The sequence below is a fragment of the Allobosea sp. P4_C6 genome, from assembly GCF_056402015.1.
Window position 1 is genome coordinate 54,532 of the sequence record NZ_JBFUIF010000003.1, and the last position, 57,096, is coordinate 111,627.

Here is a 57,096-nt window from a genome sequence, read left to right on the forward strand (position 1 = left end):
CGCGCTCGATCATGAGACGCGCATCGTCACGTGCCGCCGCCAGCAGGTCGCCATCGGTTTCCGGGCGCGCGATGCGCCAGTCCGGCGAGCCCGATTGCTTGGTGCCGAGTACCTCGCCTTCGCCGCGCAGACGCAGGTCCTCCTCGGCGATGCGGAAGCCGTCCTCGGTCTCGCGCATGATGGTGAGCCGCGCCTCGGCGACCGGGCCGAGCGGCCCCTTGTAGAGCAGCAGGCAGGTCGACGCCGCCGAGCCGCGCCCGATCCGTCCGCGCAGCTGATGGAGCTGGGCAAGGCCGAAGCGCTCGGCATGCTCGATCACCATGACGCTGGCGTTGGGCACGTCGACCCCGACCTCGATCACCGTGGTTGCGACGAGAATGCGGGTCTGGCCCGCGACGAAGGCGGCCATGGCCGCATCCTTCTCGCGTCCGGGCATCTGGCCATGCAGGAGCCCCACCTTGTCGCCGAAGATCTCGCGCAGCGCCTCGTAGCGCTCCTGCGCGGCAGCGACGTCCAACGTGTCGGATTCCTGCACCAGCGGGCAAACCCAATAGACCTGCTGGCTGGTCTCCACCGCCCGGCCGATGGCGCCGACGACCTCGTCATAGCGCTCGGAGGAGATGGCGCGGGTCACGATCGGTTTCCGCCCCGCCGGCTTCTCCGAGAGGATCGAGACATCCATGTCGCCGAACCAGGTCAGCGCCAGCGTGCGCGGGATCGGCGTCGCGGTCATCACCAGCACGTCGACGGCCTCGCCTTTGGAGCCGAGAAGCAGGCGCTGATGCACGCCGAAGCGATGCTGCTCGTCGACGACGGCGAGCGCCAGATCGTGGAAGCCGACGCCCTCCTGGAACAGCGCGTGAGTGCCGACCGCTATGTCGATGCTGCCATCAGACAGCCCTTCGAGCACCTGCCGTCGTCCGGCGCCCTTCTCGCGCCCGGTGAGCAAAGCGAGCTTCAGCCCGGCCTTCTCGGCCAGCGGCGCCAACCGCTCGGCATGCTGGCGCGCCAGGATTTCGGTCGGCGCCATCAGCACCGATTGCCGGCCGGCCTCGGCAGCGGCGGCCATCGCCATCAGGGCCACCACCGTCTTCCCCGAGCCGACATCGCCCTGCAGCAGCCTGAGCATGCGCTCGGGCTTGGCCATGTCGGCATGGATATCGGCGATCGCCTTGCGCTGGCCCTCGGTCAGTTCGAAGGGCAGGGCGGATTGGATGCGGAAGCGCACCCCGCCATCGCCGCTGGTGGCGCGCCCGGCGATCTTCTTCTGCTGGCGGCGAACGAGAGCGAGGGCGATCTGGCTCGCCAGCAATTCGTCATAGCCGATGCGCCGGCGCGCGACGGTGTCGCCCTCGGCCGCCTTGCGATCGGCCGGATGATGCAGCGTCTCGACCGCTTCATGGAAGCTGGGGAAGTCGTTCTTTGCGAGGAAGCCGGCATCCTGCCATTCCGGCATGTCCGGGCAGCGCTCGGCGGCGCCCTGCGCGATCCGCATCATGACGCGGGGGCCGATTCCCTCGGTCAGCGGGTAGACCGGCTCGAAGGCCGGCAGGGTGGATGCGAGCTTGGGGTCGAGGATGCGCTCGGGATGCACCATCTGGCGCATCCCTTCCCAAAGCTCCAGCTTGCCGGAAATGATGCGGAAGGCGCCAACCGGCAGGTTCTGGGCGAGATGCCTGGAATCGGCATGGAAGAAGACGAGCGTGACGTCGCCGGTCTCGTCCTCGACGATCACGCGATAGGGCGCCTTGCCCTTGCCGGGCGGGCCGGCGCGATGTTCGCTGACGCGGGCGGTGAAGGTCGCGACGTCGCCGATCGGCGCATCCGCGATGGTGGGGCTCGGGCGCCGGTCGATGGCGCCGCTCGGCAGATGGAACAGCAGGTCGACGACGCGCGCCGGCTGCATCTCGTCGCCGAGGAAGCGGTCGAGAACCTTGCCGAGCTTCGGCCCGACGCCGGGAAGCGTCGTGGCCAGTGCGAAGAGCGGGTCGAGGATCGAGGGGCGCAAGTGGTCTCGGCAATTGTCAGGAGCGCGAAGATCGCGGCGGCTTGACCGCTGACTTCGCCGGGCTGCGTCGCTATATAGCCTGCTCAGGCAGGCTCCGCGACGGGGCCGGCCCGTTCGTCATTGCGCCATCCCCCAGGTTTTCGGACCTGACATTTTCTTGCCGAGGTTCTTCATGTCCGGCTCGACCCGCTCCAGCGCCGATCTCGATCCGCGCCGCCGCAAGATCCTCTTCCGCGCCTGGCATCGCGGCATGCGCGAAATGGATTTGATCATGGGTCGCTTCGCCGACGACGCGATCGCCGGCTTCGACGATGCCGAGCTCGACGAGTTCGAGCGGCTGATCGAGGTTCTGGATCGCGACCTGCTGAGCTGGGTGACCGGGGAAGCCGCAGTGCCCGAGAACTACGACACTGACCTGTTCCGGAAGCTCAAGGCTTTCCACCATCACGACAAGCCGATTCATGTCTGACCGGCCTGACAGCCGTCGTGGCCGGGCTTGACCCGGCCATCTCTGAATCGGAGCCGGCTCGTCCCGAGATTCTCGGGTCAAGCCCGAGAATGACGCCTTTTGGTAGAACGATACCCGTCCGATGAGCATTCCTCCTCCCAGCCAGATCGCCAAACCGCAGCTCGACCGTCTGCTCGATGCGCTGAACCGCGGCGACAAGCCGACGCTTGCCGGCGTGCCGGACGGATTCGACGCCGTCGTCCTCGCCGACCTCACCCGCGCCCGCGCCAAGAAGGCCGAAGGGGCGGCGCTGCTCGTCTTCGTCGCCCGCGACGGCCAGCGCCTGCAGGTGCTGGAAAACGCGCTGCAATTCGTCGCGCCGGACCTGGAAGTGATGAGCTTCCCGGCCTGGGACTGCCAGCCCTATGACCGCGTCTCGCCCGCGCCCGCCATCGTGGCGCACCGGATGACGACGCTGTCGCGCCTCGCCAAGACCAAGTCGGGCGAGCGGCCGCGCCTGTTGCTGACCACCGTCAACGCCGCGCTCCAGCGCGTTCCGGCTTTCGGCAAGGTGGCGTCGGAAAGCTTCTCGGCAGCCCCCGGCAACATGGTCGATATCGAGGAGCTGGCGCCCTGGCTCGACATCAACGGCTATCTGCGCACCTCGACCGTGCGCGAGACCGGCGAGTTCGCCGTGCGCGGCGGCATCGTCGATCTCTTCCCGCCGGGCATGCCGGCGCCGATCCGGCTCGATTTCTTCGGCGACAGCCTCGAATCGATCCGCACCTTCGACCCCGAGACACAGCGCACCACCGGGCAATTGCGCGGGCTCGACCTCGTGCCCATGTCCGAAGCGCAGATGACGAGCGAGAGCATCCGCCGCTTCCGCCAGTCCTACATCTCGACCTTCGGCACGCCTGGCCGCGACGACACGCTTTACGAAGCGGTCAGCGAAGGCCGCCGCCCCGCCGGGCTCGAGCACTGGCTGCCGCTGCTGGCGGAGAAGCTCGACACGCTCTTCACCTATCTGCCCGACGTACCGCTGGTGCTCGACCATCAGGCGGAGGATGCGGTCGGCGAGCGCATCAGCCTGATCAAGGACTATTACGACGCCCGCAAGGCGGCGCTGGACCAGGGCGGGGCAGGGGGCGTTCCCTACAAGCCGCTCCCGCCCGACGCGCTCTATCTGTCGCCGGCCGATTGGCGCGGCGTCGTCGATGCCTCGGGCGTCGCCAGCCTGACACCGTTCCAGTTGCCCGACAGCGAGGGCAAGCTCGTCCTCGATCTCGGCGGCAAGCAGGGTCGCAGCTTCGCGGCCGAGCGCGCCGGTGATTCCGGCAGCGTCTTCGAGGCGGCGGTCGCCCATGTCCGCGCGCTCGAAGGCGACGGCAAGCGGGTCATCCTCGCCGCCTGGTCGGAGGGTTCGCGCGAGCGCCTTGCCCATGTGCTCGAGGACCATGGCCTGAAGAGCGTCCAGATGACGGGCTCTCTGCGCGCGGCCTTCGATCTCAAGCCCGGTACGGTCGCGCTCGCGGTCTGGGGTTTCGAGACCGGCTTCGAGGCCGGACGCCTCGCGGTCATCGGCGAGCAGGACATCCTCGGCGATCGCCTGGTGCGTCCGCGCCGCAAGACCAAGCGCCCGCAGGACTTCATCGCGGAGCTCTCCTCGCTCGCGCCGGGCGACCTCGTCGTCCATGTCGATCACGGCATCGGCCGCTTCATCGGCCTGCAATCGATCACGGCCGCCGGCGCGCCGCATGACTGCCTGGAGATCCATTACGCCGGCGATTCGAAGCTCTTCCTGCCGGTCGAAAACATCGAATTGCTCTCGCGCTACGGCTCGGAAGACACCGAGGTCGCGCTCGACCGGCTGGGCGGTGGCGGCTGGCAAGCGCGCAAGGCCAAGCTCAAGCAGCGCATCCGCGAGATGGCGAGCAAGCTCATCCAGATCGCAGCGGCGCGCGCGCTCAAGGATGCGCCGCGCCTCGTCCCGCCGGCCGGCGTCTACGACGAGTTCATTGCCCGCTTCCCCTATGAGGAGACGGAAGACCAGCAGAACACCATCGATGCCGTGCTCGACGATCTCGGCGCCGGCCGGCCGATGGATCGGCTCGTCTGCGGCGATGTCGGTTTCGGCAAGACCGAGGTCGCATTGCGCGCCGCCTTCGCCACCGCCTTGAACGGCAAGCAGGTCGCTGTCGTGGTGCCGACGACGCTGCTCGCCCGCCAGCACTACCGCAATTTCGCGGATCGTTTTGCCGGCTTACCTGTCAATGTCGGGCAGGCCTCGCGCTTCGTCGGCAGCGCCGATCTCAAGGCGGTGAAGCAGGGCGCGAAGGACGGCACGATGGACATCGTCGTCGGGACCCACGCACTGCTCGGCAAGGGCGTCGACTTCAAGGATCTCGGCCTCGTCATCGTCGACGAGGAGCAGCATTTCGGCGTCGCCCATAAGGAGAAGCTGAAGGAGCTGCGGGCCGAGGTGCATATGCTCACCCTCTCGGCCACGCCGATCCCGCGCACGCTCCAGCTCGCCATGACCGGTGTGCGTGAGCTCTCGATCATCGCGACCCCGCCGGTCGACCGCCTCGCGGTGCGCACCTTCGTCACGCCGTTCGATCCGCTGATTGTGCGCGAGGCGCTGCTGCGCGAGCGTTACCGGGGAGGGCGCTCCTTCTATGTCGTACCGCGCATCGAGGACATCGCCGAGGTCAAGGACTTCCTCGACAAGCAGGTGCCCGAGGCCAAGGTCGGCATCGCCCATGGCCAGATGGCGGCAGGCACGCTGGAAGATGTGATGACCGCCTTCTATGACGGCCAGTACGATATCCTGCTCTCGACCACGATCGTCGAATCCGGGCTGGACATCCCGACCGCTAACACGCTGATCGTGCATCGCGCCGACATGTTCGGCCTCGCCCAGCTCTATCAGCTGCGCGGGCGCGTCGGCCGTTCGAAGACGCGCGCCTATGCGCTCTTCACCGTGCCGGCCAACCGGAAGCTGACCGAGCAGGCCGAGAAGCGCCTCAAGGTGCTGCAGTCGCTCGACACGCTCGGCGCCGGCTTCCAACTCGCCAGCCACGACCTCGACATCAGAGGCGCCGGCAACCTGCTCGGCGACGAGCAGTCAGGCCATATCAAGGAAGTCGGCTACGAACTCTACCAGCAGATGCTCGAGGAAGCGGTGGCGGCGCTCAAGGCCGGCATCGAGTTCGAGACCGAAACGCAATGGTCGCCATCGATCCAGGTCGGCGCGCCCGTGATGATCCCCGAGCACTATGTCGGCGATCTCTCGCTCCGGCTGTCCCTCTACAAGCGCCTTTCGACCATGGACGACGATGCCGAGTTGCAATCCTTCGGCGCCGAGCTGGTGGACCGCTTCGGCCCGCTGCCGGAGGAGGTCAATCAGCTTCTGGAGATCGTCGCGATCAAGGCGCTCTGCAAGCGCGCCAATGTGGAGAAGGTCGAGGCCGGGCCGAAGGGTATCATCGTCGCCTTCCGCGACAACGAGTTCGCCAATCCGGAAGGGCTGGTCTCCTATGTCGCGAAGATCGGCACGCTGGCGAAGGTGCGCCCCGACATGCGCGTCGTCTTCATCGACGATTTCGACAATGTCGAGCAGCGCCTGAAGGCAACGCGGCGGTTGCTAACGGATCTGGCGCGGATCGCACAAAGGAAGAAAGCGGCCTGAGCGGGCGCTTCATGGAGCGGTCATTCTCGGGCGGAGCAAAGCGAAGACCCGAGAATCTCATGCAGGAAAGGGCGCGTTCTCGTCCTGAGATGCTCGGGTCAAGCCCGAGCATGACGAACTATGAGAGGGCCGGCCCTCTACATATCGAAGAAGACCGTCTCGTTCTCGCCGGCCAGATTGATATCGAGCCACCAGGTTCCGTCCGGCTTGCGCTGGGCGACCAGGGTGTGACGGCGCGGTTCGGGGACCAGAGCGAGGATCGGGTCGGTCTCGTTGCCCTCGCCATCGGCGAAGTAGAGCCGGGTCGGCAAACGCTTCAGCAACCCGCGGCCGAAGACCGAGAGCGCGATATGCGGCGCCTGCAGGCTGTTGCCGGGGCCGGGCACGCGGCCGGGCCGGATCGTGCGAAAGCGGAAGACGCCGTCCTTGTCGGTCGAGGCGCGACCGAAGCCGATGAAATGCCCGTCGAGGGGAACCTCCTCGCGGGCGTCCTCGGGGCTGGCGTAGCGACCGGCGGCATTGGCCTGCCAGATCTCGATCATGGCGTCGTTGATCGGCGCGCCCGCAGCGTCGTAGACGCAGCCGGCAAGCGCGATGACCTCCCCCTCCGGCGTGCCGGAGAGGTTCGAGCCCGAGAGCAGGAAATGCTCCGGCGGCATCAGGTCCGGCCGCGCGCCCATTTCGGAACGGCCTACCAGATCGGCGCCGCCCTTCCAGGGCAGGCCGTAGTGGAAATACGGACCCACCGTCTGCCACGGTGTCTGGCCGAAGATCGACGGGTCCTGGCTGTCCTGCCGCGGCGCCGCATTGCGGCTTTCCAGATCGGTGATTGCTAGATCAGTGGTCGTGGTCATGCTCGTCGTCGAACGGCGTCTCGTCGCGGCCCTTGAGCACGATGTCGAAAACATAGCCCAGCGCCCAGTTCGGCACGGTGGTGCCGATATCGAAGCGTGAGACCATGCGCTGGCGGTAGGGCATCGGCACCGCGTTGGCGATCGGGTCGATCTCGATCAGCGGATCGTCGGGGAAATACATCTGGGTCACGAGCCGCGTGGCGAAGGCCGGCCCCAGCAGCGAAAGATGGATATGGGCCGGGCGCCAGGCGTTCTTGTGGTTGCCCCAGGGATAGGCGCCGGGCCGGATCGTGACATAGCGATAGCGGCCCTGATCATCCGTGATGACGCGGCCGACACCGGTGAAGTTCGGATCGAGCGGCGCCGGCCAGTCATCCTTGGCATGGATATAGCGGCCGGCGGCATTGGCCTGCCAGATCTCGACCACGGTGTTGGGAACAGGCCTCGCCTGCTCGTCGAGCACCCGGCCGGTGACCACGATGCGCTGGCCCTGAGGCTCGGCCTTGTGCTGGGCGGTGAGGTCGGTCATCGCCGGGCCCATCAGCTTCGCCCAGTCGCTCGGACCGGTGATCTCGGTCAGCGTCTGCGGGATCGCGATCGGCTGATGGCGCGGGCTGCGGGCCACGGTCGAACGATACTCCGCATGCAGCGAAGCCGGTTGGCCGGCATCCAGCGCCGAATAGGGAAGGATCAGGCTGCTCATCGGGAAGGGCTTCTCGCGAACATGTCGACGCGTCTCTCCTCAACCATGGCTCGGCGCCGGCACCGTGATCGGCCGGGCGAGCCTCGCCTGCGCGGTCAGGCGGATGCCGGCATTGGCAGCACCGTAGCCCGCATAGCCGTCGCGCTGGACGATCTCGAAGAACAATCCGCCATCGAGCGTCTGCGTATAGGCCTGCCGGAAGCTGCCGCCCGCATCGCTATCATAGAGAATGTTCAACGTCTTCATCGCGTCGATCTCCTGCGCCGTCAGGTCGGAGCGTGCCTCTAGGTCATCGTAGTAATTCTCGGGGATCGGTAGCATGGCGACGCCATTCGCGGCCAGCCGCTCCACCGTCGTCGCGATATCGTGAGTCGCGAAGGCGATGTGCTGCACGCCGGAGCCGAAGAAGTCGGTGATGAAGCGGGCCGAGAGCGTGCGATGGCTCTGCGAGCCGTTGAGGATCAGCCGAAGGCCGTGATCGGCCTTCCCGTCGAGGCCGCTCTCGATGACCTGGCTCTGGACGACACCGCCGGGATCCAGCACTGCCTGGCTCGGCGTCTTCCTGGTCTCGAGCAGCGAGGAATAGAACAGCAGCCAGGTCAGCATTTCCTCGTACTGCATGCTCTGCGAGACATGGTCGACGCCGGCGAGGCCGGCGCCCGCGTCGCTCTCATCCGTCGGCGCGAAATCGACTTGCGACCAGCGGCCGAGCGCCGAGGCCCGGTCGAGGAAATAGACGAGGCTGCCACCGAGACCGCGCACGGCGGGGATGTCGAGCTCGCCGGGGCCGATCGCTCCGGCATGGGGCACGTCGAGCAGGGCCTTGGCCCGTGCGATCGCAGCCTGCGCGTCCGGCACCCGCAGAGCCAGCGCGCAGACCGAGGTGCCATGCGTGATCTGGTAGCTATGGGCGAAACCATCAGCCTCGCTGTTCAGCACGATGCGGATATCGCCCTGGCTCCACAGATCGACATCCTTCGAGCGATGCGCGCCGGTGCGGCCGAAGCCGAGCGCGCGCAGCAGCTTCTCGAAGCCCGGGCGTTCCGCTTCGGAGACGGCGAATTCGATGAACTCGACAGCCTCGACCGGACCGGGCGGCGGCATCGCGACAGCACCGGGCACGGGCTTGCCGCTCTGCCGCGCGGTCTCGTCGAGCAGCCATATCAGCGAGCGATGGCCATCGAGAGCCACCGAGCGGGCTGAGCCGGCGCGGAAGCGGTCGTTGAAGATTTCAAGCGAGAGCACGCCGTCATAGCCGGTCGAGACCAGCGCGCGCATGAAACCGGAGAGATCGAGATCGCCCTGTCCGGGCAGGCAGCGCCAATGCCGGCTCCAGGAGAGCGGGTCCATCTGCAGCAGCGGCGCGTCGGCCATCTGCACCATCGCGATCTTGTCGCGCGGGATCGTGCCGATCGCCGAGAGGTCGAGCCCGCGCGCCAGGATATGGAAGCTATCGAGCACGATTCCAACCTCCGGCCGATTCGCCCGGCGCACGATCTCCCAGGCGTCGCGGTAGTCGAAGACGTGACGCCCCCAGGCCAGCGCCTCGTAGCCGACACGCAGGCCGCGTTTGCCGGCCCGCTCGCCGAGCTCGGCGAAATCGGCCGCAAGTCGGTCGATGCCGGCCAGCGCTTCGGGCGAGACGGTCGAGCAGACGAAGAGCAGATCGGTTCCGAGTTCCTGCAGCAGGTCGAACTTGCGCTCGGCCCTGTCGAAGACGCGTTGGCGGCGGCCTTCCGGCATGCCCTCGAAATCGCGGAAAGGCTGGCAGGTGACGATCGTCAGGCCGAGATCGCCGCAGATGCGCCGGACCTCCGTCGGAGAGCCGGGGAAGGCGATCAGGTCGTTCTCGAAGATCTCGACTGCCTTGAAGCCGGCGGTGGCGATGGCCTCGAGCTTTTCCTGCAGCGTGCCGGAGACGCAGACGGTGGCGATCGATGGAATCACGACGTGCCTCCTCTCAACCCAGCTTTGCCACGGCGCGGAGGTCCTCGGCCGTGGTCGAGGGCAGGCCGAAGAATTCCAGATAGGCCGGGATCTGCTCGAACAGCATATCGGTGCCGACCTGCACCGCACAGCCGCGCTCGCGGGCTGCGGCCAGAAACGGCGTGATCTCCTGCGCCATCACCACCTCGCCGACGAAGGCGGAGGAGGGCAGGCGGCCAGTATCGAGCGGCAGCGGGTCGCCGGGCTTCATGCCGAGAGGCGTCGCGTTCACGACGATGTCGAATCCATCAGGATCGTTCGAGCCGGTGGCGACGCGCAAGGCGGGATAATGCGCGGTCAGCCGCCGGCCGAGCTCTTGGGCAGCCGTTCCCATTTGATCGTAAAGGCCTAGTTCGGCGACGCCAGCTCTGGCCAACGAGGCGGCGATCGCCGAGCCGACACCGCCGGCGCCGACGACGAGCGCGCGGGCGCCTGCAACGCTGCGCCCCTTGCGCAGCATGCCGCGCACGAAGCCTTCGCCGTCGAACATGTCGCCGGTCAGCCGTCCGTCGGCCTCGCGCCGCACCGCATTGCAGGCGCCGGCGATGGCAGCGGTCGGCAGCAGCGTGTCGACCAGCCCGATCGTTGTGACCTTGTGCGGCATCGTCACCAGCGCGCCATGGGCATTGGAGAGCCGGAAGAACAGCTTCAGGAAATCGGGATAGTCCTCGCTGCGGCAGCCCAGCGGCATGACGACGGCGTCGATCCCTTCGCGTTCGAAATAGGGATTGTAGATCAGGGGCGCCTTGAAGCTCTCGGTCGGGAAGCCGATATGGCCGATCATCCGGGTTCTGCCGCTGATCATGCGCCGACCCTCTCCGGAGCGGGCTCGGCCGAAACCTCGACCGCGCCGCCCGAGCGCGCCGCCTGCTTCACGGCCTCGATGACGGCGAGCGTTGCGAGGCCTTCACGCCCCGAGACGAGCGGTTCCTCCTCGCCGCGGATGACGGCGCAGAAGTGCCGGATCTGTGCCTGGAGCGGGTCTTCCGGAACGAAGGGGATGCGCTCCCGCTGCAGCGGCTCCCACCAACCGCGCTTGTCGGAATGGCTCCACAGTTCCAGCTGCGGGATCGTCAGCGATCCATGGGTGCCGCCGATCTGGTAGCAGGACTGGTCCTGCCGCGGATAGGCCGGGTTCTCGCCGGTCGTCAGCTCCCAGCTCCAGGGTGAAACCACCGCATCGGAAGCGCTGACCGCCCCAAGCGCGCCATTGGCGAAGCGCAGCAGGGCCACGGCGGTTTCCTCGGCCGGATTGCCGCGCACGGCATTGGAACTCTGCGCCTGTACGCCGGTGACCTCGCCGCAGAGATAGCGGAAGAGGTCGATGTCGTGGATCAGGTTGATCAGGATCGGCCCCGCGCCCTCCTGCCGGCGCCAGTCGACCTCGAAATAGTCGTCGGGCTTCACCAGCCAGAACTGTCCGGTCAGGGTCAGGATGCGGCCGAGTCTTCCGGCATCGATGGCCTCGCGTGCCTTGCGGATCATCGGGTTGTGGCGCCGGTGGTGCCCGACGAGGAGCGGCACGCCCGCCGCCTCCGCCGCCATGACCAGCTTGCGTGCGCCGTCCACACTGTCCGCGATCGGCTTTTCGACCAGCATCGGAATGCCGGCGGCGGCCAATTCCAGCCCGTTGGCGACATGGAGCTGGTTTGGCGTCGCGACGATGACGCCATCGGGCCTCTCGGCGACAGGAAAGCCGTCGAAGGCCGGATACCACGCCACGCCGATTTCGTCGGCGAAGGCCCGGCCCGTGGGAGCCGGATCGATGATCGCGCACAGGGTCGCGCCCGGCTCGGCCATGACATGTGCGGCATGGCGCTTGCCGATAAGCCCCGCACCCATCACCGCGATCTTCACCGGAGGCATCGGATTGATCCTCATGCAGCCTTGTCGTCGATGAGCTTGGCGACGCGCCGGAGCGCGAGCTGGTAGCCCTGCGTGCCGAAGCCGGCGATGACGCCATCGGAGCGCATCGAGACATAGGAATGGTGCCGGAAGGCCTCGCGCTTATGCACCTGCGAGATATGGCACTCGATCACAGGCCCCTCGAAGGTGTTGAGCGCATCGAGCAGCGCGACCGAGGTGTGGGTGAAGGCAGCCGGGTTGATGACGATGCCGCCGGCTTCCTCGCGAGCCTCATGAATCCAGTCTATGAGCTCGTATTCGCGGTTCGACTGATGGAAGCGCAGCGTCAGTCCGAGTTCCTCGGCAAGCGCGCGGCAGTCGCGCTCGACGTCGGCCAGGGTCTCATGCCCGTAGATGTCAGGCTGGCGCTTGCCGAGCAGATTGAGGTTCGGGCCGTTGAGGACATAGACGAGGCGTGACATCGATAGCGTTTCCGTTGGCACTCGGGCCGGTTCGGTTCAGTGCTTGTGCAGGATCTCGCCGAGAAACTTCCGCGTCCGCTCCTGGCGCGGATTGCGGAAGAACTCTTCCGGCGGGGCTTCCTCGACGATGGCGCCGCTGGCCATGAAGATGACGCGATTGGCCACCTGCCGGGCAAAGCCCATCTCATGGGTGACGCAGATCATGGTCATGCCTTCGTCGGCCAGCGCGATCATGGTGTCGAGCACCTCCTTGACCATCTCGGGGTCGAGCGCCGAGGTCGGCTCGTCGAACAGCATCACCTTGGGCTTCATGCAGAGAGCGCGCGCGATCGCGACGCGCTGCTGCTGGCCGCCCGAGAGCTGGGCCGGGTATTTGTCTGCCTGCTCAAGGATCTTGACCCGGCCGAGCAGCTTTCGCGCCGTGGCCTCGGCCTCGGCTTTGCTGGCACCGAGCGAGCGCATCGGCGCCAGCAAGCAGTTCTGCAGCACCGTCATGTGCGGGAACAGGTTGAAGTGCTGGAAGACCATGCCGACCTCGCGGCGCACCGCGTCGATGGTCCTGGCATCGTCTCCGAGCTTCGTGCCGCCGACCCGGATCTCACCCTTCTGGTATGCCTCCAGACGATTGATGCACCGGATCAACGTCGATTTGCCGGAGCCCGACGGCCCGCACAGGACGATGCGCTCGCCCTTGCGGACCGTGAGGTTGATGTCGGCCAGGGCCTGGAAGTCGCCATACCATTTCTCGACATCCATCATGGCGATCATGGCATCCGCCGAAGCGGCGCTCTGGGGGGCAGGCTGGTTCATGGCCCTGGCTCCGGTCGTTTACGCGCTCAGCTCGCGGTGAAGGTGATGCCTTCCAGGCTGTCCGGGAACTTGTGCACCGGCACCTTCATCCACTTGTCGTAGACCTTCTGCAGCTCGCCATTGGCCTTGATCTTGTCGACGAAAGTGTTGATCGCGGCGTTGATTTCCTTCTCGCCGAGGCGGGTGCAGGCGCCGTTGTAGAGGTTCTGGAATTCGAGCTTGTTCTCGAACTCGCCGGGCCGGCCCTGCTCGATGCGCTGCATGTAGAAGATGTTGCCGCCGAGCGCCTGGACCTGGCCGGAGACCAGCGCCTGGATCGAGGGCGCATCGCCGTCATAGCGGCGGATCGTGGTGTTGGCCGGCGCGTTCTTGGTCACCTGCGTGTCCTGCGCGGCGCCCTTGGCGACGCCGATCGTGTAGCGCGCCATGTCCTCGTTGGTCTTGATCGAGTCCTTCTTGGGGCCGATCAGCACGATGGTGTTGGCGACATAGGGCTTCGAGAACTGCACCGCCTTGGCACGCTCCGGCAGCATGGCCATGGTGGCGAACAGCACGTCGACGCGCCCGGTCGTCAGCGCCGGAATGCGGTTGTTGACCTCGAGCGGCACGAACTCGACCTGCACGCCGAGCTCCTTGGCGAAGAGCGTCGCGATATCGGCGTCGAGACCGTCCTGCTTGCCGGCGCTGGTGACGAAGCCCCAGGGCGGGTTGTCGCCCTGGATGCCGACGACGAGCTTGCCCTTGGCCTTGATCTCGGCCGGGGTGATGGCGAGGGCAGGGGTGCCGAGCAAGGCCGGCAGGGCAAGAGCGGCGGCACCGGCGATCAGCAGGCTGCGGCGGGTGGACTTCATCTTCGTCATGTTTCTCTCCCTTTTTTGGTTGGTGGTTGGACTAGGTGGTGAACCGTTTGCTTATCGCGATGCGATGGCCAGGCGACGCTCCAGATGCGAGCCGTAGAGCGAGAGCGGCCAGCAGAGCAGGAAGTAGAGGATGCCGACGATCCCGAAGACGAGGAGCGGCTGGAAGATCTGGTTGGAGACGATGTTGCCGGCGCGCGTCAGCTCGGTGAAGCCGACGATGGCCGCGAGCGAGGTGCCCTTGATCAGCTGGACGAGGAAGCCGATCGTCGCCGGCAGCGAGATGCGGATCGCCTGCGGCAGGATCACGTCCCGCGTCCGCGAGACGTAGCCGAGGCTCAGTGCCTTAGCGGCCTCGGTCTGCCCCTTCGGCACAGCCTCGATCGAACCGCGCCAGATCTCGCCGAGATAGGCGCTGGCATGCAGGGTGAAGCCGATCGCGACCGCGACCCAAGCGTCAAGTCTCAGCCCGACCAGTGCCAATCCATAATAGACGACGAAGAGCTGCATCAGCAGCGGCGTGCCCTGGAAGAGCGCGATGTAGCCGGCAGTTACGCGTTCCAGCGCGGAAATGCCGGAGGTGCGCGCCAGCGCGACGCCGAGGCCTGAGACCGAGCCGAAGACGAAGCCGATCGCAGACAGCGCGATGGTCCATTTCAAGCCGGTGAGAAGGAAGAGGAATTCGTTCCAGCCCATGGCGCCCTCACTTCACCGGATAGCTGAAGTAGCGGGCGGAGACCTGCGCGAAGAAGCGCATCATCACCCAGGAAATCACGAGGTAGAACAGCGTGATCGTGCCGTAGACCTCGAAGGAGCGGAAACTGTTGGACTCGATCCGCTGCGCCACCGAGGTCAGCTCATAGGCCGAGATGGCCGAAGCCACGCTGGTCGTCAGCGTCAGCAGCACGAACTGGCTGGTGAGCGAAGGAAAGATCGCGCGCAACGCCGGCTTCAGCACGATCAGCCGGAAGACCTGCGCCTTATGCAGGCCGAGCGCGAGGCCAGCCTCGATCTGCCCCTTGCTGATCGACTGCACGCCGCCGCGGATGATCTCGATGGCATAGGCACCGCCATTGATGCCGAGCGCGATGATCGCGGTCGGTGTCGGGTCGAGCCGCAAGCCCGCCAGCGGCAGCGCGAAATAGATGAAGAAGATCTGCACCAGGAAGGGTGTGTTGCGGATCACCTCGACGAAGGCCTTCACCAGCCAGCGTACCGGGGCGAAGCGCGAGTCGCGCAGGATCACGCCGCCGATGCCGATGACGATGGCGAGAGCCATGCCGCAGAGCGCGAGCAGGAAGGTGCCGAGGCAGCCCATCAGCAGATCGGGCAACCCCTCGATCACCGGGGCGAAGTCGAGCTTGTAGTTCATGGCGCTTCCCTGAGCGGCCGACCTTCTCGATGGGGTCGATCCGGGTCCCGTCTGTCCTCGCGGCCCTTCTTGTCGAGGGCCTTGTCTGCAACGCACCAGCTTGCGCGGTGCCCACATCATGCTAAATGTACCAGTTAGTTCATTTGGTCAAGCGAAATTAACCGGCCTGTCCAATTGGGCATCGTCGCCGGCAAGTGGGGCCGCATGGGCTCTGGTGGAATATGAGCAAAGCAGCGACCACACCTCAGAAGCCGAGCCGCAAGGCGGCGTCCTGGACCCAGGACCCGGAAGGCGTGCGCCGCAGCATCCTCGAAGCGGCGCGAGTGGAGTTCGTCGAGAACGGGCTCAGCGGCGCGCGCGTCGACGAGATCGCGGCCAAGACTGCCACCAGCAAGCGGATGATCTACTACTATTTCGGCGACAAGGAGGGGCTCTATCGCGCCGTCCTCGAGGAGATGTACGAGCGCATTCGGCGCTTCGAACGCAGCCTCGACCTTGCCAATCTGGGGCCGGAGGAGGCGATCGCCCTGCTCACCGGCTTCACCTTCGACTACCACGCCGAGAACCCGGATTTCGTCCGGATGGTGATGATCGAGAACATCCATCACGCCCGGCACCTCGCCACCTCCGACCGGATCTCCACGCTCAACCTCTCGGCGATCGACATGATCCGCGAGGCTTACAAGCGTGGCGTATCGGACGGCACGTTCCGGGCCGGGATCGAGGCGATCGACATCCATCTGACGATCAGCGCGCTCGCCTTCTACAACGTCTCGAACCGTGCCAGCATCCAGCAGGTCTTCGGCCACGACATGGGCGCGCCCGAGGCGCTGGCGCGCCGAAGGGCCGCGGCGATTGACACCGTGCTGCGCACGCTGCGCCGCTGAGAGCCGCCGTTCCATGCCGGCGATCCGGCTGTCGGCGGCTGATGTCATCATCAGCCTTCCACCATGCCGGCCATCGCCTGGATCGCGATCTCGTAGCCCGCGGCGCCGAGCCCGATGATGATCCCGGTCGCGGTCCGTGAGACCAGCGAGTTGTGGTAGATGCTCTCCCGCGCATGCACGTTCGAGATGTGCAGCTCGATCTTGGGGCGCTCGAACATCTTGAGCGCATCGAGCAGGGCAACCGAGGTGAAGCTGTAGCCGGCCGGGTTGATGATGATCCCGCAGGCCTCCTGGCGCGCCTGGTGCACGCTCTCGACCAGCTCACCCTCGAAATTGGTCTGGCGAAAATCCACCGTGAAGCCGAGCGCCTTCGCCTTAGCCTCGCAGCGCTCGCCGATCTGCGCCAGCGTGGTGGTGCCATAGACCGCCGGCTCGCGTTGCCCGAGCAGGTTCAGGTTCGGCCCGTTCAGGATGTAGATGCAGCCGCGCCCACGCTGTTCGCCAGCGTGCCCGGCCGGCTTCTCGCTTGCCGACATCGCGTCCTCCCGGGACTGATCTGGAACGGAACTCATGGCCCCGATCCACTTCTTATGCGGCCGATCTTATCGAGGCCCGATCGCAGATCAACTGATAATTTTTGAATCATCAGCTAATTCATGAAAGACCAGCTTTTCTTGTTGGTCGGCGCGGCAGGGCGGCCTATCTTCAACCAGACAAGGCGATGCGAGGCGGAATGACGGAAGCAGCACTCGATATCGGCGGCGATGACGTCGCCGCGCTTTCGACGGGCGAGCAGGCCTATGAGCGGATCCGGCAGGACATCGTGTTCGGCCGCCTGCAGCCGGGCCAGAGGCTGACGCTGGACAAGCTGCGCTCCGTCTATGGTGTCGGCATCAGCACCTTGCGCGAGATCTTGAACCGCCTGACTCCGGAGGGGCTCGTTGTCGCCGAAGGGCAGCGTGGCTTTCAGGTCGCGCCATGCTCGGCCCGCGACCTCAAGGAGCTTGCCGATCTCCGCCTGCTGATCGAGAGCCATGCCCTCGCGCAATCCTTCGCGGCGGGCGACATGGAGTGGGAAGGGCGCGTCGTCGCCGCCCATCACAAGCTCGCCCGCATGGAGGAACGGCTGCTCGCGGGCGACGATTCCGGCACGCAGCAATGGAAGCGCTACGATTTCGAATTCCATCAGGCGCTGGTGTCCGCCTGCGGCTCGAAGGCGCTGCTCGATCTCCATGCGGGGATCTACGAGCGCTATCTGCGCTATCAGATGGTTTTCTTCATCTTCTGGGGGCCAGCCTCGATCGGCGAGCACCGCGCCTTGCTCGACTGCGCGTTGCGCCGCGACGCCACCGAGGGACAGCGGCTCCTGCACGGCCATATCCATGGCTGCATCGACGTCGCCTTCGAGCGAGGCCTTCTGGATTGACGGGCCGGCCACGCGGTGCCCGAATGGAGACTTCTTCATCGAGCGAGTTGACCCGGGCCACATGGCTCCGTATGTGAGCGCCTCGGTGAGGGCGGGTAGCTCAGTGGTAGAGCACGTGACTTTTAATCATGTGGTCGTGGGTTCGATCCCCACCCCGCTCACCAGTGCAGCAGGCGTCTCGCTTCGCGCCGCGCGTTAACCGGTCGGAAACCAAGCCTCCGTAGCGTGGTGCCATGGTTATCCGCCGCGGCCTCCGCTCCATCTTCGTGACATTGGCGCTCTATCTCGTGTCGGGAGCGGCCGTCGCCTATTTCATGTTCCATGCGCAGCATGGCGCTCGTGGTCTCGAGGCACGAGGCGCCGTCAGGGAATCGCTGCGCGACATGGAGGCCGAGCTCGCCGCGCTTGTGACCGAGCGCAAATCCTGGGAGCATCGGCTCGCCCTCGTGCGGGACGAGGCCGTGGACCGCGACCTGCTGGAAGAGAACGCGCGCAGCACCCTCGGCCGCACTCATAAGAACGACGTAGTCATCATGGGCCGCTGAGCTCTAACGATACGGCACATAGTCCCAGACGTATCGATTAACTGAAAACCAGTTACGCATGGAGTTTCTCGTTTTTTCAACGAGTTAGATCATGCTGCATTGCGAGATAGCGTCCTCGCCAAGGTTTTTGCGATCCTCTACAACAAAGGTCGAACGATCTTGGAGGGCCGCCTGATGGCTGTTGCTGCGCGTAAGTCGAAAGCTCCCGCTCAACCGAAAGCCGCCGCGAAGCCGGCAAAGGCAAGAGCCGCCAAGGAAGGAGCGGGAAAGACCTCCGCCCTCAGCAACGCGCCGACCTTCACCAAGGAAGAAGACCTCCACGCCTATCGCGAGATGCTGCTGATCCGGCGCTTCGAGGAAAAAGCCGGCCAGATGTACGGCATGGGGCTGATCGGCGGCTTCTGCCATCTCTATATCGGCCAGGAAGCCGTCGTCATCGGCATGCAGATGGCCTCCAAGGACGGCGACCAGGTCATCACCGGCTATCGTGACCACGGCCACATGCTGGCCTGCGGCATGGAATCGCGCGGCGTGATGGCGGAGCTGACCGGCCGACGCGGCGGCTATTCGCGCGGCAAGGGCGGCTCCATGCACATGTTCTCGCGTGAGAAGAACTTCTACGGCGGCCACGGCATCGTCGGCGCGCAGGTCTCCCTCGGCACGGGCCTGGCCTTCGCCGACTGGTACCGTGGCGACAACACGGTATCGATGACCTATTTCGGCGACGGCGCCGCCAATCAGGGCCAGGTCTACGAGAGCTTCAACATGGCCCAGCTCTGGAAGCTGCCGGTCATCTTCATCATCGAGAACAACCGCTATGCCATGGGCACCGCGGTGAGCCGCGCCTCGGCCCAGACGGATTTCTCCCGCCGGGGCGTCTCCTTCGGCATCCCCGGCGAGCAGGTCGACGGCATGGACGTACGCGCCGTGCGCGAGGCAGGACAGCGTGCGATCGAGCACGCCCGCTCCGGCAAGGGGCCCTACATCCTGGAGATGCAGACCTATCGCTATCGCGGCCACTCGATGTCGGACCCGGCGAAATACCGCTCCAAGGACGAGGTCCAGCGCATGCGCGAGGAGCATGATCCGATCGAGCAGGTGAGGGCGCGCCTCGTCCGCGATTTCCAGATCGGCGAGGACGAGCTGAAGGCGGTGGATGCGAAGGTCCGCGAGATCGTCAACGACGCGGCCGAGTTCGCGACGCATGATCCCGAGCCCGATCCGTCGGAGCTCTACACCGACATCCTGCTGGAGCCGGCGCAGGGCTGAGCCCGCGCCCGCCTCGTCCTTTCCCCGCGTCTCAGAATCCGGGTGCGTTCATGCCGATCGACATTCTCATGCCTGCCCTTTCCCCCACCATGGAGGAAGGAAAACTGGCCAAGTGGCTGAAAAAAGAGGGCGATCAGGTCAAGTCCGGTGACATCATCGCCGAGATCGAGACCGACAAGGCGACCATGGAGGTCGAGGCGGTCGATGAGGGCATCCTCGCCAAGATCCTCGTCGCCGACGGCACCGAGAACGTCGCGGTCAACACGCCGATCGGCGTGATCGCGGCCGAGGGCGAAGATGTCAGCGCGGCTGCGAGCGGCGGCGGCAAGGCCGCGGCTCCCGAGAAGGCGCCGGAGCCCAAGGCGGAAGCCAAGCCCGAGGCGAAGACAGAGGATGTGCCGGCGGCCAGCAAGCCCGACACGGTGCCGGCCCAGGCCAAGGCCTATGATGCCTCTTCCGAATTCCCGGCAGGCGCCGAGATCGTCAGCCAGACGGTCCGAGAGGCGCTGCGCGACGCGATGGCCGAGGAGATGCGCCGTGACGGCGATGTCTTCGTGATGGGCGAGGAGGTCGCGGAATATCAGGGCGCCTACAAGGTAACCCAGGGCCTGCTGCAGGAGTTCGGGGCTAAGCGCGTCATCGATACGCCGATCACCGAGCATGGCTTCGCCGGCATCGGCGTCGGCGCCGCGTTGTCCGGTCTGAGGCCGATCGTCGAGTTCATGACCTTCAACTTCGCCATGCAGGCGATCGACCACATCATCAACTCCGCCGCCAAGACGCTCTACATGTCCGGCGGCCAGATGGGCGCACCGATCGTGTTCCGCGGACCGAACGGCGCGGCGGCACGCGTCGGCGCCCAGCACAGCCACGACTATGCCGCCTGGTATTCGAACGTACCCGGTCTCAAGGTCGTAGTGCCCTACAGCGCCTCCGACGCGAAGGGCCTGCTGAAGAGCGCGATCCGCGACCCCAACCCGGTGATCTTCCTCGAAAACGAGATCATGTACGGCAAGTCCTTCGACGTGCCGAAGGGCGACGACTTCCTGATCCCGATCGGCAAGGCCAAGGTGGTGCGCTCCGGCACGGACGTGACCATCGTCTCCTTCGGCATCGGCATGACCTATGCGCTCGGTGCCGCCGAGGCGCTGGCCAAGGAAGGCATCGAGGCCGAGGTCATCGATCTCCGCACCATCCGCCCGATGGATATCGAGACGGTCGTCGCATCCGTGCAGAAGACCAATCGCTGCGTCGCGGTGGAGGAGGGCTTCCCGCAGTCCGGCGTCACCGCCGAGATCGGCATGAAGATCATGGAGGCGGCCTTCGACTATCTCGACGCGCCCGTCATCCGCGTCACCGGCAAGGACGTGCCGATGCCTTACGCGGCGAACCTCGAGAAGCTCGCGCTTCCGAACATCGGCGAGGTCGTCGCGGCGGCCAAGGCCGTCTGCTATCGCTGAGAGAGGGCTGACCGATGCCGACGAACATCCTGATGCCCGCGCTCTCTCCCACGATGGAGAAGGGCAATCTCGCCAAGTGGCTGAAGAAGGAAGGCGACACGATCAAGTCCGGCGACATCATCGCCGAGATCGAGACCGACAAGGCCACCATGGAGGTCGAGGCGGTCGACGAGGGCATCCTCGCCAGGATCGTGGTGCCGGAGGGCACGGCCGATGTCGCCGTCAATGAGATCATCGGCGTGATCGCCGGCGAGGGCGAGGACGCCAAGAGCGTCTCGGCCCCCGCCAAGGGCGACGCTCCGAAGGCGGAGGCCCCCAAGGCCGAGCCTGCGAAGGCTGAAGCCCCCTCGGCCGCACCCGCTCCCGCCAAGGCGGCCGACGCGCCCACCGCATCCGCGCCGGCGAAATCCGACGGCAGCCGCTCCTTCGCCTCGCCGCTGGCACGCCGCATCGCCAAGGACGCAGGGCTCGACCTCGCCGCCATCGCCGGCTCCGGCCCGCATGGCCGCATCGTCGAGAAGGACGTCGAGGCTGCAAAGAAGGGCGGCGGAGCTAAGGCTGCAAGCACACCTGTCCCCCAGACAAGTGCGCCATCCGCCCAGAAGCCTGCTGCCGCGCCCCTTGCGGCCGGCCCCTCCGACGAGCAGGTCAAGAAGCTGTTCGCGCCGGGCTCCTATGAGGAGATCCCGCATGACGGCATGCGCAAGACCATCGCGCGCCGCCTGACCGAAGCCAAGCAGACCGTTCCGCATTTCTACGTCACGGTCGATTGCGAACTGGACGCGCTGCTGAAGCTGCGCGCCGAGCTCAACGCCGCCGCGCCGGAGAAGGACGGCAAGCCGGCCTACAAGCTCTCGGTCAACGACATGGTCATCAAGGCGCTGGCTCTGGCGCTCAAGGCCGTGCCGGACGCGAACGTGTCCTGGACCGACAACACCATGCTCAAGCACAAGCACGCCGATGTCGGCGTCGCGGTCTCGATCCCCGGCGGCCTGATCACGCCGATCATCCGCGACGCCTGCCACAAGACGCTGTCGCAGATCTCCAACGAGATGAAGGACATGGCGGCGCGGGCCAAAGCCCGCAAGCTGAAGCCCGAGGAGTATCAGGGCGGCACCACGGCGGTCTCGAACCTCGGCATGTTCGGCGTCAAGGACTTCGCGGCCATCGTCAATCCGCCGCATGCGACGATCCTCGCGGTCGGAGCCGGCGAGCAGCGCGTCGTCGTGAAGGGCGGCCAGCCCGCCGTCGCGACGGTGATGTCGGTGACGCTCTCGACCGATCACCGCGCGGTCGACGGCGCGCTCGGCGCAGAGCTTCTTGCGGCGTTCAAGGGCTATATCGAAAAGCCCATGGCGATGCTGGTCTGAGCGGCGGGAGACACACCATGGCTGACTACGACGTCATCATCATCGGCTCCGGCCCCGGCGGTTATATCGCCGCGATCCGCGCCGCGCAACTCGGCTTCAAGACCGCGATCGTCGAGCGCGAGCATCTTGCCGGCATCTGCTCGAACTGGGGCTGCATCCCGACCAAGGCGCTGCTGCGCTCGGCTGAGATCCTGCATTACGGCCAGCATGCCAAGGATTACGGGCTGGTGCTGGAAGGCTCGTTCAAGGCCGATCTCGATGCCGTCGTGAAGCGCTCTCGCGGCATCGCCGTGCGGATGAACAACGGCGTCCAGTTCCTGATGAAGAAGAACAAGGTCGATGTGATCTGGGGCGAGGCCAAGCTGACCAAGCCCGGCACGATCGCCGTCGCGCCGACCAAGAAGCCGGCGATGCAGCCGCAAGGGCCGGTGCCGAAGGGCGCCAAGGGCGAGGGCACCTACACCGCCGACCACATCATCGTCGCGACCGGCGCCCGGCCGCGCGCGCTGCCCGGCCTCGAGCCCGACGGCAAGCTGATCTGGACCTATTTCGAGTCGATGGTCCCGGCCAAGATGCCGAAGTCGCTGCTGGTGATGGGCTCCGGCGCCATCGGCATCGAGTTCGCCTCCTTCTACCGCACGATGGGCGTCGAGGTGACGGTGGTCGAGGTGCTGCCGCAGGTCGTTCCCGTGGAGGATGCCGAGATCGGCGCCTTCGCACGAAAGGCCTTCGAGAAGCAGGGCATGAAGATCCTGACCGGCGCGAAGGTCACCATGGTCGAGAAATCAGCCGACTCCGTCACCGCCCATATCGAGGACGAGAAGGGCGGCAAGCAGACCATCACTGCCGATCGCATGATCTCGGCCGTCGGCGTCGTCGGCAATATCGAGAACATCGGTTTGGAAGCGCTCGGCGTGAAGACCGATCGCGGCTGCATCGTCATCGACGATGTCTGCCGGACCAACGTCAAGGGCATCTACGCCATCGGCGACGTCGCCGGCCCGCCGATGCTGGCCCACAAGGCCGAGCACGAGGCAGTGATCTGCGTCGAGGCGATCAAGGGTTTGCACCCGCACCCGATGGACAAGCTGATGATCCCGGGCTGCACCTATTGCCACCCGCAGATCGCCAGCGTCGGCCTGACGGAGGCGAAGGCCAAGGCCGCCGGCCATGAGATCAAGGTCGGGCGCTTCAACTTCGTCGCCAACGGCAAGGCCGTTGCGCTGGGCGAGGATTCAGGCCTGGCGAAGACGATCTTCGACGCCAAGACCGGCAAGCTCCTTGGCGCGCATCTGGTGGGCCCGGAAGTCACCGAGCTGATCCAGGGCTTCGTCGTCGCGATGAACCTCGAGACGACCGAGGAAGAGCTGATGCACACCATCTTCCCGCATCCGACCCTGTCGGAAGTGATGAAGGAGAGCGTGCTGGACGCCTACGGCAAGGTGCTGAACGCCTGAGGCTCTGCTCTCCCCGGGGCGCGGCTGTCGCCTTGGACAATAGCGCGTCATGCTGGGACTTGCCCCGAGGATCTCGTGACGAGATGGCGGCTGAGCCTCCTTCCGCAAGAGATTCTCGGGTCTGCGCTTCGCTCCGCCCGAGAATGACGGCCTATGTTCCAGTCGCTGGAGCTTGGCGGGCGGCGCGCCCGGTCTCATATTGTGCCCATGCCGCCACGCACCCGCAAATCGCCCAAGCCCGACCGTGTCGTCCGCGAGGAGGAGGTCGAGATTCTCCCGCCGCGTCGTGACCTCGCGCTCGACTGGCGCGTCATCGTCCCCACCGTCGCGTTCGGCACCGTTACCGGCTTCGTCGCCAGCCTGATCGTGGGCGGGGGCGGGCTGGTCCGGCATGCGGTCGTGGGCATCCTCGGCATGCTGGTGGGGCAGGGTATCGCACGGCTGACCGGCTGGCGGCTGAGAACCGGCTACGGCTTCCTCGACGATGCCGGCATGGCGGTGCTCGGCGCGATCCTCGTAATCCTGCTGGCCCGCTTCATCGCCTAGCCGGAACCTGCTGCAATCGTTACGGTGAAGGCGCGCATCTGCGCATGGCCAGGGGGATGTCTTCTATGGAAAGCTTTGCCGCCACCATGGCCCAGCCGGGCTACGGCTTCTTCATGACGCTCTTCATCGGCCTTCTGGCCGGCTGGATCGCCGAGCGCCTGACCTCATCCGACCACGGCCTTTTCACCAACATGCTCGTCGGCGTCGCCGGCTCCTTCGTGGGCGCCAAGGTGGCGGAACTCATGGAAATTCCGGTCTTCGGCTTCTGGCGCACGCTGACGGCTGCCATCGCCGGCGCCATCATCGTCATCGTGATCTGGAATGCCGCCCGCCGCCGCGGTTGAGGCCGCCCTGCGCAGCCCGGCAGTTGCGGGAGCGCTCTTTGAAGATTAGCTAGGAGAGAGCCGGTTCTGCCGGCTCCTGCTGTCGAAGCCCGGACCCCGATATGGCGCTTGTACTCGATCTGCTGAACCGCGATCCCCGGCCCAACGCCGGCAATCCGAAGGCCGAGACACGCCAGCTTGCGGCCGAGGTGCGCCATCCGGAGAAGCAGAAGCGCCCGGAGAACCCGGTCCTGCGCAAGCCGGACTGGATTCGCGTGAAGGCTCCCGGCTCGCCCAAATGGGCAGAGACCAAGGCCATCGTGAAGGCCGAGAAGCTGGTCACGGTCTGCGAGGAGGCCGGCTGCCCGAATATCGGCGAGTGCTGGGAGAAGAAGCACGCCACCTTCATGATCATGGGCGATACCTGCACGCGCGCCTGTGCCTTCTGCAACGTCAAGACCGGCGTGCCGCAGCCGCTCGATCTGGAGGAGCCGCGCAAGGTCGCGGATGCGGTCGCCAAGCTCGGTCTCGAGCATGTCGTGATCACCTCGGTCGACCGCGACGACCTCAAGGACGGCGGCGCCGAGCATTTCGCCCAGGTGATCCGCGCTATCCGCAAGGCCTCGCCCGGCACAACCATCGAGATCCTGACGCCGGACTTCCTGCGCAAGCCGGGCGCGCTCGAAGTCGTCGTCGCGGCCAAGCCCGACGTCTTCAACCACAACCTCGAAACCGTGCCGGGCAAGTACCTGAAGGTGCGGCCGGGCGCGCGTTATTTCCATTCGCTGCGGCTGCTGCAGCGGGTGAAGGAGCTCGACCCCACCATCTTCACCAAGTCCGGCATCATGGTCGGCCTCGGCGAGGAGCGGAACGAGGTTCTCCAGCTGATGGACGACCTGCGCTCGGCCGAGGTGGACTTCATGACCATCGGCCAGTATCTGGCGCCGTCGCGCAAGCACCATGCGGTAATCCGCTTCGTCACGCCCGACGAGTTCAAGAGCTTCGAGACCATCGCGTTCGCGAAGGGCTTCCTGATGGTCTCCTCGACGCCGCTGACCCGCTCCTCGCACCATGCCGGCGAGGATTTTGCGCGGCTGCGCGCGGCCCGCGCAGCGCGGCTGGGCCAGTAGCGGCGCCGCTCAATGCCGATGTTCAACAGCACCCGCCGGGTGAGGCATTCGCCCGAGCAGATGTTCGCGCTCGTCGCCGATGTCGAAAAATACCCCCAGTTCCTGCCGCTCTGCGAAGGGCTGACCGTAAGGCGCCGTACGCCGCGCGAAGGCGGCGGCGAGGTGCTGCTGGCCGATATGAGCGTCGGCTACAAGGCGATCCGCGAGACCTTCACCAGCCGCGTCACGCTCGATCCGGCGAACCTCAAGATCCTCGTCGAATATGTCGATGGGCCATTCCGCCATCTGGAGAACCGCTGGGCCTTCAAGCCGCATGGCGCCGGCTGCGAGGTCGGCTTCTTCATTTCCTACGAATTCGCCAGCCGCATGCTCGGCATCCTGATGGGCGCGATGTTCGACAAGGCCTTCCGCAAATTCTCGGAAGCCTTCGAGAAGCGCGCCGATCTCGTCTATGGCCGAACCGACGCGAAAGCGGTGACAGGGCTTTAGAGCCTGCTGTCTTGAGACGGAAGCGCGCTGTCATTCCGGGGCGGCCTGAAAGGCCGAGCCCGGAACCCAGAACCGATGCCGTCCGTCATGAAGCGGTCTCTTCCCCGCAGTTTTCACGATCGAGCGCATCGGTTCTGGGTTCCGGGCTCATCGCTGACGCGATGCCCCGGAATGACAGCGTGTCACTACACGCCCCATGGCGTGGTGACGATGCCGACATCGTCAGCGCGATCTGGTGTCGGCTCTCCCGCTGAATGCGATCAAGCTGCGGCGTTTCGCAGCATTTCGAGCGCGACGACCACGGAAAGCCGCCGGATGTCGTCGCGCGACAGGTTGCCGAACCGCATCTCGCGATGCGCGGTGCCGGTTGCGGAGGCGCAAGCGAAATGGACGAGGCCGACCGGCTTGCGTGCTGTCCCGCCGCCCGGGCCCGCCACGCCGGTGATGGCCACCGCGAGATCGGCCGAGAGCCTGGCTCGCCCGCCTTCCGCCATTGCGCGTGCCACGGGTTCACTGACGGCGCCATGGGCGTCGATGAGTTCGGCCGCCACGTTGGCGAGTGCCGCCTTGGCCGCATTGGAATAGGTGACCAATCCGCCATTCACGACATCGGAAGAGCCGGGAATCGCGGTGAGCGCCCCCGCGACAAGACCTCCGGTGCAGGACTCGATGGTTCCGATCCTGAGCCGCGCTTCGCGGCACATTGCCAGCACGGCTTCCGACAGCGTGGTGATCTCGGCGTCGAACATCGCGCTACTCCGCTTCGGGCAATCGAATGGTCGCCGTCGCCAGCGCCGCAAGCCCCTCGCGCCGGCCGGTAAAGCCCATGCGCTCCGACGTCGTGGCCTTGATCGCGACCTTCTCCACCGGGATGCCGGCCGCAGTTGCGATTGCCACGCGGATGGCATCGCGGTGCGGCCCGACCTTGGGGGCCTCGCAAACGATCGTGAGGTCGAGATGGTCGATGCGCCCGCCGCGCTCGCGCACGCGGCTCGCCGCGAAGGCGAGGAACTGCGCGGACGCCGCGCCGCGCCATTGCGGATCGCTCGGCGGGAAATGCGTGCCGATATCGCCATCGGCGAGCGCGCCGAGCAAGGCGTCGGTCAAGGCATGAAGCGCCACGTCGCCATCGGAATGAGCGACGACACCCTGGTCATGGGCGATCCTGACGCCGCCCAGCCAGACATGGTCGCCGGGGCCGAAGGCATGAACGTCGTAGCCGGTGCCGACCCGGGTCACCAGAACCTCGCCTGGCCGGGCATTGGCGCGGCGGAAATCCTCGGCATGGGTCAGCTTGATGTTGGCTGGATCACCCGTGAAGGTCGCTACGGGGTGGCCGGCCCATTCCATCAGGGCCGCATCATCGGTGAAGCCATGCAGCGCGGCCGCCTCCGCCGCCTCATGCGCTTCCAGGAGAGGCTTGAAGCGAAAAGCTTGTGGCGTCTGGACGGTGACGAGCTGATCGCGCGGCGGGGTCTCGGCGACATGGCCGCTGTCGTCCGTGCGCTTGACCGTGTCCGTCACCGGCAGCGCCGGAATGGCGGCCATGCCCACGTCACCCAGCTTTCTAATCGCCGCGCCGATCAGCGCCAGAGAGACAAAGGGGCGGGCGGCGTCATGGACCAGCACGATGCCGTCGAAGCCGTCGCGTGCGAGCGCGCGTAATCCGCGCCGAACCGAATCCTGCCGTGTCGTGCCGCCCGGGGTCGGCGCCGCGAGCCGGGCGTCGTCGATACCTGCGACGGCATCGGCATAGAGCACGTCGTCACCTTCTCCGATCACCACCACCACGCGGCTGATCGCCGGCTCGGCCAGGAACGGGGCAAGGGCGCGGGCCAGGACAGGATGGCCATCGACGAGCCGATATTGCTTCGGCGCGCCTCTACCCGCGCGCAGCCCGCGTCCGGCCGCGACGAGCAAAGCGGCCACCGGAGCGGGCGAGTGAGCGGGCTCTGGCAAGGAGCGAGGTTCGGCGTAGTGGCTGTTCATGCGGCAGCCATAGCCAATTCCAACGGCTGAGGGCAGGGGGTGTATTTTCGCTGCATTGCACCATTAAGCTGTAAGCACTTGCGCTCCTGCAGCATTGTCCAATAAATATGCATAATCTCGATTGCCTCAAAAGCAGGCTGAACAGTTTGAACATCGCTGGAATTCCCATTGAATCCCGCGCCTTCCTGGCGCCGATGTCCGGCGTGACCGACATCGTCATGCGCCGGCTCGCCGCACGCCGCCACGCCGGGATCGTGGTTTCGGAAATGGTGGCGTCGGACGAATTCGTGCGCGGCAGCGAGGAAGCGCGCATCCGCGCCGAGGGCGCAGGTGTCTCGCCGCATGTCGTCCAGCTTGCCGGCTGCGATCCGCATTGGCTGGGCGAGGCGGCCCGGCTCGCCGAGGCCAATGGCGCTGATATCGTCGACATCAACATGGGCTGCCCGGCGAAGAAGGTGACGGGCGGCTGGGCCGGTTCGGCGCTGATGCGCGACCTCGATCACGCGGTGACGCTGGTCGAGGCGGCGGTCTCGGCCGTGAAGGTGCCGGTGACGGTGAAGATGCGGCTGGGCTGGGACGATGCGTCACGCAACGCGCCGGAACTCGCGCGCCGCGCCGTCGTTGCCGGCGCGCGGATGATCACGGTCCACGGCCGGACCCGCCAGCAGTTCTACAAGGGCAAGGCGGATTGGCGGGCGATCGAAGCAGTCCGCGCGGCGGGAGATTTTCCGCTGGTGGCCAATGGCGATATTCACGACGCGGCCGATGCCAAAGCCTGCCTGGCGCAATCGGGCGCCGATTTCGTGATGATCGGGCGAGCGGCACTCGGCCGGCCCTGGCTGGTCGGTGAGATCGGCGCCGCACTCGATGATCGCACGCTCGCACCCCTCTCATTGGCGGAGAAGCTCGCCGTGGCGTGCGAGCACTATGAGGGCCTGCTGGCCTTGATGGGACCGGCCCATGGCGTGCGCCATGCCCGCAAGCACCTCGCCGCCTATGCCGACGAGGCGATGGCCGAGGGCTGCGCGCCCGATCCCGAGCGGCGGCGCACGCTGCTCACCTCGGAAGATCCTCGTCAGGTCCTCGGGGCGCTGACGGGGTTGTTTTCGACCGAACGCAGCCGCGAAGCGGCCTGAGATGGAAAGGAAGAGCCGATGACGGCGATGTTTGCCGACAAGGGGCTCGGGAGCATGAGCACCTACCTCCTCGATCCCATCGAGGTTCAGGCGCTGAATGTTCTGCCCATGCCGGTCCTGGTGATCGGCGAAGGCCATATCGTGATTTACGCGAACACGGCGGCCGAGGATTTCTTCCAGTCGAGCGCGGCCGTCCTGAAGCGACAACGCATCGACGATCTCATCGCCTTCGGCTCTCCCGTGCTGGGGCTGATCGAGGATGTGCAGCGCCGCGGCGCCAGCGTCAGCGAGTACCGCCTCGACCTCGGCTCGCCACGCCTCGGTATTGATCGCATCGTCGATGTTTTTGCCTCTCCCTTGCCCAGCCAGGCCGATGCGGTCGTAGTGATGCTGCAAGAACGGACAATTGCCGAAAAAATGGACAGGCAATTGACGCATAGAGGAGCAGCCCGCTCGATCACGGCGCTCGGCGCTATGTTGGCCCATGAGATCAAGAACCCGCTCTCGGGCATTCGAGGGGCGGCCCAGCTGCTCGAAGGCTCGATCTCGGATTCGGACCGGATGCTGACCCAGCTCATCTGCGACGAGACCGATCGCATCGTGAAGCTGGTCGAACGCGTCGAGCTCTTCGGCGACGAGCGCCCCAGCGAGCGCGACCCCGTCAACGTCCACGACGTGCTCGATCACGTGAAGCGCCTGGCGCAATCGGGCTTCGCCCGGCACATCCGCTTCTCGGAGGTCTATGATCCGTCGCTGCCGCCGGTAGCCGGCAATCGCGACCAACTCGTCCAGGTTCTGCTCAATCTGGTGAAGAATGCCGCCGAAGCCATTGGCGAATATGCGATCGACGGCGAGATCACGCTGACGACGGCTTATCGCCCGGGCATTCGCATGCAGGTTCCGGGATCGACCGAACGGATCGCGCTGCCGCTCGAAATCGTCATCCGCGACAACGGTTCCGGCGTGCCGCCGGACCTCGTCCAGCACCTGTTCGATCCCTTCGTGACCACCAAGGCACAGGGAAGTGGCCTTGGACTTGCACTCGTTGCCAAGGTGATCGGCGATCACGGCGGAATCGTCGAATGCGAGTCCGTCCCTCGTCGTACGCAATTCAGGATCCTTCTGCCGCTGCACCAGCTGGGTCACGGCAGTCAACGCAAGGCCTAATCGAACACATGCCGACCGGGAACATCCTCGTCGCCGACGACGACGCCGCGATCCGCACCGTCCTGAATCAGGCGCTCGCCAGGGCCGGCTATGAAGTCCGCACAACCGGGCAGGCGGCGACATTGTGGACCTGGGCCGCCCAAGGGCTGGGCGACCTGATCATCACCGATGTCGTGATGCCGGACGGCAATGCCTTCGACCTGCTGCCGCGCATCAAGCGCGTGCGGCCCGAGCTGCCGATCATCGTCATGAGCGCGCAGAACACCTTCATGACCGCGATCAAGGCTTCCGAGCGCGGCGCCTACGAATATCTGCCGAAGCCTTTCGATCTGAAGGAGCTCGTCGCCATCGTCGGCCGCGCCTTGTCGCGTCCACGCGGCGAGGCTGCCCGCAGCCACGCCGCCGAGCCCGAGGACATTCCGCTGATCGGCCGCTCGCCGGCGATGCAGGATGTCTATCGCGCGCTGGCCCGGCTGATGCCGATCGATCTGACCGTGATGATCAACGGCGAGTCGGGCACCGGCAAGGAGCTTGTGGCTCGGGCGCTCCACGACTACGGCAAGCGCAAGAACGGCCCCTTCGTCGCGATCAACATGGCCGCGATCCCGAAGGACCTGATCGAATCGGAGCTGTTCGGCCATGAGAAGGGTGCCTTCACCGGCGCCCTGACGCGCTCTTCCGGCCGCTTCGAGCAGGCGGAGGGCGGCACGCTCTTCCTCGACGAGATCGGCGACATGCCGATGGAGGCGCAGACCCGGCTGCTGCGTGTTCTCCAGCAGGGCGAGTACACGACCGTCGGCGGGCGTACGCCGATCAAGACCAATGTCCGCATCATCGCCGCGACCAACAAGGATCTGCGGATCTCGATCGCGCAGGGCCTGTTCCGCGAGGATCTGTTCTTCCGGCTCAACGTCGTGCCGATCCGCCTGCCGCCGCTGCGCGAGCGGGTGGAGGACATTCCGGATCTGGTTCGCCACTTTTTCTCGCTCGTCGAGAAGGAGGGGCTGCCGCGCAAGCAGGTCGATTCGGAAGCGATGGACGTGATGCGGCGCTATCGCTGGCCGGGCAACGTCCGCGAGTTGGAGAACCTGGTTCGCCGCCTGGCAGCGCTTTATCCTCAGGAGACGATCACCGCCCCGATCGTCGAGGCCGAGTTGCAGCCGGCCGCCTCCGGATCGGGCTACGCCGGAAGTCCGGCCGCTCCCGAGCGCGCCGAGACGCTGTCAGGTTCGGTCGAGCGCCATCTCGGCCAGTATTTCGGCGGCTTCGGTGACAATATCCCGCCGCCCGGCCTTTATCACCGCATTCTCCGCGAGATCGAGCCACCGCTGATCGCCGCCGCGCTGGCCGCGACCCGCGGCAATCAGATCAGGGCGGCCGAACTGCTGGGCCTCAACCGCAATACGCTCCGCAAGAAGATTCGGGAGCTCGACATGCAGGTGGTCCGCTCGCCGCGCTGAGCCGCGGCCCCGCCTTGCCCATGTCATATTTTGACAACACCGTTGCGGCGGCGCATCAGTTGCGCCCGTAGGCGATGCCATGTTTCGGCAGCGCCGCATCGGAGTTGTCAGAACACGTGTCCGCTTCCGTAACTGAAGCCAGAATGATGCCGCGCGGTGAGGAGAAATCCCGCCGCGTTTCCGGCTGGATCGGCGGGATCGTCGTCCTGCTGGCGCTGGTCTCGGCGTTGCTCACCTTCCTCGTCCTCTCGGGCGCCACGCCGATCGCGCCGGTCCACGAAGTCGTCATCGCGGTCTTCGTTCTCAATGCGCTGTTGATTCTGGCGTTGATGGTGATCGTCGCCTTCGAAGCGGCTGTCCTGATCCGCGCGCGAAAGGCAGGGGCCGCGGCCGCCGGGCTGCATGTGCGGATCGTCGGCCTGTTCAGCATCATCGCCGCGCTCCCGGCCGTCCTCGTCGCCATTATCGCGACCTTCACCATCGAGCGCGGCCTGGAGCCCTGGTTCTCGGACCGGATGCGCGACGCGATCTTCAAATCGGTCGAGGTCGCCGACGCCTACGCTGCCAGCCAGTGCCGCTCGCTGGGCCGCGAAATCCGCGTGCTCGCCGATGATCTGACGCGCGCCAAGCCCGCCTTCGATGTCGACCGCAAGTGGTTCGAGACGTTTCTGACGTCACGCGCCACCGCGCTCGGCGTCCCCGTCGCCGCGATCATGCAGCCGCCGGACAAAGTGATCGTACGCGCGAGTATCGACGTGCTGCGCGATGCGCCCAAACCCGATCAGGCCGCCTTCGACGATGCCCAGTCGGCGCCGGAGCCGATCTGCGTGATACCTCGCGCTGGGCGGGTCTTCGGTGCGGTGATGAAGCTGCCGGCCTACGAGAACAGCTTCCTGCACATCGCGCGCGAGGTCGATCCGCTGGCCGTGGAGTTTCCGGCCGTCGCTCGTGGCGCGGCCGTCGAGTATCTGTCGATCGACGCCCGCCGCAAGGGTGTCCAGGTCGCCTTCGCCTCGATGTACGGCCTGATAGCACTGATCCTGCTGCTCTCGGCGATCTGGCTGGGCCTGAGCTTCGCCAACGGCCTCGTCGCTCCGATCCGACGAATGATTCACGCGACCGATCAGGTCTCCAGCGGCAATTTCTACGTCCAGGTCCCGATCCGAAGATCCGAGGGCGATCTCGCCCATCTCGGCGAGACCTTCAACAAGATGACGGCGGAGCTCCGTCGCCAGCGCGACAGCCTGGTGACGGCGAGCGAGGTCATCGACAAGCGACGGCGCTTCACCGAGACGGTGCTGTCCGGCGTCTCGTCAGGCGTGCTCAGCCTCGACGGCGATGGCCATGTCACGACGATCAACCGCTCGGCCGAGACCTTGCTCGGCACCGGCGGCCGCCTGCTCGGCAAGCCGATCGCGGAGATCGCTCCGGAAGTGGCGTCCTTCGTTGCCGAGGCGCTCCAGGGTCGGCAGCGGCAGATTTCCGGGCAAGCTACGCTCACGCGCGGCGGCCAGGACCGCATGGTCAACATTCGCGCCGCCCGCGAAGGCGAGGGGAGCGGCGCTGGGCTCGTCGTCACGCTCGACGACATCACCGATCTGGTCTCCGCGCAGCGCACGGCCGCCTGGGCCGACGTCGCCCGGCGCATCGCCCATGAGATCAAGAACCCGCTGACGCCGATCCAGCTCTCGGCCGAGCGCATCAAGCGCCGGTTCGGCCGCGTCATCACCGAGGGCAAGGACGTGTTCGACCAGTGCACCGACACGATCGTGCGCCAGGTCGAGGATATCCGGCGCATGGTCGACGAATTCTCCTCCTTCGCCCGCATGCCCAAACCCTCGTTGACGCGCGAGGACATCGTCGAAACCGTCAGGCAGATCGTCTTCCTCTGGCGGGTCGGCAATCCGGAAATGACGATCGAGGAAAGCCTGCCGGCAGAGGCGGTTCCGGCGCAGTTCGACCGCCGCCTGCTCTCGCAGGCCCTGACCAACGTCATCAAGAACGCGACGGAAGCGATCGAAGCCGTGCCGGCCGAGGAACGCGGCCGGGGGCATATCGATGTCCGGTTGGAACGGCGCGATGACGGGCGGATCGTCATCGAGGTCATCGACAACGGCAAGGGGCTGCCCGCCGACCAGCGTCAGAAGCTGCTGGAGCCCTACATGACGACGCGCGAGGGCGGGACCGGTCTCGGCCTCGCCATCGTCGGCAAGATTCTGGAGGACCATGGCGGCGGCATCGAACTGCTCGACCGTCCGGATGCCTCCAGCGGAACGAGGGGCGCCCGCATTCGCCTCTGGTTCCCTGAAACGGGCCCTTGCGAGGCCGATGGCGGCGATGAGGCCGCCCAGCCGGGCTCCGGCCCGGTCGCTCCTGATTCGAATGATGGGATACGCTTATGAGCGCTGACATCCTGGTAGTGGACGACGAAGTCGATATCCGCGATCTGGTCGCCGGCCTTCTCGAGGATGAAGGCTACCGCACCCGCAAGGCGGGCTCCGCCGACGAGGCGCTCGCCGCGATCGCGGCGCGCCGGCCGAATCTCGTCTTTCTGGACATCTGGCTGCAGGGCAGCCGCCTCGACGGCCTGCAGGTGCTGGAGCTGATCAAGGAGGGCCACCCGGATCTCGCCGTGGTGATGATCTCCGGCCACGGCAACATCGAGACCGCCGTCTCCGCGATCAAGAGCGGCGCCTACGACTTCATCGAAAAGCCGTTCAAGGCCGACCGGCTCGTTCTCGTCGCCGAGCGGGCGCTCGAAGCGTCGCGGCTGCGCCGCGAGGTGAGGGACCWCAAGACCCGCTCTGTTCAGGCCAACCGCATCGTCGGGCGCACGACAGTGGTGAACCAGCTTCGCCAGACGATAGAGCGCGTCGCGCCGACCAATGCCCGCGTCCTCATCACCGGCGAGCCGGGCTGCGGCAAGGAACTGACGGCGCGGACGCTGCACGAGGCTTCGACGCGCACGAGCGGGCCCTTCGTCGTCATCAACGCGGCGACGATCACCCCCGAGACGATGGAGGAGGAGCTTTTCGGCGTCGAGGGCGGCGATGGCCGTTCGCGCCGGATCGGCGCGCTCGAGGAAGCGCATGGCGGCTCGCTCTATATCGACGAAATCGGCGACATGCCGCGCGAGACGCAGAACCGCATCTTGCGCGTGCTGGTCGACCAGAACTTCCAGCGTGTCGGCGGCGCGACGCGGGTCCATGTCGACGTCCGCATCATCTCCTCGTCGAGCCGTGACCTGGCGCAGCTCATAAGCGACGGGCACTTCCGCGAGGACCTCTATCACCGCCTCAGCGTCGTGCCGATCCGGGTGCCGCCGCTCTCGGAGCGGCGCGAGGACGTGCCGGAGCTGATCGAGTTCTTCATGGACCAGATCTCCATCGCCAGCGGCCTGCCCAAGCGCCGGATCGGCTCGGACGCGATGGCCGTGTTGCAATCGCATGAATGGCCGGGCAACGTCCGTGAGCTGCGCAACAACGTCGAGCGGCTGATGATCCTGACCAAGGGCGACCCCAACTCGGAGGTGACGGTCGAGATGCTGCCGGCCGAGGTCGGCGCGATGGTGCCGACGACGCCTTCCGGCTCTGGCGGCGAGAGGCTGATGAGCCTGCCGCTGCGCGACGCGCGCGAGATCTTCGAACGCGAATACCTCATCGCGCAGATCGCCCGGTTCTCCGGCAACATCTCGCGGACGGCCGAGTTCATCGGCATGGAGCGCTCGGCGCTGCACCGGAAGCTCAAATCCCTCGGCGTCGGCTGAGCCATTCTCCCAGGGTGCATCTGCACGCCACGCAGACGCACCTGCGAAAAAACGCGGCATTGCTGCACTTGCGTTGCACGCGAACTCGACGATCTAATGGAGCATCGGTGTTCCGAGGTTGGTGGAATGCGCCGCCGGCACGAACGGAACGAACTGGATCGCGGGCGTAAACCGATCGACGATCCCAACAACAGGGACTACCCATGGCCGCAGAGCGGGCACAGAACCTTCAGGACACCTTCCTCAATCACGTACGCAAGCAGAAGATTCCGCTGACGATTTTCCTCGTCAACGGCGTGAAGCTGCAGGGCGTCGTCACCTGGTTCGATAATTTCTGCGTGCTTCTGCGGCGTGACGGTCATTCGCAGCTCGTCTACAAGCATGCGATCTCGACGATCATGCCCGGCCATCCGGTGCAGTTGTTCGAGCCCGAGGAAACGGACAAGAACTGATTTGGCTGCAAGCCACGACCACGACAAGGAGCGGGCGGCCCCGAAGCCGCTCGACGAGATCGAACGCGACATCGCGGCGAATACGCGCGCCTATGTCGTGGGGCCCTATTTGCAGAAGCGAGGCGTCGCCACCGACGCCAACCAGCGCTCCTTCGCGGCACGGCTGGACGAGGCGGTAGGGCTGGCGGCTGCGATCGACCTGACCGTCGTCGAGCCCGTGCAGGTGCTGCTCACCGCACTGAGGCCGGCGACCTATATCGGCAAGGGCAAGGTCGAGGAGCTGGCCGAGCGCATCAAGATCGAGGAAATCGGCCTCGTCGTGATGGACTGCGCCTTGTCGCCGGTCCAGCAGCGCAATCTTGAAAAGGTCTTCGGCTGCAAGGTTATCGACCGTACCGGCCTCATCCTCGAGATCTTCGGGCGGCGCGCCCGAACCAAGGAAGGTGCGCTTCAGGTCGAGCTCGCCCATCTGAACTATCAGAAGAGCCGGCTCGTGCGGTCCTGGACCCACCTCGAGCGCCAGCGCGGCGGCTTCGGCTTCCTCGGCGGCCCCGGCGAGACCCAGATCGAGGCGGACCGGCGCATCATCCAGGAACGCATGACCAAGATCGAGCGCGATCTGGAGAGCGTGAAGCGCACCCGCTCGCTCCATCGCGCCAGCAGGAAACGCGTGCCTTATCCGATCGTTGCGCTCGTCGGTTACACCAATGCCGGAAAATCCACGCTCTTCAACCGGCTGACCTCGGCCGAGGTGCTGGCGCAGGACATGCTCTTCGCCACGCTCGACCCGACGGCGCGCGCGATCAAGCTGCCGCATGGCGCGCGGATCATGCTGTCCGATACCGTCGGCTTCATCTCCGACCTGCCCACGCAGCTCGTCGCTGCCTTCCGCGCCACGCTGGAGGATGCGATCGAGGCCGACGTGTTGCTGCATGTCCGCGACGTCGCCCATGACGACACGCAGGCGCAGGCCGCCGACGTCCAGGCGATCCTGCGCGATCTCGGCATCAACCCGGATGACGGCCAGCGCGTCATCGAGGTCTGGAACAAGGCCGATCTGCTCGACCCGGCAGAACGCGAACGCCAGCTCGGCATCGCTTCGCTCCGGGCGTCGGAGGTACGGCCGGTCCTGGTCTCGGCGCTGACCGGCGAGGGGATCGAGCGCCTGACGCAGGCCATCGAAACCCGCATCGCCCATAGCCGGCCGATCTACGGGCTCAATCTCGCTCCCGGCGACGGCAAGTCGCTCGCCTGGCTTCACGCCAATGGTGAAATCCTCGAGCGCGATGATGCGGAGGATGGCGAGCTGAAGCTCGTCGTCCGGCTGCCGCCGGAGCGGGAAGGGGCGTTCACCGCCCGGTTTCCGCAAGCCGAGCGGCGCTGATAACGCGAGGCCCAGAGGGCCGTCATGCTCGGGCTTGACCCGAGCATCTCTCGCCGGACGAGGCCCCGGTCAGGCGCTCTCTCGTCCAAAGATTCTCGAGTCTGCACCTCGCTCCGCCCGAGAATGACGGCCTTGGCGCTCCCGTCAGCCGCCCGCTTTCTCAGCCCTCTTTACGCTCTGCCAGAGCGCTTCCAGCTCTTCGAGCGTCGCGTCCTTTGCGTTTCGCCCCTGCGCGTCGAGCGCCTCCTCGATACCCTTGAAGCGACGCTCGAACTTGGCGTTGGCAGCGTTGAGGCAGCCCTCCGGGTCGGCATCGACATGGCGCGCGAGGTTGGCGATGACGAAGAGCAGATCGCCGATCTCCTCCTGGATCGCCGCCTTGTCGCCGCCGGCGAGCGCCTCGTCGATCTCCAGCGTTTCCTCGCGGATCTTGTCGAGCACGAGCCGCGCGTCGTTCCAGTCGAAGCCGACCGTCGAGGCGCGGGCCTGCAGCTTCCAGGCACGGGAGAGGGCGGGCAGGGTGTGCGGCACCCCGGCGAGGATGCTCTTGTCCTCCTCTTGCGGTGACAGGCCGGCGGCTTCGCGTGCCGCCGCCTTGGCCGCCTTCTCCCCGGCCTTGATCCGGTGCCAGAGCAGCTTCACCTCAGCCGGCGAGAGGTCAAGCGCATCGCCGAAGACATGCGGGTGCCGGCGGATAAGCTTGCTGGTGATCGCCTCCACCACATCCGGAAAGGCGAAGGAACCTTCCTCCTCGGCCATGCGCGCATGGAAGACGACCTGAAGCAGCAAATCTCCGAGCTCGTCCTTGAGATCGAGCTTGTCGCCACGCTGGATCGCATCGGCGACCTCATAGGCTTCCTCGATGGTATAGGGCGCGATCGAGCCGAAATCCTGCTCCAGGTCCCAGGGGCAGCCGGTCCCGGGCGTGCGCAGCGCCGCCATGATCTCGATGAGCCGGGCAATGTCGCGAGAGGGCTTCAACGCTGCATGTCTCCGTGAATTGAAGGAGAGCGTCGAGCGAAAAGCGGAACCCTGCCTTTCGCTGCAGCTATGCTCTCGACTTTGAGAATCGATCACGTTTTTTCGCATTCGGATGTTTCCATCCGAGTGCGCCGTGATCTAGCGTCCTCCCATGATTCAAGTCACCCCGTCCATTGCGATCGACGAGAGCGAGATCGAGGAAAGCTTCGTGCGCGCCTCGGGGCCCGGCGGCCAGCACGTCAACAAGGTCTCGAGCGCCGTGCAGATCCGCTTCGACGTGCGCCAGTCGCCCAATTTGCCCAACGATGTCGCGATCCGCTTGATGAAGCTCGCCGGCAGCCGGCTGACGCAGGACGGGGTCATCATCATCGTCGCCCRGGCGCAGCGCAGCCAGAAGCGCAATCGCGAGGAGKCCGTCGAGCGCCTGCTGGAGCTGATCCGCGCCGCCGCGGTTCGCCCGACCGTTCGGCGCGCGACGAAGCCCACCAAGGCCTCGAAGGAGCGCAGGCTCGCCTCCAAGGAGCGCCGCTCCGGCGTCAAGGCCGGCCGATCGAAGCCGATGTCCGACTAGCATGCCTGAAATCGCCGACAGGCCAGGGCAGGGCGCTCGCCCTGCCCGCATCCCACGGCGCATCACCGCCGATTATCTGCAGCGGGCGGCAATGCATTATCTCGAGCGCTATGCCGCGCCCGCGGCGCAGCTGCGCCGGGTGCTGGCACGCAAGATCGCCATGAGCTGCCGCCACCATGGCGAGGACCCGGCGGCTCATGCGGAAGCGCTCGATACGGTGATCGCGCGCTGCGTTTCGACGGGTTTGATCGATGATCGCCGCTTCGCCGAGGCGAGGGCAGCCACCTTGCGACGCAAGGGCCAGTCGAGCCGTGCGGTCGCGGCCCGGTTGACCGCGAAAGGAGTTGGCCGCGAGTTGGTGGGTGAACTCGCAGCCACGAATGCGGACGACGAGATCGCGGCCGCGCGCATCGCCGCGACACGCCGCCGGCTCGGCCCCTGGCGCAGGAGCGACCGCGCAGCGTTCCGGCAGAAGGACCTGGCCACGCTGACGCGCCTCGGCTTCGGCTATGCCACGGCGCGCGCCGTCATCGACGGCGATGTGGAAGGCGAGGCCTAGGAGGCGGCTCGTCGCAAGCCGCAGCTCGGGCTCACCTCACTCCAGCTTGACCTGCGCCTCCTTGACGACCTTGCCCCAGCGGTCGACCTCCGCCGATACGAAGCGCCCGAAAGCCTCGCCGCTCAGGGTCGGAATCGGCGAGCCGCTTTTCTTCCAGACTGCGTCGATGGTCGGCGTCTTCAAGGCCTTCTCGACCTCCGTCCGCATGCGGGTCACGATCTCAGCCGGCGTGCCTTTCGGTGCCCAGAGCGCATACCAGGTCGAGACCTCGTAACCGTCGAGGCCGGCCTCCTTGGCCGTCGGCACATCGGGCACGGCCTCGGAACGGGTGGGCGCTGCGACCGCAAGCGCGCGCAAGGCGCCGCTCTGGATCTGCGCGGCCGACGAGCCGAGACCGTCGAAGAGGATGTCGACCTGCCCCGCGACGGTGTCCTGCAGGGCCGGGCCGGCACCGCGATAGGGGACATGGGTCAGCTTCGTCCCGGTCGATATCTGGAAGAGTTCGCCGGCGAGATGATGCGTCGTGCCGTTGCCGGCCGAGGCATAGTTGAGCTTCTCCGGGTTCTTCTTGGCGTAGTCGACGAGCTCGGCCACGGTCTTTGCCTGGACCTTGCCGGGATGGACGACGATGACCTGCGGCGGCAGGGCGATGACGGCGATCGGGATGAAATCGGTCTGGATGTTGTAGTCGAGCTTGGGATAGAGCGCCGGCGCGATGGCATGGTGCGCGGCCCCGACGAAGAAGGTGTAGCCATCGGGCTTGGCCTTGGACGCAGCCGACGCACCGACCGTGCCGCCCGCTCCACCGCGATTCTCGATCACGATGCGCTGGCCCAGTTGCTGATCGAGCTGCGCGGCGAGCGGTCTCGCGAAGGTATCGGTGCCGCCACCCGCCGGGAAAGGCACGATGAAGGTGATCGGCCGCGCCGGCCAGGTTTCGGCCGAAGCAGGAGTCTGCAGTGCGACAACGGACGCGGCGACAGCCGCAGCGATGAGATATCGCTTCGAAATCATCAACTTCTCTCCCTGGAAAAGGCTCTTGCCGGCCTTCGATACGCATCTGATGAAGCGCACTTCTCGGTCGATTAGGCCATCGCATCGTTCGATTTGGCAAGCGCGCGCTGATGGGATCGTCGTTGGCATCGCGGCCCCGGCCGCTCATAGTGACTGACGACATTGGGTGCATGATCATGAGCCGGCTCGACAGCTTCATCCGTCGCCTTCAGGCTCAGCGCAGCATGCTGGACTGGGCAGCGGATCGCATCGAAGGGCAGGAAGGGCTGGTCCTGGAATTGGGGCTCGGCAACGGCCGCACCTACGATCATCTGCGCGAGCGGCTGCCCGGCCGCGAGATCCATGTGTTCGAGCGCAATCCCAGCCCCAACCCCCGATCGATGCCGCCCCGCCATCTTCTCGTCGTCGGGGAGATGGAGGAGACGCTGCCGGCCTTCGCCGCCCGGCACGCAGGGGCAGCCGCCCTGATCCATGTCGACGTCACGACCGGCGTGCCTGACCGGGACCACCTGGCCTTCGCGTGGCTGCCGGATCACGTCGCAGCGCTGGCCAAGCCGGGCGGCCTGGTCGTCACAGGCTGGCAGCTCGACCACCCGGCCTTCGAGGCGGTGCCACTTCCTGACGATGTGCCGGACGGCCGCTACTTCGCGTACCGGCGTCGCTAGCCGTCCCCAGAGAGAGTGCAACGATCCCGCGCCATGCCGATTGAATTTATAGCCGCAGAATATGCAGCTGAGGACAATCTCTGTTCCTGCCTTTGGCCCGTTGACCGCGATGAAGTCAGAACGAACAGCAATTCAAACGGAGTTGTTCTGCAGCCATTCGATCAAAAACGTATAGCTGACTCCGAGCAGGACCGGCCCTACGAACAAACCTAGAAGCCCATCGACAATCACGCCACCAAGAACACCAATAAGAATGATTGGCATGGGGACTTCGAGACCCCTTCCGAGGAACAACGGACGGAGAACATTGTCGCTGAGGCCGACAACGATATTCCAGATCAGAAAGATGATCGCGGGCTGCGTTGCCTCGGAATAAAAGACGTAGCCGACGACGGGCAGGGTCAGCAGAATCAACGGCACCTGCATGATACCCAGCAGCAGCGCCACGAGCATCAAGGGACCGGCCGCCGGGAGTCCGATGGCGAAGAAGCCGCAGCCCAACAGCAGTGACTGGATGAGCGCCACGCCGACCACGCCGAGCCCCACGCCGCGGATCGTGGCCGCGGTCAAGGTAACCAGGCGCACGGCGCGTTCCTCGCTGCCCGTGATGCGTTCGAGCGTGCGGCGAGCAAACTGGCCCGCAGCTGGACCATGGACAACGAGCACCGCGGCGATCGCGAATGAAGCGACGAACGACAATTCGCCGATGGCGAGGTCGCCGGCGGAGGAGGCGAGCCAAGCCAAGGGGCCGCTCACCAGATGACCGTATTTTGTCAGCGCTGCCGGCAGGTTGGAAGCGACGAGAGACCAGATCTCCGTCAGCTTCTTGCCGACAAGCGGAGTGCCATCGAGCCATAGCGGCGGCTGCGGCACCGTCAGACCCTGACTCTGCAAAGTCGAGATACCCGAATAGAGCGACGTCGCCAGCGACGTCACCAGCATCACCATCGGTCCGAGCATCAGCGCGACGCCGATTAGGCCGATCAGCAGCGCCGATCCCCGCTGGCCAAGCCGCGGCGCCAGACGCAAATGAAGCGGATACAAAATCACCGCCAGGATGGCCGACCAGATCAAAAGGAACGCGAAGGGCAGGACAATCCGGGCGCAGGCATAGACGAGCAGACCGATGAGCCCGATGCGAATCGCGCTGTCGATCAAGGTCGAATGCTCGATCGAGTCGTGGCGCTTTGGCGCCTTCCTATCCATCGTTCCGATCCTGACTCAAACTGTCGCGCAAGCTCGCGCGCCCGGGGCAGTCACCAGCCCAACCGCGGTAGGGCCGGCAATTCCAGGGGCGTCGGCGCAGTTCCGCCGGACAGAGCGGAACAGAGGCTTTCAGCGCCTGCCCGCCCGATTGACCGGGTCCCTCGATTCATCGGCGTTCCAGCCCGCACGCCCACGCCTGGTGCCCCCGACACCCGGTGTCACCGCGGCACGCGCGACCGGCCTCGGCCGGAGCACGACGCCACATAGTTACCTCCATCAACCATTTTTCAGGGATAGGCACTACGAGTCGGCGGCATAGAGCGGGTAAGGGCGTCGGGATCGACCGTTGACGGACACGCCCATGAAGGCTCGATAAGGCTCGATCAGATTGTCATCAGCGCAATCAGGACGGGCCCCCAAGCCGTTAGCAGGATGTTGCCGATGGCATAGGGAACCGTATAGCCGAGAGCCGGTATGCTGCTTTGGGCCTCGTCCTGGATCGCCCTGAGCGCGGCGGTGATCGTACCGGCGCCAGCGCAGGCGCCCAGCACAATGAGCGGATCCATCCTCAGGACGTAACGCCCGAACAGGATCCCGATGGTGTGCGGAAGCAGGGACGAGACCAGCCCGACTGCAACGAGGCTGACGCCGGTCGCTTTCAGGCCGGCGACGAAACTCGGCCCGGCGCCCAGTCCGACGATGCCGATGAACATGCAAAGCCCGACCGTATCGAAAATCCAGATCGCCGGCTCCGGAATGCGGCCGAAAAACGGATAGGCGGAGCGCAGCCAGCCGAAGAGCAAGCCCATGAACAAGGCGCCACCGCTGGCGGTCAGTGTGAGCGGCACGCCCCAGACGGCAACCGACAGCAGGCCGAACAGGCCCCCCAGGAAGATTCCGAACCCCACGAAGACCATGTCGGTCGCGGGCGTCCGTCTGTCGGAATAGCCGATCACCGCCGCAGCGCGTTCGACCTCCGTCAGCGGCCCCACAAGGGACAGGACGTCGCCGCGATTGAGACGCGTCGTCGGGATCACCGGCATGGCGATGCCCGAACGTGTGAGTTTGGCGAGAAACACCCCGCGCGCGAACTCACCCTCGGCCAGCTCGGCCAGCGATGTGTCGTCGAGCTTGCGGCTTGTCACGATCACGTCGAGCGCCTCGATCGGAATGTCCAGCAGATCGGGGTCGCTCACCTCCGGGCCGATGACATCGCCGCGCGCCGCGTGGACTTCGAAGCGCGCCATGACAGCGATGATGTCGCCAGCCCGGACGCGATGCTCAGAGGCATGATCGAACAGGGTATCGCCGCTGCGGCCACGCAGAACGAAGATGCGAGACTTCTTCGGCAGGGCTTCCAGCTCTGCAATCGTCTTGCCAAGCAGCTGCGCATTCTCGACGCGATAGGCGCGCACATCGAACAGGCGAGCGGCCGATGTGATGCCATCGACCTCGCCGGCCGATCCCGACTTGTCCGAATGCAATGCTGCCGTGGCTACGCGCGCGGCCTCGCGCAGATCAATTCCCATCAGCTTGGGGCCAATCTTGGGGAGGAACCAGACGAGCGCGGTCGTCCCGACCAGATAGGTGACGGCGTAGGCAACCGGGATATTGTTCACGAGCGCCCGGCGCTCGGCCTCGGGAAGGTCGAGCCGCTGGATCGCTTCTCCGGCTGTTCCGATGACCGTCGATTCAGAGAAAGCGCCGGCCAGGAGGCCCGCCGCCGTGCCCATGTCGTAACCAAGCAGCTTCGCAAAGGTCAGCGCGATCAAAAGGCACGACACGCACAGGACGACCGTAAGCGCCATCTGCGGAAACGCATCTTTCTTCAGGGCCCGGAAGAATTGAGGGCCGACCTTGTAGCCGGTCGTGAAAAGGAAGAGGTCGAAGAAGACCGATTTGACCGTCGCCGGGATCTTGATGTCGAGCTGCCCGACGAGCACTCCCGCAAGCAGGCAGCCGACGACGACGCCGAGGCTGAAGCTCCCGAATTTCAGCCGGCCGATCAGAAAGCCGAGCGCGACCGTCAGGAAGATGGCGAGCTCGGGGTTGTTCCGTAGGGCTTCCACCACGAAACTCATGCCGGTCCTCTCCGCAAAAAGGCCTGGCAATCGACCGGCGCGACGACCGATCGACTGCCCGGGGATGCTGCTGCGTGCAGCGCAGCTTCAGCTTACTTCGCTTTGGCAGGCGCCGCGCCGCCGGGCGATTTCGTCTTGTTGAGGGCGAGATTGTAAGCGTCGAACGCTTGCCGGTAGCCGCGGGCGACCGCGCGCGTGGCACGTCCGATCTGGCTGTAGACCTCGTCGTCGAGATTGGCGAAGGAGACGCGGACCGACCAGTCGGGCGCGTGGAAGCCGCCGCCGTTGAGCAGCACGATGCCGTGGTCCTCGGCGAGCCGGAACACGATGTCGAGCGGGTGAACGTGTTCCTTCATATAGGCCACGACCTCGGGACCGACATATTTGTTGGCCCAGAATTCGAAGTCGATCAGGCCGTAATAGCGATCATGCAGCAGGTTCTCGGGCACCTCGATGCCCAGCCCCTCGATCATCCGCTCGGCTCTCGCCCTGACGATCCCCATGCATGTCTTCTGGTAAAGCTTGTCCTCGTCCATCAACTCGGACAGCGAGAACATCGACATCATCACCTGCTGCGGCAAGGAGAGACCGGCAGTGTGATTGAGTGCGATGTCGCGGCTATCGGCGACGATACGGTCGATCAGCTTCATCTCGCGGGGCTTGAGCGTCAGCGGCCCGTAACGGGAATCGAGCGCCGCCGATATCTTCTCCGGGTGGGCGGCGATGGCCTTGTCGAAGATGTTCTCGCGGTGGATGGCGATGACGCCGAGCCGCCAGCCGGTACAGCCGAAGTACTTCGAATAGGAGTAGACGCCGATCGTGTTGCGGGGCAGGGCGCCGAGCAGGCCGCGGAAGCCCTTCACGAAGGTTCCGTAGACGTCGTCGGTCAGCAGCAGGAGATCGGGGCGCTTCGTCTCGACCAGCTTGACGATCTTGGCGATCGTCTCCTCGCTCAGGGCGACCGCATAGGGGTTGCCCGGATTGACGACGAAGAACGCCTTGACCTTGGGGTCCTCGAGCTTCTTCAGCTCCTCGTCGGTGAACTGGAAGCGGTTCTCCTGCGGGGCTGCCACCGTGACGATGTTGAGCCCGTAATCCTCGAGATGCGGCATTTCGAGGTAGGGCGTGAAGATCGGCGTCGCCAGGGCGATGGTATCGCCGGCATTCAGCAGCCTGTTGGCCTTCAGCGACTTGAAGATGTAGCACATCGCCGCCGTGCCACCCTCCACGGCGTAGAGGTCGAACTGACCGGAGGGACGCGGATCGCCGCACATCGCCCACATCAGGTATTCGTGCACGATCCGCTCGTTGTGGACGAGCATGCGATCTGGCACCGGGTAGTTGTCGCCGATGATCGAGTCGACGAGTTCATGGACGAAGGCGTCGGGCTTGAAGTCGAACTTCTTGACCGCGAACGCGACCATGTCCCGCAGGAAGGTGGCGCCGGGCGCGTCCTTGTGCTCCCCCAGCCAGTCCTCGAGGCGTTTCGCGATCCCGTCTGCCTTGGGCATGCCGCCGATCCCGGCCGGCTTGTTCATCACCCGCCGGCTCTCCGTGATCGCGAATTGCCCGAGCAGGAAGAAGCCCTCCCTCGGCGTCATCGCCACCCAGTTCGGGTTGCCACGGCCGGCATTGAGAAGCGCGATCGAGGATTCTTGCGAGGTCAGCTTGGCGAGACGGATCAGCTCGTCCTTGATCTCGAAGGGGCTGAGCTTCTCGAAGGTCCGCAGAGTGACAGGATCCATGACGTTCTCCCGGTAAGGCTGGAAATCGGGGCGGAGCCGCTCCGCTAGGTCAGCAGCATGATGATCACCATGCCCCAGATGGTCAGAAGCGTGTTTCCGACGGCATAGGTCACGGTGTAGCCGAGCGCCGGAACCTGGCTGCCTGCGGTTTCGCAGACCATGCCTAGCGCCGCCGTCGTGGTACGTGCGCCTGCGCACGCCCCGAGCAGGATGGCCGGATCGAAGCGGAAAATGTACTTGCCGGCGAACATCGCCAGGATCAGCGGAACCGTCGTCGCCAGGGCGCCCCAGAGGAACAGTCCGACGCCTTGGGTCTGCAATCCCTTGACGAAGCCCGGGCCTGCCGAGATTCCGACCACGGCGATGAAGATGTTGAGGCCGACGGAATTCATGAACCACACGGTCGAGCTCGGAATGCGGCCGAAGACGGGACGTACCGAACGCAGCCAACCGAAGACCAGGCCCGAAATCAGTGCGCCGCCTGCCGTGGAGAGCGTCAGCGGGACGCCCCCGACCTTAAAGACGATCGCGCCGATCAACGCACCAAGCGTGATGGCAGCACCGATGAAGGCGACATCGGCGACGTCGCTCGGGCGGTCGGCATGGCCGACGACCTTTGCGACCGCGGCGATGTCCTGTGTCCGGCCGACGACGGTGAGAATGTCGCCGCGATGGATCACCGTGTCACGCAGGACGGGGATGCTGACGGCGGTGGCACCGCGAACGATCTTTCGAAGGAAAACGCCGCGTGCCGCAGGCATCTGGGAGAGTTCGGCGAGCGTCTTGCCGTCGGCGTCCTTGCTGGTGACGTAGACATCGACGCCTTCGGCTTGCACATCGAGAAGTTCCGGGTCCTCGACCTCATCGGCGTTCTGGCCGATCAGGTTGACGAGCACATCCCGCGGCCCTGCGATGGCGATGATGTCGCCCTCCTGCAGGATCGTGTYGGTTGTGGCGTCCTCGATGATGCCATTGCGCCGCAGGCGCTCGACGAAGACGCGTGCATCCGGCACGAGCGCTTCGGCGTCCGCCGCGCGCATGCCGATGACCTTGGCGCCGCTTCGTACCCTAAAGGCGCGCAACTCGAAGCGCCGCCACACGGAACCAGGGCCGCCGAGTTCCTTGCCGCCGCCAAGCCTTGCCTCGTAATCCTTGCAGGCTTGGACGAGATCGATGCCGAGGAGTTTCGGTCCCAACATCGCCAGGACCATGGCGGAGCCGACGGTGCCGAAGATATAGGTCACCGCATAGGCCACCGGCATCGCGTCGAGATATTCCTTGGTCTGTTCAGGAGACAGCCCCAGGCGGTTGATCGCGTCGGTCGCCAGGCCCATCGAGGCCGAGATCGTCTGCGAGCCGGCATAGAGGCCGGCTGCATATCCCGGATGGTAACCGGCGAATTTTGCGATGATGACTGGGATCGCGAGGCAGAACACCGTGACCACGACCGCAAAGATCGCTTGGGGTGCGCCGTCCTTGGCGATGCCTCGTACAAACTGGGGTCCGACGCCGTAGCCGACCGCGAACAGGAACATCAGGAAGAACGTCGACTTCACATGAGGCGAGATCGTGATGCCGAGTTGCCCGATCACGACCGCGGCGATGAGCGTCGAGGTCACCGCGCCGAGGCTGAAGCCCTTATAGGCGAAGCCGCCGACATAATAGCCGATCRCCAGCGAAAGAAAGAGCGCGATCTCGGGGTAGCTGCGAAGCGTACTAGCGAACCAGTCGAACATTCCGATCCCCTGTTTCTGGAATTCGAAGCCCGCCGAATTTCCGGCCAGCCCTTCAGAATTCGGGCTTGCCCCGCATTCTCATTTCTTCTTGCTCATGAGGACGTCCGGCTTCAGCAATTTGAGGCCTTTTGCTTTCTCGTAGCCGTGGATCTCCTTCACATCGAGCTTTCGCATGAAGGTGATCGTCTCGTGCGTCACGACCTGGCCCGGCACGAGGATGGGGAAACCGGGCGGATAGGGGATGACGAAGTTGGCCGAGATCAGTGCCGGGCCTTTGTCGATGCGGCGGTCGCATTCCGGGCTGTCTATGCGCAGATACTCGCACTTCTCCTCCTTATAGGCAGCGAAGAAGGCGGTGCGGATATCACCTTCCGGGGTCGCTTTTCCGGCGTCCATGCGGAACGCATCGTGGAACCGGCTGAAATTCGGAAGGTCGGGCACCTCGTTCATCAGGCTGTGCACGCGAGCGTCAAAGGCCTTGCGCTCATCCTCGCCGCCCTGGCGCAGGCGCAGCTCGATCTCGTTGCTGATCTTGAGCAGGACCCCGATCAGGAGCGCGACGTCGCTGCGGGTGTTGTTGATGTTCGACTGCAGCAGCACCGAATTGCGCGAGGTCTTGTTGACCTGGATGTTGTATTGCGCGGCAAGCAGGCCCTTGAACGACGTGCCGTCGAAACCCGCCGTTCCGCAAACCAGCGTCATGCGGGTCGGATCGAGGCAGAACTCGTCTTCCCGCATGCTGCGCAACTGATCGTCCCAGCGCGTGTCCGGCGCAAGGAAATCGATGAATCCGCTGGTTCGGTACTCTTGCGGCACCATTCCGTCGGCACCGACGACCCTGAAGTATTTCGAGATGACCGGATGGACGGCGATCTCGCGCCTGATGTCGAGCGCGACCTCGATGGCGTTCATCACCAGCCCGTAACCCTCCAGCTCCATCTGCCGGCGCGCGACGTCGAGGCTGGCGATGAGCTGCTGGTTCGGGCTGGTCGAGGCATGGGTGAAGACGGCCTCGTGAAACTGCGCCTCGACCTTGTGGAAATCGACATCCTTGACCAGCACCATCGAGCCCTGGCGGATCGCCGACATCGATTTGTGCGTGGAATTGGTCTGGTAGACCCGCAGCCTGATGGCGTCCGGGTCGGGCACCAGGCGCGTATCGAGGAGCTTCTCGGCTGAAGGGTTAGCGCCGAGCGCTGTCCGCTGTTTCTTGTGCTGCGCGGCCGCGTCGGGATCCTGCATCCAGGCCTCGATGTCGGCCGCGGCGCCCATCGCGGTCCGTGGCCGCAGGAAGGGCGACCAATGCGCGAAGCCGAACCAGGCCTCGTCCCAAAGAAAGATCAGGTCCGGCTTGATGGCGAGGCACTCCTCCATCACGCGCCGCGTGTTGTAGATGTGCCCGTCGAAGGTGCAGTTGGTCAGGTCGACCATCTTGACACGGTCGAGGCGTCCTTCGGCCTTGAGATCCAGCAGGGCCTTCTTGATGGTCCGCAGCGGCACCGCCCCGTACATCGAGAACTCCGGCATGGGGAAGGCTTCGACGTAGAAGGGCTGCGCGCCGCACAGCACCAAACCGTAATGGTGCGACTTGTGGCAGTTGCGGTCGAGGATGACGATGTCGCCGGGCCCGATCAGCGCCTGCAGCACCATTTTGTTGGAGGTGCTCGTCCCGTTGGTAACGAAAAAGACTTCGTCGGCGCCGAAGGCCCGCGCAGCCATCTCCTGCGCCCGCTTGATGTTGCCGGTCGGCTCGAGAAGGCTGTCGAGACCGCCGGTCGTGGCGCTGCTCTCCGCCAGGAAGAGGTTGATGCCGTAGAACTGCCCCATGTCGCGGATCCAGGGCGAGCGGAACACCGATTTGCCGCGTGCGATCGGGAGCGCGTGGAAGGTGCCGACAGGCCGCTGCGCATAGCGCTTGAGATTGTCGAAGAACGGCGTTTCGTAGCGCGCCGCGATGCCCTCCTGCACCGAGAGATGGAGTTCGAGCGGCTCCTCGATCTGGTACATGACGCGCCTGATTATGGCGGCCCGCGGATCGCCGGCGAGCTTCTCGACGCGCCGGTCCGACAACAGGTAGATGTCGAGCTCGGGCCTGATCGCTTTCAGGCCGGCCGCGAGCCGCAGCGCCAGATCGGCTTCGTCCGCCTTGTCGAGATAGGGCTGCTGCGCCGCGAGCACGCTGCGCAGCACCGGCGCGTCGTGCCGCGACTTCAACGCGAAGCCTTCATAGATGACGACAGCAGCGATGTTCGGGTTGAGCACGGCCGCACAGACTGCATCCTCCAGGCTGCCGACCAGGACCGTCTCGTAAACGAAGGCGTCCTCGGCGCGCCGCAGGCGGCGGAATTCGGCGGCCATATGCGGCCAGCGCGCCATCGGCGCCGGCGTCACGGCCAGCATCTCGAAATAGGGCCTATAGACCGGCGACTCTCCCAACGAGGACGGGAGCATGTCGGCGGGCTCCGCCAGCGACAGGTCGGCCGCCTGCCATTCCTTTGAGTCGTGCTTGTAATTGCCTGTGATGATCGCCACCGAGATCCGCTTGGCGAGCGAGAGGAAGCCGCTGGCGTCGTCGTTCTGGAGGAAGCCTCGCAGCACCGAGATAAGGTCGGCTCCCGGGAATGCGTGAAACTCCTCGATGACACCCAGTTCGTCGAGCGCGGCCTCGACCGCGCTGCGGCTCTTGCTGCCCGTCGACCAGGAGCGCGCCACCGCGTGAAGGTCGCGCCAACGGTCGGTGCGACCGGACGGGGCGGAAAAAAAGTGATCGATGCTGCGCGATTCCTGAACGGAAGAAGCCATCCTGTTTCCTTCCCTCTCGCAGGTCGCACTGTATTGGGGCCGATGGTCAGCCAAGCTCAGCACATCCCGGGCTGATCGCGTATTGTCCCTAGGGACAGGTTGCCGCTCTTGCGGATGTGCTAATGATTGATCGAGCGACGGTTTCTGGTTGCTGAAATTGCAATCCAGTGTTGGCGCAGATTGAGCCGACCTTGAGCTTAAAGCTGCCAGAAACTTTTGCGCCCGACTGTGATTTGTTGTCGCGGAGCTAATCGGATGAACAAGATTTCATTGATCGGCGTGATCTCAGCGATATTCGCTGCCGCAGTATTCTCGTCCATCTGCCCGCGCCCGGCCGCTGCGTGCAATCGTATAAATGGATGCACGATGGATGTTCTGCTCGAGGGGCATGACATGATGCACGACGGCCGCATGAACGAAAACATGCGCGAGGGTCAGGAGAACATTCAGGCCTTCCGCCGCCAGCAAGCCGCGGATCAAGCTGCAGGTCGCACTGCTCCGCCGAGCAGATAAGCATCACTGCGGCAAGAGGCGCGCTGCCAGTGCGAGGTAGGACCATGCATCTGCGAATTGTGTTCGCCAGCGTCATCGTCAGCGGGCTCGCCTCTCAGGCGTACGGGCAGGCGACCGCGCCACCTTCACAACCGCAGGCACCCGTGGCGCCCCAGGTAGGGCAGGGCGAAGAGGTTCTCTCCAGCGCCCAGCTCGATGCGCTCGTCGCGCCGATCGCGCTCTACCCCGACGCCTTGCTCGCACAGGTGCTGATGGCTTCGACCTATCCGCTGGAGGTGGTGCAGGCGGATCGATGGTTCGCAACCAACAAGAAGCTGAAGGGCGACCCGCTGAAGGCAGCCGTCGACAAGCAAACCTGGGACGCGAGCGTGAAATCGCTCGTCGCGACTCCTTCGGTCCTGGAGATGATGAGCAAGAATCTCGACTGGACCCAGAAACTCGGCGATGCCGTCCTGGCCCAGCAGCCCGACGTCATGGACGGCGTCCAGAGGATGAGGGCGCGAGCCTACGACGCCAAGAAACTGTCTTCCGGTTCACAGCAGAACGTCACGGTCCGGCAGGACAGCGGCAAGCAGACGATCCTGATCGAGCCGACCGGGCCGGATACGGTCTACGTGCCTTATTACGATCCGGGTGTGGTTTACGGCACCTGGCCCTCTCCCGCCTATCCACCCTATTACTTCCCTGCACCGGGTTATGTCGCGGCCGGGGTTGTCGCGACGGGCATCGCGTTCGGTGCCGGCTATGCGCTCGGGCGGTGGACGTCGGGCGGATACTGGGGCGGAAACGTCAACTGGGTTGGCGGGAACATCAATGTCAACCGCGATCGCGTGACGCATTGGGAGCACAACCCCCAGCACCGCCACGGCGTCCAATACCGCAACAACGCCGTCCAGCAGAAATTCGCGAACAACAACCTGCGTGCCGGCAGCGAAGGCAGGATGGATTTCCGCGGACGCAGCGGCGACGAGGTGCTTCGGCCGGGCGGCGACCGAGGCAATGCGGGGGCGGGTGCCCGTCCCGAGCAAAGGCCCGCCGACCGCGCGAATGCCGCCAATCGACCGGATCGCGGGCCTGGCGATCGGGCCGGAGCCGGCAACCGGCCGGATCGGCCCGGTGGAGATCGCGCGCGGCCTAGCGGGGAGGGCGGGCGCGGCGCGGGGGCGCCACGTGCCTCGACCCAACCGAGGCGCCCAGACGCGGGAGCAGGGCGTCCCGGACCGACACGCGATAGCGCGTTCGGCGACATGCAGCCGGGCCGGGCCGCGAACCTCCAGTCACAGCGCGGGCATGCGAGCATGGCACGCGCGCCGGGCGGAGGCGGCCGTGCGATGCATGCCGGCGGTGGCGCCATGCGCGGCGGCGGTGCCCAGATGTCGCGCGGCGGAGGCGGAGGTCGAGGGGGCGGCGGTGGTGGCGGTGGGCGCCGATCCGACATCCAGCTCAAGAACCATGTGGTGCTGCTCGGGCACACGGACAGTGGGCTCGGCTTCTATCGTTTCGAGTATGGCGGCTCCAGGATGACCTATGTCGGCGTGATCGCGCAGGAAGTTCAGCGCGTGGCACCGTCAGCCGTATGGCGCGCCGCCGATGGCTATCTGCGGGTGGATTACCGGCAGATCGGCATCCCGTTCCAAACCCTCGACCAGTGGAAAGCTTCGGGTTCGCGGATTCCCGCCGGGAAGAGCGGGGAGTGAAGCCCTCCGCGGCTTTCTCCAGGCGCATACAACAGGATGCAGTGCCATGATCAGAGGGCTGATAGCCTTGCATCTCCTCTCGCGGCTGCTTTGCGGGGGGGCAGGACTCATTGCAATCACTTCGCCTGCAAGGGCGCAGGAAGTTTTCGTGTCGCCAACCGAAGCCGCCGCGGCGCTGGTGACAGCGTTGCGTGAGAGCAAAGCGACGCGCTTGTATTCAATTCTTGGCCTGTATGGTCGGGATATCGTCACCTCCGGTGACCCGGTGCGCGATTCGAATGATCGTGAACGTTTCGTCGCAGCCTACGATGCCCGGCATTCGATCGTTGAGACCGGCCGGACGGCAACGCTTCTGGTCGGGCCGGACTCATTTCCATTCCCGATCCCGATGGTCGAGACACGCGGCGGCTGGACGTTCCTGGTCGAAGCAGGGCGCCGTGAAATGGTTGCGCGGCGCATCGGTCAGAACGAGCTCGCCGCCATGCAGACCTCCCTTGCGGTTCTCGACGCCCAATATGAATACGCATCCCAAAGCCATGACGGCCAGCCCATCGGCACCTATGCGCAACGGATCGTCAGCCAACCGGAAACCCATGACGGCCTTTACTGGCCCACTGCATCGGGAGAGGCGCCGAGCCCGCTGGGCGAACTCGCCGGCCGGGCAGCAGCCGAAGGCTATGTAGCCGCGCAGACGCGGCAACCCTTCCATGGCTACTATTTCAAGATCTTGAAGAGCCAGGGCCCTGCCGCTCCCGGAGGAGCGGTCGACTACATTGCGGGAGGCAAGATGATCGGCGGGTTCGGCCTGCTGGCCTACCCGGCGGAGTATGCGCGCTCAGGGTTGACGAGCTTCATGATCAGCCACGCCGGAACGCTGTATCAGAAGGATCTCGGCCCCGACACGCGGAGCATTGCGGCCCGCATGCGGAGCTTCGACCCAGGCAAGGGCTGGGAGAAGGTGACGCCCGAAAAGCCGTAGGATCCCATGGCAGCCCCGCGCGACGAGCGCGGGAAGCCAACTGCGGCATGCCACGGGTCCTTGTCGAGCTTTCCCGCGCCGTTTGCGGACACCGGCCCGGAGAGATGCCGATGATTGACAGGCTCCCGGTTCCGAGCGGCCTGCGGGGATACAGCCTGCAATGGCTGCGCTTCGACATTACGGCGGGCCTCGCCGTGGCGGCTGTGGCCATTCCCAGTGCTGTCGCTTACCCCGCGATTGCCGGCCTCCCCGCGGAGACCGGCGTCTATGCGAGCATCCTGCCACTGGTGGGCTATGCGCTGTTCGGGCCGTATCGGAAGATAGTCGTAGGGCCAGACGCGCCGACCATGACGGTGCTGGCCGCCACACTTGCGAACCTCCCGCTGGACAACCCGGCGGATCGCGTCGCCGCCGCGGCCGCGCTCGCAGTGATGGTCGGCATACTGTGCATCCTCGGCAGCAAGCTCAGCCTCGGGCGTCGTGGCCTCGTTCCTCTCGCGCCCGATCCTGATCGGCTTCGTCTGCGGCATCTCGGTCTCCATCCTCATCGGCCAGATCGGGCGATTGACCGGCGTACGCATCGAAGCCGACGGGCTCGTGCTCCCGCTGCTCGAGATCGTCAAGAAAGCGGGCCTGATCCATTGGCCGTCGGTTGTGTTCGCCGGTGCGATGTTCGTGTTGCTCGTGCTGTCGGCGCGCTTTCGTTCGCCAGTGCCTGGGCCTCTGCTCGTGGTCGTCGTTGCGGGGCTAATGTCCGCGTTGTTCAATCTCGCGGGCCGCGGCATGAAGGTGATCGGAGCGCTGCCGAGCACGATGCCGGCGCTATCCCTTCCCGATGTGACCGGGCTGCCCGTCAAGGATCTCCTGCTTGGAGCTGGGGCGATCTGGCTGGTCGGGGTCAGCTCGGGTCTTGTGGCAGCGCGCAGTTTCGGGGCGAAGGACAAGTTCGAGGTCGATGCCGACCGGGAGCTGGCGGGGCTGGGTGCCGCCAACATCTTCTCCGGCCTGTTCAGCGGCTTTCCGATCACGGTGTCGGATTCGCGCACGGCGATCAATATCTCCGCCGGCGCCCGGTCGCAGCTTTCCGGGCTCGTGGCGGCCTTAGCCCTGACGGTACTGCTGCTCTACTTCAACGATGCGCTGCGCCTTCTGCCCAATCCCGCGCTGGGCGCGATCCTGGCCTTCGCCGCCCTGAACCTGATCGATGTCTCGGGTCTTCGGGAAATCTGGCGGGTCAGCCGCATGGAGTTCGCCTTCGCCCTCATCAGCATGTGGGGCGCCATCAGCCTGGGCGTGCTCAACGGTGTCGTCATCGCCATTGCGGGCACGTTGCTCCATGTCCTTCTCAAGGAGATGCGTCCGCGTGATGCATTGCTCGRCCGCATCCCTGGCCGGCCGGGGTTCTACAAACTTCACCGGACGGCGAATGCCGTGCCTCTGCCCGGGCTCGTGCTGTTCATGGTCCAGGGCAGCGTTCTGTTCTTCAACGCGGATCATGTCCGCTCCCGTTTCGAGAGCATCGCGGAGAATGCTCCGCCGGACACGAGGTGGCTGGTCCTCGATGCGAGCGCGATCGCGCAGATCGACTCGACGGCTGCCGCCATGCTCGGGGGCCTGCGGCCGAGTCTGGCCGCGAAGGGCCTTAAGCTCGCTTTGGCGGAACTGCACAACGAGCCCCGGGAGATCCTGAGGCGCGCAGGTTTCTTTGAAGGGCCGGAGGGGACGCCAGTGTTCGAGGATCTTGAGGATGCGGTCCGCGCGCTCGCAGGGGAAAGATCCCGCCGTCCCAAGCCGGAGCAAATACTCTAGCCGAGTGTTTCACCCGTTCGCCCTTGTGGCGGAGCCGGCCGGAGACGCCCCGGTCTAGATACTACTGGGCTTGAGGAGGCCGAGCCGTTCGGCACAGGATACGAGTTCGACCACCGAGCGGAGCTGCATCTTCTCCATGAGGTTGTGACGGTGGGCTTTCACCGTTCGCTCGGTCGTGCCGAGCTCGAAGGCGACCTGCTTGTTCATCTTGGCGCGCACGACAAGGTCGAAGACCTGGCGCTCGCGCCGGGTCAACATCTTGAGCCGCGCCATCGCGTCCTGCAGCCAGCTGTCCTGCTCGTTGGTCAGACGATGCCGCGCGATCGCGCGAGCGATGGCTCCGATGAATTCCTCACACGGTACCGGCTTCGTGAAAAAATCCTCGGCGCCGGCCTTGATCGCTCGCACGCCGGCCCGAACGTCACTATGCTCGGCGAGGAAAATGACGGGCAGGTTCGATCCAGCCTTGCTCAGGCGGTCGAAGAGATCGGGTGCCGCGTTGTCGCGACGCTGCACGTCGATGACGATGCAGCCTGCGCTGTCCCGCTCCGGCATCTGCTCGAGAATCTCGTCCGTGCTGCCATAGGCCTTTGTCCGATAGCCGCAGGCCCGGAGCAGGTCGTCGATCCCGCTGTGAGATTCTGTGTCACCGTCCACGACATAGATGAGATCTGACATTGGTATTCCCCCGAATTCCATGCCGGCGCCCGCAATCGGCGGAGCCGCCGGAGAGTGGTTGCGATTCTAGGGCGATTTCAAAGCGTCCCGATTGCAAAGGCGGTATCTCGACGTGATGCCGCCATCCACGGCGTTGAAACGATAAAGGCCGCCATCGTTAGAGGGAGCGAGTATGACGCGGGCAGAGTCTGTTGCGATCGAAGTCGTGCAGCTGAGCCGAACGATCTTTCGCTCTCCGCTCGGGATGACCCCGACGACCCGGCAGTTCGCCAGGGGAGTCGAGAGACGCCGAGGCGCGATGATGAAAGCCGGTGCGAAGGCGCTTGCAGGCCGCTTGAAGTCAACCGCATTCTTGGTAGGCACGAAAACGCTGGCACAGGGCGTCCCTTCCTCGATCCAAGCTCCCTGGATGCCGCTCGTTTGCGGCCACGCAACCTGCAACGGAGCTGCCGCCATGATCAGGGCGAACAGGCAAAGGCGACGGTTCACTGCGATCATAAAGGCCTCCGCATCTTGCGTGAGCTCGGCTTGGCAGTCGGTGCGTTCCGTTCCGAACGCCCTTGTCGAGACGACCAGAACCGGTAGGCCGTGAGCCGCGCTGGCTCAGGCATTCTCGTTGATGAGGGGGGCATGTCTGGCTACCCGCGCAGTTCCCTTGGGGGATCAATCAATGCCGCAAACGGCCTCGCGGGTAGTAAGTTACAGTTGGCTACGTGCGCAGCGCGCTGGCTGCCACTGCCGGTAGCGG

The 57,096-nt window shown here is 65.5% G+C and carries 48 protein-coding genes, 1 tRNA gene and 1 pseudogene (1 of these 50 only partly in view); 28 read left to right on the forward strand and 22 right to left on the reverse strand.

Features of this window, described 5'->3' with window-relative positions:
* Positions 1-2,008, reverse strand: partial view of an ATP-dependent DNA helicase RecG gene (gene recG, locus AC1DVA_RS03160; RefSeq protein WP_476804940.1) — the 5' portion only. Its footprint begins 95 nt before the window's first position; only the first 2,008 of its 2,103 coding nucleotides appear in the window; its start codon is at positions 2,006-2,008; the stop codon falls past the left edge of the window.
* Between the two features lie 172 nt (positions 2,009-2,180).
* Between recG and AC1DVA_RS03165 the strand changes: the two genes are divergently transcribed.
* Positions 2,181-2,477 (forward strand): FAD assembly factor SdhE, encoded by a 297-nt coding sequence (locus tag AC1DVA_RS03165; RefSeq protein ID WP_476804941.1) that lies wholly within the window; start codon positions 2,181-2,183, stop codon positions 2,475-2,477.
* Between the two features lie 121 nt (positions 2,478-2,598).
* A complete protein-coding gene (gene mfd, locus AC1DVA_RS03170) occupies positions 2,599-6,147 on the forward strand; it encodes a transcription-repair coupling factor (protein WP_476804942.1) in 3,549 nt (1,182 codons plus the stop codon).
* A gap of 137 nt (positions 6,148-6,284) precedes the next feature.
* On the opposite strand, the gene pcaG is transcribed toward mfd, so the two are convergent.
* The 10 genes from pcaG to AC1DVA_RS03220 form a co-directional block, all read right to left on the reverse strand.
* Positions 6,285-7,001, reverse strand: a complete 717-nt coding sequence (gene pcaG / locus AC1DVA_RS03175) for a protocatechuate 3,4-dioxygenase subunit alpha (RefSeq protein WP_476804943.1) — start codon at positions 6,999-7,001, stop codon at positions 6,285-6,287.
* Positions 6,985-7,704 (reverse strand): protocatechuate 3,4-dioxygenase subunit beta, encoded by a 720-nt coding sequence (gene pcaH, locus AC1DVA_RS03180; RefSeq protein ID WP_476804944.1) that lies wholly within the window; start codon positions 7,702-7,704, stop codon positions 6,985-6,987. The genes pcaG and pcaH overlap by 17 nt, the downstream gene beginning before the upstream one ends.
* Before the next feature lie 39 nt (positions 7,705-7,743).
* Complete coding sequence (locus AC1DVA_RS03185) at positions 7,744-9,651, reverse strand: bifunctional sugar phosphate isomerase/epimerase/4-hydroxyphenylpyruvate dioxygenase family protein (RefSeq protein ID WP_476804945.1); 1,908 nt, start codon at positions 9,649-9,651, stop codon at positions 7,744-7,746.
* 13 nt (positions 9,652-9,664) lie between these two features.
* Entirely contained in the window at positions 9,665-10,495 is an 831-nt protein-coding gene (locus AC1DVA_RS03190; protein WP_265053414.1) for a shikimate dehydrogenase family protein, read from the reverse strand.
* On the reverse strand, positions 10,492-11,556 hold the full coding sequence (locus AC1DVA_RS03195) for a Gfo/Idh/MocA family protein (protein ID WP_476804946.1): 1,065 nt from the start codon (positions 11,554-11,556) through the stop codon (positions 10,492-10,494). Before AC1DVA_RS03195 ends, AC1DVA_RS03190 begins: the two co-directional genes overlap by 4 nt.
* An 11-nt stretch (positions 11,557-11,567) precedes the next feature.
* Positions 11,568-12,017, reverse strand: a complete 450-nt coding sequence (gene aroQ / locus AC1DVA_RS03200; RefSeq protein ID WP_476804947.1) for a type II 3-dehydroquinate dehydratase — start codon at positions 12,015-12,017, stop codon at positions 11,568-11,570.
* A gap of 36 nt (positions 12,018-12,053) precedes the next feature.
* The gene (locus AC1DVA_RS03205) at positions 12,054-12,785 is read right to left on the reverse strand and encodes an amino acid ABC transporter ATP-binding protein (RefSeq protein WP_476805034.1); all 732 of its coding nucleotides are present in this window, start codon (positions 12,783-12,785) and stop codon (positions 12,054-12,056) included.
* Positions 12,786-12,853: 68 nt separating this feature from the next.
* Positions 12,854-13,687 carry a transporter substrate-binding domain-containing protein gene (locus AC1DVA_RS03210; protein ID WP_265053417.1) on the reverse strand — a complete coding sequence of 278 codons (834 nt, stop codon included), beginning with the start codon at positions 13,685-13,687 and terminating at the stop codon, positions 12,854-12,856.
* A gap of 51 nt (positions 13,688-13,738) precedes the next feature.
* The gene (locus AC1DVA_RS03215; protein WP_265053418.1) at positions 13,739-14,380 is read right to left on the reverse strand and encodes an amino acid ABC transporter permease; all 642 of its coding nucleotides are present in this window, start codon (positions 14,378-14,380) and stop codon (positions 13,739-13,741) included.
* Between the two features lie 7 nt (positions 14,381-14,387).
* Complete coding sequence (locus tag AC1DVA_RS03220; protein ID WP_476804948.1) at positions 14,388-15,056, reverse strand: amino acid ABC transporter permease; 669 nt, start codon at positions 15,054-15,056, stop codon at positions 14,388-14,390.
* A 221-nt stretch (positions 15,057-15,277) separates the two neighbouring features.
* On the opposite strand from AC1DVA_RS03220, the gene AC1DVA_RS03225 reads away from it, so the two are divergent.
* Positions 15,278-15,943, forward strand: a complete 666-nt coding sequence (locus AC1DVA_RS03225; protein WP_265053420.1) for a TetR/AcrR family transcriptional regulator — start codon at positions 15,278-15,280, stop codon at positions 15,941-15,943.
* Between the two features lie 50 nt (positions 15,944-15,993).
* Here the strand turns inward: AC1DVA_RS03225 and aroQ (AC1DVA_RS03230) are convergent, their stop codons facing one another.
* Positions 15,994-16,479, reverse strand: coding sequence for a type II 3-dehydroquinate dehydratase (aroQ, locus tag AC1DVA_RS03230; RefSeq protein WP_265053421.1), 486 nt, complete (start codon positions 16,477-16,479; stop codon positions 15,994-15,996).
* A gap of 197 nt (positions 16,480-16,676) precedes the next feature.
* Here aroQ (AC1DVA_RS03230) and AC1DVA_RS03235 point away from each other — a divergent pair, with 197 nt between their 5' ends.
* The 11 genes from AC1DVA_RS03235 to AC1DVA_RS03285 all read left to right on the forward strand — a co-directional run bounded on the left by AC1DVA_RS03235 (position 16,677) and on the right by AC1DVA_RS03285 (position 25,958).
* On the forward strand, positions 16,677-17,369 hold the full coding sequence (locus tag AC1DVA_RS03235) for a GntR family transcriptional regulator (protein ID WP_476804949.1): 693 nt from the start codon (positions 16,677-16,679) through the stop codon (positions 17,367-17,369).
* Between the two features lie 89 nt (positions 17,370-17,458).
* A tRNA-Lys gene (locus AC1DVA_RS03240) sits at positions 17,459-17,533 on the forward strand.
* 69 nt (positions 17,534-17,602) lie between these two features.
* Positions 17,603-17,914, forward strand: coding sequence for an FtsB family cell division protein (locus AC1DVA_RS03245; protein WP_265053439.1), 312 nt, complete (start codon positions 17,603-17,605; stop codon positions 17,912-17,914).
* A 174-nt stretch (positions 17,915-18,088) separates the two neighbouring features.
* Positions 18,089-19,183 (forward strand): pyruvate dehydrogenase (acetyl-transferring) E1 component subunit alpha, encoded by a 1,095-nt coding sequence (pdhA, locus tag AC1DVA_RS03250; RefSeq protein ID WP_265053440.1) that lies wholly within the window; start codon positions 18,089-18,091, stop codon positions 19,181-19,183.
* 50 nt (positions 19,184-19,233) lie between these two features.
* On the forward strand, positions 19,234-20,643 hold the full coding sequence (locus AC1DVA_RS03255) for a pyruvate dehydrogenase complex E1 component subunit beta (RefSeq protein WP_265053441.1): 1,410 nt from the start codon (positions 19,234-19,236) through the stop codon (positions 20,641-20,643).
* 14 nt (positions 20,644-20,657) lie between these two features.
* Positions 20,658-22,013 carry a pyruvate dehydrogenase complex dihydrolipoamide acetyltransferase gene (locus tag AC1DVA_RS03260; RefSeq protein WP_265053442.1) on the forward strand — a complete coding sequence of 452 codons (1,356 nt, stop codon included), beginning with the start codon at positions 20,658-20,660 and terminating at the stop codon, positions 22,011-22,013.
* Between the two features lie 17 nt (positions 22,014-22,030).
* Positions 22,031-23,470, forward strand: coding sequence for a dihydrolipoyl dehydrogenase (gene lpdA / locus AC1DVA_RS03265; RefSeq protein ID WP_476804950.1), 1,440 nt, complete (start codon positions 22,031-22,033; stop codon positions 23,468-23,470).
* A gap of 153 nt (positions 23,471-23,623) precedes the next feature.
* Positions 23,624-24,016 (forward strand): GlsB/YeaQ/YmgE family stress response membrane protein, encoded by a 393-nt coding sequence (locus AC1DVA_RS03270; protein ID WP_476804951.1) that lies wholly within the window; start codon positions 23,624-23,626, stop codon positions 24,014-24,016.
* Between the two features lie 65 nt (positions 24,017-24,081).
* Positions 24,082-24,360 (forward strand): GlsB/YeaQ/YmgE family stress response membrane protein, encoded by a 279-nt coding sequence (locus AC1DVA_RS03275; protein WP_476804952.1) that lies wholly within the window; start codon positions 24,082-24,084, stop codon positions 24,358-24,360.
* A gap of 101 nt (positions 24,361-24,461) precedes the next feature.
* A complete protein-coding gene (lipA, locus tag AC1DVA_RS03280) occupies positions 24,462-25,469 on the forward strand; it encodes a lipoyl synthase (protein ID WP_265053445.1) in 1,008 nt (335 codons plus the stop codon).
* Positions 25,470-25,481: 12 nt separating this feature from the next.
* Positions 25,482-25,958: a type II toxin-antitoxin system RatA family toxin gene (locus tag AC1DVA_RS03285; RefSeq protein ID WP_476804953.1), complete on the forward strand. Its 477-nt coding sequence runs from the start codon at positions 25,482-25,484 to the stop codon at positions 25,956-25,958.
* 260 nt (positions 25,959-26,218) lie between these two features.
* Here AC1DVA_RS03285 and AC1DVA_RS03290 read toward each other — a convergent pair whose 3' ends face one another.
* Positions 26,219-26,707: a CinA family protein gene (locus AC1DVA_RS03290; protein WP_265053447.1), complete on the reverse strand. Its 489-nt coding sequence runs from the start codon at positions 26,705-26,707 to the stop codon at positions 26,219-26,221.
* A gap of 4 nt (positions 26,708-26,711) precedes the next feature.
* Positions 26,712-27,947: a bifunctional 2-C-methyl-D-erythritol 4-phosphate cytidylyltransferase/2-C-methyl-D-erythritol 2,4-cyclodiphosphate synthase gene (locus AC1DVA_RS03295; protein ID WP_476804954.1), complete on the reverse strand. Its 1,236-nt coding sequence runs from the start codon at positions 27,945-27,947 to the stop codon at positions 26,712-26,714.
* 107 nt (positions 27,948-28,054) lie between these two features.
* Between AC1DVA_RS03295 and dusB the strand changes: the two genes are divergently transcribed.
* From dusB to hflX, 7 genes are all read left to right on the forward strand, one after another.
* Positions 28,055-29,083: a tRNA dihydrouridine synthase DusB gene (gene dusB, locus AC1DVA_RS03300; RefSeq protein WP_476804955.1), complete on the forward strand. Its 1,029-nt coding sequence runs from the start codon at positions 28,055-28,057 to the stop codon at positions 29,081-29,083.
* 27 nt (positions 29,084-29,110) lie between these two features.
* Positions 29,111-30,250, forward strand: a complete 1,140-nt coding sequence (locus tag AC1DVA_RS03305; RefSeq protein WP_476805035.1) for a two-component system sensor histidine kinase NtrB — start codon at positions 29,111-29,113, stop codon at positions 30,248-30,250.
* 8 nt (positions 30,251-30,258) lie between these two features.
* A complete protein-coding gene (ntrC, locus tag AC1DVA_RS03310; RefSeq protein ID WP_265053450.1) occupies positions 30,259-31,710 on the forward strand; it encodes a nitrogen regulation protein NR(I) in 1,452 nt (483 codons plus the stop codon).
* A gap of 143 nt (positions 31,711-31,853) precedes the next feature.
* Positions 31,854-34,112, forward strand: a complete 2,259-nt coding sequence (locus AC1DVA_RS03315; protein ID WP_476804956.1) for a sensor histidine kinase NtrY-like — start codon at positions 31,854-31,856, stop codon at positions 34,110-34,112.
* The gene (gene ntrX / locus AC1DVA_RS03320) at positions 34,109-35,476 is read left to right on the forward strand and encodes a nitrogen assimilation response regulator NtrX (protein ID WP_476804957.1); all 1,368 of its coding nucleotides are present in this window, start codon (positions 34,109-34,111) and stop codon (positions 35,474-35,476) included. The genes AC1DVA_RS03315 and ntrX overlap by 4 nt, the downstream gene beginning before the upstream one ends.
* A 203-nt stretch (positions 35,477-35,679) precedes the next feature.
* A complete protein-coding gene (hfq, locus tag AC1DVA_RS03325; protein ID WP_038365847.1) occupies positions 35,680-35,928 on the forward strand; it encodes an RNA chaperone Hfq in 249 nt (82 codons plus the stop codon).
* Between the two features lies 1 nt (position 35,929).
* Entirely contained in the window at positions 35,930-37,312 is a 1,383-nt protein-coding gene (hflX, locus tag AC1DVA_RS03330) for a GTPase HflX (protein WP_476804958.1), read from the forward strand.
* Positions 37,313-37,456: 144 nt separating this feature from the next.
* Here hflX and mazG read toward each other — a convergent pair whose 3' ends face one another.
* Positions 37,457-38,293: a nucleoside triphosphate pyrophosphohydrolase gene (gene mazG / locus AC1DVA_RS03335; protein WP_476804959.1), complete on the reverse strand. Its 837-nt coding sequence runs from the start codon at positions 38,291-38,293 to the stop codon at positions 37,457-37,459.
* A 151-nt stretch (positions 38,294-38,444) separates the two neighbouring features.
* Here mazG and arfB point away from each other — a divergent pair, with 151 nt between their 5' ends.
* Positions 38,445-38,864: an alternative ribosome rescue aminoacyl-tRNA hydrolase ArfB gene (gene arfB / locus AC1DVA_RS03340; RefSeq protein WP_476804960.1), complete on the forward strand. Its 420-nt coding sequence runs from the start codon at positions 38,445-38,447 to the stop codon at positions 38,862-38,864.
* Position 38,865: 1 nt separating this feature from the next.
* Complete coding sequence (locus AC1DVA_RS03345) at positions 38,866-39,423, forward strand: regulatory protein RecX (RefSeq protein ID WP_476804961.1); 558 nt, start codon at positions 38,866-38,868, stop codon at positions 39,421-39,423.
* Positions 39,424-39,459: 36 nt separating this feature from the next.
* Here the strand turns inward: AC1DVA_RS03345 and AC1DVA_RS03350 are convergent, their stop codons facing one another.
* The gene (locus AC1DVA_RS03350) at positions 39,460-40,437 is read right to left on the reverse strand and encodes a Bug family tripartite tricarboxylate transporter substrate binding protein (RefSeq protein ID WP_265053457.1); all 978 of its coding nucleotides are present in this window, start codon (positions 40,435-40,437) and stop codon (positions 39,460-39,462) included.
* Positions 40,438-40,613: 176 nt separating this feature from the next.
* Between AC1DVA_RS03350 and AC1DVA_RS03355 the strand changes: the two genes are divergently transcribed.
* Entirely contained in the window at positions 40,614-41,102 is a 489-nt protein-coding gene (locus tag AC1DVA_RS03355; RefSeq protein ID WP_265053458.1) for a class I SAM-dependent methyltransferase, read from the forward strand.
* A 132-nt stretch (positions 41,103-41,234) separates the two neighbouring features.
* On the opposite strand, the gene AC1DVA_RS03360 is transcribed toward AC1DVA_RS03355, so the two are convergent.
* The 5 genes from AC1DVA_RS03360 to AC1DVA_RS03380 all read right to left on the reverse strand — a co-directional run bounded on the left by AC1DVA_RS03360 (position 41,235) and on the right by AC1DVA_RS03380 (position 50,672).
* Positions 41,235-42,308, reverse strand: coding sequence for an AI-2E family transporter (locus tag AC1DVA_RS03360; RefSeq protein WP_265053459.1), 1,074 nt, complete (start codon positions 42,306-42,308; stop codon positions 41,235-41,237).
* 383 nt (positions 42,309-42,691) lie between these two features.
* Positions 42,692-44,389, reverse strand: coding sequence for an aspartate-alanine antiporter (aspT, locus tag AC1DVA_RS03365; RefSeq protein ID WP_476804962.1), 1,698 nt, complete (start codon positions 44,387-44,389; stop codon positions 42,692-42,694).
* Between the two features lie 92 nt (positions 44,390-44,481).
* On the reverse strand, positions 44,482-46,134 hold the full coding sequence (locus tag AC1DVA_RS03370) for a bifunctional aspartate transaminase/aspartate 4-decarboxylase (RefSeq protein ID WP_265053461.1): 1,653 nt from the start codon (positions 46,132-46,134) through the stop codon (positions 44,482-44,484).
* Between the two features lie 44 nt (positions 46,135-46,178).
* The gene (gene aspT / locus AC1DVA_RS03375; RefSeq protein WP_476804963.1) at positions 46,179-47,870 is read right to left on the reverse strand and encodes an aspartate-alanine antiporter; all 1,692 of its coding nucleotides are present in this window, start codon (positions 47,868-47,870) and stop codon (positions 46,179-46,181) included.
* A 78-nt stretch (positions 47,871-47,948) separates the two neighbouring features.
* The gene (locus tag AC1DVA_RS03380) at positions 47,949-50,672 is read right to left on the reverse strand and encodes a decarboxylase (RefSeq protein WP_476804964.1); all 2,724 of its coding nucleotides are present in this window, start codon (positions 50,670-50,672) and stop codon (positions 47,949-47,951) included.
* A 255-nt stretch (positions 50,673-50,927) separates the two neighbouring features.
* Between AC1DVA_RS03380 and AC1DVA_RS03385 the strand changes: the two genes are divergently transcribed.
* The 4 genes and pseudogenes from AC1DVA_RS03385 to AC1DVA_RS03400 all read left to right on the forward strand — a co-directional run bounded on the left by AC1DVA_RS03385 (position 50,928) and on the right by AC1DVA_RS03400 (position 55,670).
* The gene (locus AC1DVA_RS03385) at positions 50,928-51,185 is read left to right on the forward strand and encodes a hypothetical protein (protein WP_265053464.1); all 258 of its coding nucleotides are present in this window, start codon (positions 50,928-50,930) and stop codon (positions 51,183-51,185) included.
* A gap of 44 nt (positions 51,186-51,229) precedes the next feature.
* Positions 51,230-52,882, forward strand: a complete 1,653-nt coding sequence (locus tag AC1DVA_RS03390) for a DUF3300 domain-containing protein (RefSeq protein ID WP_476804965.1) — start codon at positions 51,230-51,232, stop codon at positions 52,880-52,882.
* 46 nt (positions 52,883-52,928) lie between these two features.
* The gene (locus AC1DVA_RS03395) at positions 52,929-53,861 is read left to right on the forward strand and encodes a DUF2950 domain-containing protein (RefSeq protein WP_476804966.1); all 933 of its coding nucleotides are present in this window, start codon (positions 52,929-52,931) and stop codon (positions 53,859-53,861) included.
* A 104-nt stretch (positions 53,862-53,965) separates the two neighbouring features.
* Positions 53,966-55,670, forward strand: a pseudogene (locus AC1DVA_RS03400) (SulP family inorganic anion transporter).
* Positions 55,671-55,724: 54 nt separating this feature from the next.
* On the opposite strand, the gene AC1DVA_RS03405 reads toward AC1DVA_RS03400, so the two are convergent.
* On the reverse strand, positions 55,725-56,348 hold the full coding sequence (locus tag AC1DVA_RS03405) for a response regulator transcription factor (RefSeq protein WP_265053468.1): 624 nt from the start codon (positions 56,346-56,348) through the stop codon (positions 55,725-55,727).
* Positions 56,349-57,096 lie beyond the last annotated feature (748 nt).

Bases quoted from the DNA above. Each gene is read 5' to 3' on its own strand.
- AC1DVA_RS03165 (WP_476804941.1), top strand. From the start codon at position 2,181: ATGTCCGGCTCGACCCGCTCCAGCGCCGATCTCGATCCGCGCCGCCGC.
- mfd (WP_476804942.1), top strand. From the start codon at position 2,599: ATGAGCATTCCTCCTCCCAGCCAGATCGCCAAACCGCAGCTCGACCGT.
- pcaG (WP_476804943.1), bottom strand. From the start codon at position 7,001: ATGACCACGACCACTGATCTAGCAATCACCGATCTGGAAAGCCGCAAT.
- pcaH (WP_476804944.1), bottom strand. From the start codon at position 7,704: ATGAGCAGCCTGATCCTTCCCTATTCGGCGCTGGATGCCGGCCAACCG.
- AC1DVA_RS03190 (WP_265053414.1), bottom strand. From the start codon at position 10,495: ATGATCAGCGGCAGAACCCGGATGATCGGCCATATCGGCTTCCCGACC.
- AC1DVA_RS03195 (WP_476804946.1), bottom strand. From the start codon at position 11,556: ATGCCTCCGGTGAAGATCGCGGTGATGGGTGCGGGGCTTATCGGCAAG.
- aroQ (WP_476804947.1), bottom strand. From the start codon at position 12,017: ATGTCACGCCTCGTCTATGTCCTCAACGGCCCGAACCTCAATCTGCTC.
- AC1DVA_RS03205 (WP_476805034.1), bottom strand. From the start codon at position 12,785: ATGATCGCCATGATGGATGTCGAGAAATGGTATGGCGACTTCCAGGCC.
- AC1DVA_RS03210 (WP_265053417.1), bottom strand. From the start codon at position 13,687: ATGACGAAGATGAAGTCCACCCGCCGCAGCCTGCTGATCGCCGGTGCC.
- AC1DVA_RS03215 (WP_265053418.1), bottom strand. From the start codon at position 14,380: ATGGGCTGGAACGAATTCCTCTTCCTTCTCACCGGCTTGAAATGGACC.
- AC1DVA_RS03220 (WP_476804948.1), bottom strand. From the start codon at position 15,056: ATGAACTACAAGCTCGACTTCGCCCCGGTGATCGAGGGGTTGCCCGAT.
- AC1DVA_RS03225 (WP_265053420.1), top strand. From the start codon at position 15,278: ATGAGCAAAGCAGCGACCACACCTCAGAAGCCGAGCCGCAAGGCGGCG.
- aroQ (WP_265053421.1), bottom strand. From the start codon at position 16,479: ATGTCGGCAAGCGAGAAGCCGGCCGGGCACGCTGGCGAACAGCGTGGG.
- AC1DVA_RS03235 (WP_476804949.1), top strand. From the start codon at position 16,677: ATGACGGAAGCAGCACTCGATATCGGCGGCGATGACGTCGCCGCGCTT.
- AC1DVA_RS03245 (WP_265053439.1), top strand. From the start codon at position 17,603: ATGGTTATCCGCCGCGGCCTCCGCTCCATCTTCGTGACATTGGCGCTC.
- pdhA (WP_265053440.1), top strand. From the start codon at position 18,089: ATGGCTGTTGCTGCGCGTAAGTCGAAAGCTCCCGCTCAACCGAAAGCC.
- AC1DVA_RS03255 (WP_265053441.1), top strand. From the start codon at position 19,234: ATGCCGATCGACATTCTCATGCCTGCCCTTTCCCCCACCATGGAGGAA.
- AC1DVA_RS03260 (WP_265053442.1), top strand. From the start codon at position 20,658: ATGCCGACGAACATCCTGATGCCCGCGCTCTCTCCCACGATGGAGAAG.
- lpdA (WP_476804950.1), top strand. From the start codon at position 22,031: ATGGCTGACTACGACGTCATCATCATCGGCTCCGGCCCCGGCGGTTAT.
- AC1DVA_RS03270 (WP_476804951.1), top strand. From the start codon at position 23,624: ATGTTCCAGTCGCTGGAGCTTGGCGGGCGGCGCGCCCGGTCTCATATT.
- AC1DVA_RS03275 (WP_476804952.1), top strand. From the start codon at position 24,082: ATGGAAAGCTTTGCCGCCACCATGGCCCAGCCGGGCTACGGCTTCTTC.
- lipA (WP_265053445.1), top strand. From the start codon at position 24,462: ATGGCGCTTGTACTCGATCTGCTGAACCGCGATCCCCGGCCCAACGCC.
- AC1DVA_RS03285 (WP_476804953.1), top strand. From the start codon at position 25,482: ATGCCGATGTTCAACAGCACCCGCCGGGTGAGGCATTCGCCCGAGCAG.
- AC1DVA_RS03290 (WP_265053447.1), bottom strand. From the start codon at position 26,707: ATGTTCGACGCCGAGATCACCACGCTGTCGGAAGCCGTGCTGGCAATG.
- AC1DVA_RS03295 (WP_476804954.1), bottom strand. From the start codon at position 27,947: ATGAACAGCCACTACGCCGAACCTCGCTCCTTGCCAGAGCCCGCTCAC.
- dusB (WP_476804955.1), top strand. From the start codon at position 28,055: ATGCATAATCTCGATTGCCTCAAAAGCAGGCTGAACAGTTTGAACATC.
- AC1DVA_RS03305 (WP_476805035.1), top strand. From the start codon at position 29,111: ATGTTTGCCGACAAGGGGCTCGGGAGCATGAGCACCTACCTCCTCGAT.
- ntrC (WP_265053450.1), top strand. From the start codon at position 30,259: ATGCCGACCGGGAACATCCTCGTCGCCGACGACGACGCCGCGATCCGC.
- AC1DVA_RS03315 (WP_476804956.1), top strand. From the start codon at position 31,854: ATGATGCCGCGCGGTGAGGAGAAATCCCGCCGCGTTTCCGGCTGGATC.
- hfq (WP_038365847.1), top strand. From the start codon at position 35,680: ATGGCCGCAGAGCGGGCACAGAACCTTCAGGACACCTTCCTCAATCAC.
- AC1DVA_RS03345 (WP_476804961.1), top strand. From the start codon at position 38,866: ATGCCTGAAATCGCCGACAGGCCAGGGCAGGGCGCTCGCCCTGCCCGC.
- AC1DVA_RS03350 (WP_265053457.1), bottom strand. From the start codon at position 40,437: ATGATTTCGAAGCGATATCTCATCGCTGCGGCTGTCGCCGCGTCCGTT.
- AC1DVA_RS03355 (WP_265053458.1), top strand. From the start codon at position 40,614: ATGAGCCGGCTCGACAGCTTCATCCGTCGCCTTCAGGCTCAGCGCAGC.
- AC1DVA_RS03360 (WP_265053459.1), bottom strand. From the start codon at position 42,308: ATGGATAGGAAGGCGCCAAAGCGCCACGACTCGATCGAGCATTCGACC.
- aspT (WP_476804962.1), bottom strand. From the start codon at position 44,389: ATGAGTTTCGTGGTGGAAGCCCTACGGAACAACCCCGAGCTCGCCATC.
- AC1DVA_RS03370 (WP_265053461.1), bottom strand. From the start codon at position 46,134: ATGGATCCTGTCACTCTGCGGACCTTCGAGAAGCTCAGCCCCTTCGAG.
- AC1DVA_RS03380 (WP_476804964.1), bottom strand. From the start codon at position 50,672: ATGGCTTCTTCCGTTCAGGAATCGCGCAGCATCGATCACTTTTTTTCC.
- AC1DVA_RS03385 (WP_265053464.1), top strand. From the start codon at position 50,928: ATGAACAAGATTTCATTGATCGGCGTGATCTCAGCGATATTCGCTGCC.
- AC1DVA_RS03390 (WP_476804965.1), top strand. From the start codon at position 51,230: ATGCATCTGCGAATTGTGTTCGCCAGCGTCATCGTCAGCGGGCTCGCC.
- AC1DVA_RS03395 (WP_476804966.1), top strand. From the start codon at position 52,929: ATGATCAGAGGGCTGATAGCCTTGCATCTCCTCTCGCGGCTGCTTTGC.
- AC1DVA_RS03405 (WP_265053468.1), bottom strand. From the start codon at position 56,348: ATGTCAGATCTCATCTATGTCGTGGACGGTGACACAGAATCTCACAGC.